Origin of the sequence: Bacillus sp. T2.9-1 (assembly GCF_950097965.1) — a bacterium.
GTDB lineage: Bacteria > Bacillota > Bacilli > Bacillales > Cytobacillaceae > Niallia > Niallia hominis.
The window spans coordinates 57,672-112,343 of the sequence record NZ_CATNHG010000078.1; the positions used below are offsets into that span (position 1 = coordinate 57,672).

The following is a 54,672-nucleotide window of genomic DNA, read 5'->3' on the forward strand; positions in this document are numbered from 1 at the left end:
GATTGGGCAAAAGAAATATTACAAAATCGTTATTTCTATATGGATGAATTAGAACAACGCAGTATATTAGAACTTCTTCATAGTTTAATAGAAGAAGAGCGTGAAGGACTAGCAAATATAACAAAAGATATAAATATAAAAGCATGTCTTGCAGAAAGTATGAATAATTTTATGGTGGAAACACATCATGCATTTTCTTTTGATTCATTTGTGACCTTTCGATTAAAGGCTTTTTTTGAAAAGCTACTAAAATACATAGAATTATCGATTGATGAGTACAAAATGGAACAAGAATATCAGGTGTTTATTCATAGCTTACGAAATTCCCTTTCTAAAAAAACTGCAAAAGTGAATCATATTCATGTTTTAGTTGACTTAGAAATCCAGTTTTTTGATACCGAATATCAAGAGATTCCCCAACAGGAATTAATGATGTTGTATGAGCAAAGAAGTTTAGCTTCTTCTCCCTATTATATTGACCCATATTCTTTAGGACCACTGCTGGCAATTGCTCCGAAAACAATCTATTTATATACTGAAGATAGGGAGTTGCCTATTGTGCGAACAATTTTAAACATTTTTGAAGAGAGAGTACAGCTTCTTGAAAAGGGTCATTTTTTCCTAAGAATAAACACTCAAACAGAAATAAAATAAGATTTTTATCTCCCCTTGATTTTATGTTTAGAAAAGCATATAATAACGTACATAAATTAACTATAACTTATACATGTATTGATAAGGACAATAGTTTTCTTGTACGGTTTAAAGAGAGGGAAGGATGCTGGGAACTTCCTAACACGATGAGATTACTTACCACCTTTAAACTTCAGTCAGGAACAGGGAACCTAAGTAATGACTGGCGGTCTCAGCAGCCGTTATCTGTTTAAACTAAAGTCAGACAATGGATTGTCTGAGAATTAGGGTGGAACCACGTGTTTATATTTATAAAACTCGTCCCTTCGCATAGGGATGGGTTTTTTTGCGTTCAATCGGTTCTTATCGTACATGAAAAGCTTAATGGCGAGAATGAAGGAGGAAGTTTTATGTCAGATCTAATTAACATTACATTTCCAGATGGAGCGGTAAAGGAGTTTCCAGTAGGGACAACAACAGAAGATATTGCCGGTTCCATTAGCCCAGGGTTAAGAAAAAAAGCACTTGCAGGAAAAATAAATGGTTCATTATATGATTTGAAAAGACCAATTTTAGAAGATGCTTCTTTTGAAATTGTTACACCTGATAGCCCGGATGCACTAGAAATTTTGCGTCATAGCACTGCACACTTAATGGCACAAGCAATTAAACGTATCTATGGAAATGTAAAGCTTGGTGTAGGTCCAGTTATCGAAAATGGGTATTATTATGATATTGATTTAGAGCAATCATTAACACCAGAAGATTTACCGGCTATTGAAAAGGAAATGAAGAAAATAATCAATGAAAATCTGGAGATTGTTCGTAAAGAAGTAAGCAGAGCGGAAGCGATTGAGCTTTTTAAAGAAATGGATGACGAATATAAGCTAGAATTAATTGATGCAATCCCAGAAGATGAAACGGTAACACTTTATCAACAAGGTGAATTCGTTGATCTATGTCGTGGTGTACATGTTCCTTCAACTGGAAAACTAAAAGAGTTTAAATTACTAAATATTGCTGGGGCTTATTGGAGAGGAAATAGCGATAATAAAATGCTTCAGCGTATTTATGGAACTGCATTCTTTAAGAAGAATGAGTTAGAGGAGCACTTACGATTTTTAGAAGAGGCGAAGGAAAGAGATCATCGTAAAATTGGGAAAGAATTAGATTTATTTATGACTTCTCAAAAAGTGGGACAAGGCCTACCGCTATGGCTTCCAAAAGGTGCAACAATCAGACGCATTGTAGAGCGCTATATAGTAGACAAGGAAGAAAGATTAGGCTATAACCATGTATATACACCGATTATGGGTAGTGTAGACCTGTACAAGACCTCTGGTCACTGGGATCATTATCAAGAGGATATGTTCCCAGTAATGGAAATGGATAATGAACAGTTAGTGCTTCGTCCAATGAACTGTCCACATCATATGGTTGTTTATAAAAATGATATTCACAGCTATCGCGAATTGCCAATTCGTATCGCAGAGCTTGGAACAATGCATCGTTATGAAATGTCAGGTGCATTATCTGGATTACAGCGTGTTCGTGGAATGACATTAAATGATGCGCATATCTTTGTAAGACCAGACCAAATTAAAGATGAATTCAAACGTGTCGTAAACTTAGTATTAGAAGTATATAAAGATTTCGATATTACAGATTACTCATTCCGACTATCTTATCGTGATCCAGCAGATACTGAAAAATATTTTGATGACGATGAAATGTGGGATAAAGCACAAAGCATGCTGAAAGGGGCAATGGACGACCTAGGTCTAGATTATTTTGAAGCAGAAGGAGAAGCTGCATTCTATGGTCCTAAATTGGATGTGCAAGTGAAAACAGCTTTAGGAAAAGATGAGACATTATCTACTGTGCAATTGGACTTCTTATTGCCTGAGCGCTTTGATTTAACATATGTTGGGGAGGATGGAAAACAACATCGTCCAGTTGTTATCCATAGAGGAGTAGTATCTACAATGGAACGCTTTATTGCATTCCTTATCGAAGAATACAAAGGGGCATTCCCAACTTGGTTATCGCCAGTGCAAGTACAAGTGATTCCTGTATCACCTTCTGTACACTTTGACTATGCAAAAGAAGTACAAGAAAACTTACAAAGACACGGTATCCGTGTAGAGCTTGACGAACGTGATGAAAAAATCGGCTACAAAATCCGTGAGGCGCAAATGAAAAAAATCCCTTACATGCTAGTAGTCGGAGATAAAGAAGTAGAAGACAAAGCCGTAAATGTCCGCAAATACGGAGAACAAAAATCAGAAACAGTTTCTTATGTAGACTTCTTGGAAAAATTAACGCAAGAAGTAAAATTTTCTAACTAAGTTAGCATAGATTTTTATGAAGTAGCATTCTTATGACTTAGTTTTCATGGATCTTAGGATAAGGTTCAGAGGGAATGGACGTCTGCCAGAAAGCAAAAAACAAACGAACTTCTGTCGTTTTAAAGGTTGTAAAGTCCGAATTTCGTTCCATATTCCTAGCTTTTCTGAATTTATGCATAAAAAGTATTGCATTGAATCAATTATTTTGATAAAATTTTTCTCGTTGTGATATTTCTTTCGTTGACTTACAGTTATCATTTGTGATATAGTTACTAAGGTAAATTGAATACGAGTTTGAGGAAAAGAAGAAGCACCCGCTTCTCACCTGATTGACACAGATTCCAAGTAGTTAACAGGTATTACGTAAAACATTTTAGGTATTACTTTTGTTTCGTAAGTGTGGGTGAATTGTTCATCCACACTTTTTTATTTGGATGATAAAGATTACAAAGCCTACGATGTCAACTTGAGAGTCAAGTGTCAATTAGTATCTAAGCTAGAGAAGGTGACCTAGAATAGATTATTCTTGACCCGAACGTTGTATTCGTCATTAACCTTGGAGGTGTTTAACTATTAGCAAAGATATGATTTTAAATGAAGGCATTCGTGCAAGAGAAGTTCGTCTTATTGACCAAAATGGAGAACAGCTTGGGATTAAAACGAAATTTGAAGCTCTTGAAATTGCAACACGTGTAAATCTTGATGTTGTTCTTGTTGCTCCAAACGCAAAACCGCCAGTAGCTCGTATCATGGACTATGGTAAATACAAGTTTGAACAGCAAAAGAAAGAAAAAGAAGCACGTAAAAATCAAAAAATCATTAATATTAAAGAGGTTCGCCTTAGTCCAACTATAGATGAGCATGACTTTAATACAAAGCTTCGTAATGCTATTAAGTTCCTAGAAAAAGGCGATAAAGTAAAAGCATCCATTCGTTTTAAAGGACGTGCTATTACACATAAGGAAATCGGTCAACGAGTACTTGTTCGTTTTGCAGAAGCATGTGCAGAAGTTGCCACTGTGGAATCACATCCAAAAATGGACGGTCGAAGCATGTTCATGACTTTAGCGCCTAAAAACGACAAGTAAGAGGAGGAATACCAAATGCCAAAAATGAAAACTCACCGCGGAGCTGCTAAACGTTTCAAAAAGACAGGCTCTGGTAAATTAAAACGCTCAAAAGCTTATACTAGTCACTTATTTGCTAACAAATCTACTAAGCAAAAACGTAAACTTCGCAAAGCTGGATTAGTATCCAAAGGCGATTTCAAACGCATTCGTCATTTATTAGACAACATTAAGTGATTTTTTCAATATAGGAGGGAAATTATATGCCACGTGTTAAAGGCGGTACAGTTACACGCAAACGTCGTAAAAAAGTTCTTAAATTAGCTAAAGGTTATTATGGTTCAAAACATACATTATACAAAGTTGCAAACCAACAAGTAATGAAATCATTAATGTATGCATACAGAGATCGTCGTCAAAAGAAACGTGATTTCCGTAAATTATGGATTACTCGTATCAACGCAGCTGCTCGTATCAACGGTCTTTCTTATAGCCGTTTAATGCACGGATTGAAGTTAGCTGGTATTGAAGTAAACCGTAAAATGCTTGCTGAACTTGCTGTAAGTGATGAAAAAGCATTTGCTGAATTAGCTACAGTTGCAAAACAAAACTTAAAATAAGTTTATTAAAAAAAGGAGGTATTTGCTACCTTCTTTTTTTTATATTTTTTTCTTTGAAAGAAGGAGGAAGCAGGATGATGCCATTACTATCCATCTATTTAGTGTTAATCAATGTAACAGGCTATTTATTCATGATGATTGATAAAAAAAGAGCGATCAAGCATCAGTATCGCATAAGTGAGCGAACCCTTTGGACAATTGCTATTTTTTTCGGTGCTTTAGGGTTATACATAGGTATGCAAAATTTTCGGCATAAAACAAAGCATGCTACATTTAAATATGGTTTACCAGCACTAACATTACTAGAATTAGGGATTGTACTCTATTGGTTGAATGTTTAGGCATATTCTCTTGTCTTTTTCTATACACTTTAATAACAGCATGATTCTTTAGAGCAGAAGGTGATAAGATGGAAGAGCAGTTATCAGTCCTATTTGTAATGGTAGAAGTTAGTGGCATTTTAGCGCCAATTATATTTATTTTATTCCATACCCTACGGCAATTTTTGTTTATTCCTCCAATCTTAGTCTGTATTGCAGGAGGAGTTTTATTTGGAGTGACGCTTGGAACCATCTATTCTATTATAGGCTTAACAATTAATTGTCTCATTTTCTATACTGTCATTCATCGCTTGCCAAAGACACATCGGAAACTATCTAATTTAAAAAAAAGATGGTTTGGGGAGTATCGTAATTTGACACTTGGACAAATCACAGTATTGCGTTTAATACCAGTATTTCATTATCATTTACTAAATTTTTGCCTATTAGAGAAAAGAAAAAGTTTAAATGAATATGGAAAAAGCGCTTTTTTAAGCAATATACCTTTAGCGTTCTTTTATACTATTTTCGGTCAGTTTATTAGTCAATTTTCGTTAACAATGGTCGTCATTATTATGTTTGCATTAGCGATACTTGTTTATATTTTAAGGGAAAAAATTACGATTATTAAATGGAGAGAATTTTTTAAAGAAGCCCATGAGTAAAATACTTCATGTAAAAAAGTCTAGGACAAAACTAATTTGCTAATCTGTGAAGACGAACAATTTCTAATATAGCGATTTCACAAATAGCTGTTATCCAATATGAGTTATGAAAAATAATCAAATGAAAAACTAATTCGTTCCCATTCTGCTACAGACACAAAATGTGCTGCAGGGAACAACACCAACTTCACTGAAACGGTCTTTTATAAACTATAAAAACCCGACCAACCATATGGAACTTGATATGGTTGGTCGGGTTTTTCAATGAGCTGGAATACTGTCCGAACCTCTACGTATTTTTTTCTGCTTCTTTAAACCGTGTCCAATCAATTTTAGCCTTTGGGTATATAGACAATAGTGACTGTTCTATATAGGCTTTGTCTTGTTTTGACATCTTCGTATTATAAGGATTGGTAGGGAATAGTAAGATGTGATCAACTTCGTTTGCTACTGCGTATTTTTCCCCTTCGAGTAAATGCCCTTTATAGGTTAATAAGAGATTCATTCTTATATTATCCTTTTGATCGAGCAAATAAAAAGTTCTCCGCTTTTGCGCTAACTTCAATCGTTGTTGTGGATTCATTAAGAAAGAAAGGATTCGAAATAAACCATAAAGAAGAAATACGAGCAGAACAATTAACAAAAGCCATTTCATAAAAGAGCCTCCAGTAACTTAATTTTTCAGGATTAACTAATAGAATACGATTGATAATAGAAAAGGTTTCATTATTTTAGAAAAAATATTTTTTTAAAAGAAAAAAGATTAAATAAATAGAAACCAAGGTTTGATACATAATAAAAGCAAGGGTTCTTTCTATACCCATATAAGACGGGTAGTAAGCAACTATTGAGGGAAGATTCTTTTTATAAGTAATTAATACTTTGTACTATATCTATTTTCTAGTATAATAATGAAGAATATATTATATTAAGGGAGTCGAAATAATGTCCAAATTAGATGAAACATTAACGATGCTTAAAGATCTCACAGATGCAAAAGGCATCCCAGGCAATGAAAGAGAACCAAGAGAAGTAATGAAAAAGTACATAACAGAATATGCGGATGAAGTGACAACAGATAATTTAGGAAGCTTAATTGCTAAGAAAGTTGGTCAGGAAAATGGACCAAAAATTATGGTTGCAGGTCATCTGGATGAAGTTGGATTTATGGTAACTCGTATTGATGATAAAGGGTTTCTTTATTTTCAAACAGTAGGCGGTTGGTGGTCCCAAGTAATGCTAGCTCAAAGAGTAACGATTGTAACGAGTAAAGGCGAAATTACTGGAATTACAGGGTCTAAACCTCCACATGTATTAAGCCCAGAAGCAAGAAAAAAACCAATAGATATTAAGGATATCTTTATTGATATTGGTGCATCTTCTAAAGAAGAAGCAATGGAATGGGGAGTAAAACCAGGAGATATGATCGTTCCATATTTCGAATTTACAGTAATGAATAATGAAAAAATGTTGCTTGCAAAAGCATGGGATAATCGAATTGGTTGTGCAATTGCAATTGATGTATTAAAAAATTTAAAAGAAATCAATCATCCTAATATTGTATATGGTGTTGGAACAGTTCAAGAAGAGGTTGGTCTTCGTGGAGCGAAAACAGCAGCGAACTTAATTGAGCCGGATATTGGGTTCGGAGTTGATGTTGGAATAGCTGGAGATACACCGGGAGTTACAGAAAAAGAAGCACTAAGTAAAATGGGTAAGGGTCCACAAATCATCTTATATGATGCTTCAATGGTTTCCCATAAAGGGTTACGTGACCTTGTTACAGATACAGCGGATGAGCTAAACATTCCTTATCAATTTGATAGTGTGCCAGGAGGCGGGACAGACTCTGGCTCTATTCACTTAACACATAAAGGAGTTCCGACGTTATCGATTACAATCGCAACTCGCTATATTCATTCACATGCTGCAATGCTTCATCGTGATGATTATGAAAATGCAGTCAAATTAATTGTGGAAGTTATTAAGAGATTAGATCGTGAAACAGTTGATTCCTTGACATTTGCATAAACAGCTAAAATAAAAAAGAGAATTTGATCTTCAAAAATCAAATTCCCTTTTTCTTATTTCAAAGAAAATACTATAACTTATACCAAAATCTTTTACTCGATTGGAGGGATTTGGGTATTTAATATAGCTGCTTTCCGTGCTTTAAGGAGACGATTAATATTAACTACAATCGTTTTGACAGCAGCATAGGTCGGTACGGCAAGAATCATTCCTAAAATTCCTGCTAAATTTCCTGCTACTAATAACAAAATAATAATTGTTGCTGGATGGGTATCCAACCTTTTTCCTAGAATTAATGGAGATAGGATATTTCCTTCAATCTGTTGAGCAATGGTAATGACAATAATAACTAGGAACGCTTGTGTTGGCGATGTGAAAAGGGCGATTATAACAGCTGGTGCACCACCAATTAAAGGACCAACATATGGAATAATATTCGTAACAGCAACAATTAAGGCCATTACAAGTGCATAATCAAGCCCAATACTCAAATAGCCGATTAATGATAAGGTTCCTACAAACAAAGCTACTATTACTTGTCCTTGAATATAGGCTGCAATTGTTTCACTTGTATCTTTAATAATTCTTAAACCTTCTTTTCGATAAGAAGAAGGGAAGAATTTTGATAATGCTTCAGGAAATTTGCTACCATCTTTAAAACAATAGAAAAGTAAAAATGGAACCGTTACAATAGTAATGGTGATATTCGTCATGGTACTGATAACTGTCCCAATTCCATTTGTTATATTGCTTGGAATAGTTTGAGCATAAGCCTTTAGGTTCTCCGTAATATCCTCAATTTTTACATATTCTTGGTTCATAATCCATTTGTACTGTTTAGTATCATTTAAGTATTGGAAATAGTGAACTGCATCATCAGCATATTTAGGAATATTGCTAAATAATTCGCTAACCTGTTTACTAATCATCGGTACAACACTGCCAATTGCCAAAATAATAATTCCAATCACTGCAAGATAGAGAATAATAATTGCGAGTGTTTTCGGAATTTTATTTTTTTGCAAAAATTTAACGATTGGATTAAGTAAAAAATATAAGAAACCAGTAATAATAATTGGCACAAAAAGTGTGGAAAATAGCACTGCAACTGGTTTGAATAAAAACGTAATTTTTGTGCAGAGATAAATAATGGCAGCGATGATGAGAATCTGCAGTAACCAATAATGAAACTTCTTCTTTGTCAAAATTTTTCACCTTTTTCTTATTTTGTATAGCAAGTATAGCATATTCATTCAATTTCTTGTAAATATTGTATTATGTATTTTAAACGATTGTATCACACTTTACGTTCATAATGATATTACGAGATAAGGAGGAGAAAAGTTTCATTTATCCTAAGAAGATTTCCTTTAAAGTATAAGAAAAAATGATACAATCTGTTATTTTTAGAAATAAGATTGTATCATTCCATGAACCATACGCAAAATGCTATGTTAATCTGTATTAATAATTTTCAGATGGGAAATATTTAAGAAATTACGAATGTTCAAAGCGGTAGCCCCAAATAAAGATGCCTTCGAACCTAAACTCGAATTTTCAATGACGATGTCTTTATTAAAGGAGCTTTGCAGATTATTGCTGATTAATGAAAGTATCTCAGGGATTCTTCGAATGACAGAACTGTTCATGAATATAAGCTTTGGAGCAAAAAAAGTCATTATATTGTTTATGCCCTTCGATAAATTATAGCAATGTTCTTGAATAATTTCTTGAACAAGGGGGTCTTTAGCAAAATATAGCTCAGCTAATAAATCAGGAGTGACATCTGTTAACTCTTTCTTTTCTTTGAACAGCTCTAGAAGAACTTTATCGGAGCAGTACTGCTCTAAGCAACCTTTATTCCCACAAGGACAAGCTTTGCCGTTTGGATAAAGCACAGAATGACCAACTTCACCAGCTCTTCCATCTAGTCCTGTAAATAATTGACCATCAATTATAATTCCAGCACCGATCCCACTGTGAATACTTAAACTGATTAAGTTATTAAATTCAGTAGAAAAAGTAGACTCTCCTATTGCTGTTAAATTTGCTTCGTTTTCAATATGGATAGGATACTGGTATAGCTTCGTTAATTCCTCATAAAGTTCCATTTTGTCTAAATCATAATATGGTGTAAACGAGATAGTATTTTCATTTACAATACCATGAATTGCAATTCCAATTCCGATAATACCATAGGTTGTCAGATGGCTTATTTTTTGATATTTTTCAATTATATTTGAAACATGTGCAATGACATTTTCTTTTGTAATAAATATACCTCTTTCTTTATTGTAAAAGACAACTTCTCCATCTAGGTATGTGACCATTGTGGAAATGAAGTCATAGCCAAGCTCGATAGCGATTGAAAGACCTGCTTTATTATTTAGTTGTAAAAGAATTGGTTTTCTTCCTCCAGAATGACTACTCTCACCAATTCCAATTTCTTCAATAAGTTTATCCTCAAGTAATTTCTTTGTTATATCAGATACAGTTGCTTTATTTAAACCAATATTAGATGAAAGACTTGCTCGAGAAATGGGAGCATGTTGAACAATTTGCTCCATGACAAGAGAAGCATTTTGCTCTCTAATTACATATTTATCTGTGACCATTATTTTCCTCCAAACTAATTAATCCCCTTATAACGATGCTCATATTGTTAGGTTACCATACTAATTAAAATACTTCTATTAAATTTATGGATAAAATAATAAAAATACTATTGTAAGCGCTTGACAAAAAATATAGTTAGATTTATGATTAATGCAGTTAGTATACTGAACTAACAAATTAAAAATGATTTAATAGAATAGAAAGAAGATGCTACTTTTAAAAAGTAAGTTAAAGCAAGAACAAAAATATCTTTTATAACAATTAGGAGGGAATTAACATGGAATTTTTTCCAATGATTAAAGAAGTCAAATATGAAGGACCAAAAACTGAAAATATTTTTGCTTACCGTCACTACAATCCAGAAGAAGTAGTTTTAGGAAAAACAATGAAAGAACATTTACGATTCAGCTTGGCATGGTGGCATACATTAACACAAGATGGATCAGATCCATTTGGTGCAGCTACTAATGTTCGTAACTGGTTTGGTGAAACACCAATGAAAACAGCAAAAAATAGAGTAGAAGCAGGCTTTGAATTAATGGAAAAAATGGGCTTTGAATTCTTTTGCTTCCATGATGTTGATATTGCTCCAGAAGGGGAAACATTACAAGAGTTCTTCGACAATTTAGATGTAATCACAGATTTGATTAAAGAGAAGATGGATCAAACAGGTATTAAATTACTTTGGAATACGGCTAATATGTTTACAAATCCTCGCTTTGTACATGGGGCTGCTTCATCATCAAATGCAGAAGTTTTTGCATATGCTGCAGCTCAGGTGAAAAAAGGGTTAGAAATCAGTAAAAAGCTTGGCGGCAAAAACTATGTATTCTGGGGTGGCCGTGAAGGATATGAATCTTTACTAAACACAGATTTACAACTTGAACAAGACAACATGGCTCGTTTTTTCCATATGGCAGTTGATTACGCAAAAGAATTAAATCATGAAGTTCAATTTTTAATTGAGCCAAAACCAATGGAGCCATCAAAACACCAATACGATTTTGACGCTGCGACTGCAATGGCTTTCTTACAAAAATACAATCTTGATAAACACTTTAAACTAAACTTAGAAGCAAACCATGCAACATTAGCAGGGCATACTTTTGAACATGAAATGGCAGTAGCTAGAAGCTATAATGCACTTGGATCTCTGGATGCGAACCAAGGGGATGTAATGCTTGGATGGGATACAGATGAATTCCCAACTAATATCTATGATACAACTCTAGCAATGTATCAAGTGCTAGAAAACGGAGGAATTGCTCCTGGTGGTATTAACTTTGATGCGAAAGTACGCCGTTCTTCTTTCTCTATGGAAGATTTAGTGCTAGCACACATTGCTGGTATGGATACCTTTGCACGCGGATTAAAATCAGCTGCAAAACTAAAAGAAGATCGTTTCTTCGACAAAGAAATTGAACGTAGATATATGAGCTATACAACTGGAATTGGTAAGTCCATTGTAGAAGGTAAAGAAGATTTGAAAACATTAACAGAATATGCATTACAACATGATCAAATTGAAAATGAGCCAAATCATCTAGAATTCTTAAAATCTCGTTTGAACGATTATTTAGTATAATATAAATATAATAATTTGGTATAACACCATAAAGGGGTGTCTCAGGTAGAAGGAATTGGCATCACAAGTTTATTAGTAGGAGCTAATTGAAAATAATCTACTATTTATACTTGTGGAGGTCTAAATCTCTATAAATGAGGCAGCCCTTTCTTTTATCATTTGTCACATGACTTAGGAAGGGAGAGCGTGAAAATGTCGTATGTAATAGGAATTGATTTAGGAACTAGTTCATTAAAAGGCTTGTTAGTTGATAAAGAAGGCAAGGTTCTTATAACAAAGAGCTCTGAATATGAGCTTCTGACTCCTCAGCCAAAATATAGTGAACAGAATCCAAATGTTTGGATCGAAGCATTGGATATTGTCTTAAAAGAAATAATTGCCGCATTTCCAGAAGCAGCATCAGAAACAGAGGGAATTAGTTTCTCTGGACAGATGCATAGCTTGGTTTTATTAGATGGAAATGGTAAACCATTAAGAAACGCAATTTTATGGAATGATGTGAGAACAAGCAAACAATGCCTGGAAATAATGGATAAAGCGGGACAAGAAGTTATTCAAATTACAAAAAACAAAGCGTTAGAAGGATTTACTTTACCTAAACTACTGTGGGTGAAGGAAAACGAGCCGACCATATGGGAAGAAGCAAAGCACTTTTTATTGCCAAAAGATTATTTAGGATTCTATTTAACTGGCAATAAGCAAATGGAGTATTCAGATGCTGCTGGCACCTTATTGCTAAATGTGGAAGAAAAGGTTTGGAGCGAATCTATTGCTGAATTATTTGATTTGCCACTATCTATTTTCCCTAAGCTTGTCGAGTCTTCTGACAAAATAGGCGTAATGAATAAACAACTTGCAGATAAGTATGGCTTTACAAATGAAATCGCTGTATTTTCTGGAGGTGCGGACAATGCTTGTGCAGCAGTTGGGGCAGGGATTGTGCAAGAAGGTATGGGATTAGCAAGTATCGGAACATCTGGCGTATTTCTTTCCTATGAGCAAGATGGGCAACAGGATTATGAAGGAAAAGTTCATTATTTCAATCATGCAATAAAAGACAGTTTTTATTCCATGGGTGTAACCTTATCTGCCGGATATAGCTTGAATTGGTTTAAAAATACTTTTGCTGCAGATAAACGCTATGATGAGCTTCTTTCTAATATGGGGAATGTGCCAATTGGTTCAGATGGTTTATTGTTTACGCCTTATATAATGGGAGAAAGAACACCATATACAGATAGTCAAATTAGAGGAAGTTTTATTGGCATGGATGCAAGGCATACATTAGATAACTTTGCACGTGCTGTTGTGGAGGGTATCACTTTTTCACTTAATGATAGTAAGATATTGATGGAGGAAAATGCAAATAAGCAATTTACACGCATTGTCTCTGTAGGTGGCGGAGCAAAAAACAGTAATTGGTTACAAATTCAAGCAGATATCTTTAATGCGCCAGTCGTTAATTTGACAGTCGAACAAGGACCGGGATTAGGAGCAGCGATGATTGCTGCTGTTGGATTAGGTTGGTTCCCAACGATGAATGAGTGTGTGGAGAAATTTGTTCATTATAAGGAAGAGTTTCAGCCAATTCCTGAAAATGTGAAGAAATATGAAAAGGTATATGAAATTTATAAAGGTGTATATGAAGCAACAAAAGAAACTGCACATAAATTACATGCGTTAAATGAGTAGTTTATTTTAAAATGCTAAACCAAAAAGAAGGAGAAATCTCCTTCTTTTTGGTTATTTTAGTCCATTTTCCAATGTCTGCAACATTTCAATTTTATCATCTTCAGAAGAATTTTTCCAAATTACTTCGAATAGAACGCCTAAACCAGGTAACATTTTCTCTTCCCCATTTTGAATAGCATCCACGATGGTGTCTTTTAATTCATCTTGAGAATTTCCAGAAACATTGTGGATTATTGCATTTCGTAAATTTAAATTCATAATAAGCACCCTTCTTTCCATTGTTATCTATCAACACCATTTCAATTGGAAATGATATTAGATAGACGTTTTGTAGAACACATCTATTTTTATCATTTCACTAATGCCGTTTATTATGTATTTTATTTAAGCTATAATAGAGGACATAGAGATCATCTGGTGATTATGAAGGAGAATAGTAAGTGAAACACATACTTTCAGTAAAAAATCCACAAATTAAAGAATGGAAAAAAAGATTAACAAAAAAGGAAAGAGATAAAACGGGAACGTTTTTGGTGGAAGGCTTTCACCTTGTGGAAGAAGCATTCAAAGCAGATGCCATCATCGATTTGATTATTTCTGAAGATATAGATGTACCTGCTTGGAATTATAGAGATATACCGATAACAATTGTTACGAAAGAAATCATTAAAGAGCTTTCAGATACAGAAACACCACAAGGCATTCTTGCACTCTGCAAACAGCAAAGTCATCAAGAAATACTATCCACTGCTCAAACCTTTATTGCGATTGATCAGGTTCAAGATCCTGGTAATATGGGAACCATTATCCGAACTGCAGATGCAGCAGGGATAGATGCTGTTATTATAGGAGAAGGAACTGTTGATATATACAATCCAAAAGTAGTTAGATCCGGTCAAGGCAGCCATTTTCACTTGCCAATCATAAAAACAAATATACCTGCATTTATAGAGGAATTGAAAGAAAGAAAGGTTCCCGTTTACGGTACTGCACTTGAAAATGGCAGAGATTACCGAGAAACAGTAAAAACAGACGAGTTTTGTTTGATTGTCGGGAATGAAGGCAATGGTGTAAGCAAAGAAGTTTTAAGTAAGACAGATACCAACTTGTATATCCCTATTTACGGAAAAAGTGAATCCTTAAATGTTGCTGTAGCAGCTGGGATTTTGATGTATTATTTTAAATAATCTGTTTTCCTAAATAAAGTTTTCGAAATGGTGGAATCTTAGGCTAAAAAGGCATTTGAAAACTGAATAGATATATATTATAATTAAAAACAAATTACATGAATAAAGACATTGATGGAGAAAAGTAATTGGTGATTTTTAATCAAGGGAGAAAATGCCGCAGACTGTAAGCATTTTTATTAAAAACATGAATGAAGTTCACCTCCTGAGTCGGCATCGGGACCATTTTTTCTTTTTAGAAATGATGTAAAGATGTACCGGTATAGACTACCGTTATCCAAATGAAGTGAACTTGTTTTATCATACATACAAGTTAATTAGGGTGGTACCGCGACAATAACCTCGTCCCTTTTTTGGGGATGGGTTTTTTTTATGCCAATTTTCATGCAAAATCAACCAATATATAAGGAGGAAAAGTGATGGAAGATAAATTAAAAGAACTGCAAGCTGAAGCACTATCACGCATTGAAAACAGTAATGATATGAAAGAACTAAATGAAATTCGTATCGCATATTTAGGTAAAAAAGGTCCAATTACAGAAGTGTTAAAAGGAATGGGAAAGCTATCTGCTGAAGAAAGACCAAAAATGGGTGCACTAGTAAACGTAATTCGTGACGATATTACTAGCCACATTGAAGCTAAACAAAAGGCTTTAGAAGAAGCAATTGTCCAAGAAAAAATTGCTTCTGAAACAATTGATATTACCTTACCAGGTCGTCCAGTTTCTGTAGGAAATCATCATCCGCTTACAAGAGTAGTGGAAGAAATTGAAGATCTCTTTATTGGTATGGGTTATACCGTGGAAGAAGGACCAGAAGTGGAAAATGATTACTATAATTTCGAAGCATTGAATCTTCCTAAAGATCACCCAGCGCGCGATATGCAAGATTCTTTCTATATAACAGAAGAAACATTACTTAGAACACAAACTTCTCCAATGCAAGCAAGAACGCTTGAGAAGCATAAAGGGAAAGGGCCAGTGAAAATTATTTGTCCTGGTAAAGTGTATCGCCGTGATAATGATGATGCGACACATTCCCATCAATTTATGCAGATTGAAGGACTTGTAGTAGACGAAAACATTCGAATGAGCGATTTAATTGGAACATTGGAAGTTTTTGCTAAAAAAATGTTTGGGGAAGATAGAGAAATCCGCTTGCGTCCAAGCTTTTTCCCATTCACAGAGCCTTCCGTTGAAGTAGATATCTCTTGCTTTATCTGTAAAGGTGCAGGCTGTAGTGTATGTAAAAAAACAGGCTGGATCGAAATTTTAGGAGCGGGAATGGTTCATCCAAATGTATTGGAAATGTCGGGGTTTGATTCAAAGAAATATTCTGGTTTTGCCTTTGGAATGGGTCCAGAGCGAATTGCGATGTTGAAATATGGAATTGATGATATTCGTCATTTCTACACAAACGATGTACGTTTCTTAAAACAATTTTCAGTACCGGAATATTAAGGGTGGAGGAGAAAAAATGTTAGTATCCTATAATTGGTTAAATGAATATGTAGATTTGAATGGTATTAATCCCGATGAATTAGCGGAAAAGATAACGAAAAGCGGGATTGAAGTGGAAGGTGTTGAAATTCTTGATGAAGGGATTAAAAATGTTGTTATCGGTTATGTTGTAGAGCGTGAACAACACCCAAATGCAGACAAATTGAATAAATGCTTAGTAGATGTAGGTGAAGGGGATCCAATTCAAATTATTTGTGGAGCGCCTAACGTTGATAAGGGACAAAAAGTTGCTGTCGCGAAAGTAGGAGCAGTACTTCCTGGGAACTTTAAGATTAAAAAGGCAAAACTTCGCGGTGAAGAATCAAATGGAATGATCTGTTCTTTACAAGAACTTGGAATTGAAGGGAAAATGGTTGCAAAAGATTATGCGCAAGGTATTTTTGTTTTTCCAAGCGATGTGGAAGTTGGAAAAAATGCCCTAGAATACTTACAACGAAATGATGCTGTCTTAGAACTAGGGTTAACTCCAAACCGTGCTGATTGCTTAAGCATGCTTGGTGTAGCGTATGAAGTTGCAGCAATCTTAGGAAAAGATGTTAAATTACCTGATACTGCATATCCAACTATTAACGAGAAAGCATCTGATTATATTCAAGTATCTGTCGAAGAAAATGGAGATACACCATTATATACAGCAAGAGTAATTAAGAATATTAAAATCGCTCCATCACCATTATGGATGCAAGGAAAATTAATGGCAGCAGGAATTCGTCCACATAACAATGTAATAGATATTACAAACTATATTTTATTAGAATATGGTCAGCCGTTGCATGCTTTTGATTATGATAAAATAGGATCAAAAGAAATTCTAGTAAGAAAAGCCCAAAGTGGAGAAAAAATTACGACGCTTGATGAAGCAGAAAGAACGTTATCAGCAGACAATTTACTAATCACGAATGGAAAAGAAGGAATTGCTGTTGCTGGAGTAATGGGTGGCGCTAATTCTGAAGTGCAATCTAATACAACCACTGTGTTATTAGAATCTGCTTATTTTGACAGTAAAGTCATTCGCAGATCATCAAAAGTGATTGGGTTAAGAAGTGAAGCAAGTGCTAGATATGAAAAAGGGATTGATCCAAATCGAGTGCGCATAGCTGCAGATAGAGCATGTCAATTATTGCATTTATATGCAAGCGGAGAGGTGCTTGAAGGAGAAGTAGCGGTTGATACATTAACAGCTGAACCAAAAGTTGTTTCCATTACGCTAACTAAAATTAATCAAACCCTTGGAACTTCTTTAGAGTCAAATGCAGTTACTGCTATTTTTGACAGTCTACAATTTACAACACAAGTTATGGGAGATACGTTCACAGTAACGGTTCCAACGAGAAGAAATGATATTGTCATTGAGGCAGATTTAATCGAGGAAGTTGCCCGTCTGTATGGGTATGATAATTTACCGAAAACATTGCCTATTGGCGCATCTACACCGGGTACCTTAACTTCTTATCAGAAGAAGCGTCGTATGGCTCGCAGATATTTGGAATCAGCTGGTTTATATCAAGCGATTACGTATTCATTAACAAATGAAGCGAAAGTCCATAGCTTTGCTTTAGAAAAAAGAAATCCAATTAAACTTGCAATGCCAATGAGTGAGGAACGTGCATTATTACGTCAAAGTATCGTACCACAGCTTTTAGAAGTACTAAAATACAATGCAGCAAGACAAAATGAGAGCAGTGCCGTTTATGAAACAGGAGTTGTTTTCCTAGCGAATGAAAATCAGGAACTTCCAGAAGAAAAAGAACATTTAGCTGGAGCTGTGACGGGAATATGGAGCACTCATCCATGGCAGGGAGAAAAGAAAGCTGTTGATTTCTTTGTTGTAAAAGGTGTATTAGAAGGTCTGTTCCAAAAGTTAGGTGTATCGGAGAAAATTACTTTTACAAGAGCGGAAATGGAAGGAATGCATCCAGGAAGAACGGCTGAAATCGAATTTAATGGAGACGTTATTGGGTTTGTTGGTCAAGTTCATCCACAAATGCAAAAGGAATTAGATTTAAAAGAAACGTATTGCTTTGAACTAGACTTAAGCAAATTATTTGCAGTAGAAATAGAAGCTTTACACTATACTTCTATTCCTCGCTTCCCTTATGTAACAAGAGATATAGCGCTTGTTGTGGATAAACAAATTCTAGCAGGAAATCTTCAAGGAATCATCCGAGATGCCGGTGGGAAATTATTGAAAGATGTCCAAGTGTTTGATTTATATGAGGGAGAAAAAATGGAAGAAGGCAAAAAGTCAATTGCATTCTCCTTAACTTATTTCGATCCAGAACAAACATTAACAGATGAAATGATCAGTAAAGTTCACGAAAAAGTACTTGCAGCTGTGGAAGAACAAGCAGGAGCTACTTTAAGAGGCTAACGAAATAGTAAAAAGCATCCCATCGTTCTATTTTGGGATGCTTTTTTTCTTGATGGAAATAGTAATTCTTTCCCCTTATAACAAGTCTTGAGATAGAATCTATTCGAATGACTTCCCTAGCAAGAATAGTTCATGATATGATAGAAACTAGGATTCTTTAGAATGGAGGCATGGGCGTGTCAAATACCCCTAAAAATCGTACAAATGTTGATATATACGGAACACCATATACAATAATAGGGGAAGAACCTTCTAGTCATGTTAGACTGGTTGCCTCCATAGTAGATAAAAAAATGCGTGAAATTCATGTCATGAATCCCTCACTTGATTTAAATAAACTAGCAGTCCTTACTGCTGTTAATATAGTAAATGACTATGTAAAGCTAGAAGATCGAGTGAAAGAACTGGAAGAAGAATTAAAAAGAGAAAAGGACTGACAATGTTCATGTTGGATATTATTTTGGTTATATTGCTGCTTTTTGGTCTTTTAAGAGGACTAAAAAGAGGATTTATTATGCAAATTATACACTTAACAGGATTTATTGTTGCGTTTATTGTTGCTAATAAATATTACATACCACTATCGCAAAAATTAACACTATGGATTCCCTATCCAAATACAGGAGAAAGCAGTTTTCTACATTCTTTTATTCAGACTGCGAATATAGAAGATGTTTTTTACAGAGGATTCTCCTTTATTGTGATATTTTTTGTCGTGAAAATTATTTGGCAAATTCTTGGTAGTATGATAGATTTTGTTGCTAGTATTCCAATTTTAAAACAGTTAAATACATGGGCTGGTGCTGTATTAGGATTTATCGAAACGTATTTGCTATTATTCCTTCTATTATATATTTCTATTTTAATCCCAATTGATTTTATACAAGCTCAATTAAACGAATCCTCTGTAGCAGCTTGGATGATAGAAAATACTCCTTATTTTTCAGAGAAAATTAAAGATTTATGGTTCGACTATATCGCTTCATAGAAATTAGGAAACTCTTCTAGCTTTGTATGTAGCTAGTGGAGTTTTTTGTGTGGTTAGCAATTACGAACATCATTATTGAAATATTGAAGTTCATGGTATGATATGTAGTGTAGGCAGAATTTAGAAAATAGAAGATTTATTATATCCATGTAGGTGATGAAATGACAATAACAAACAAAGATATTATTCGATTATTAGAGCAAATAGCGATATATATGGAGCTTAAAGGAGAAAATCCTTTTAAAATTTCAGCTTTTCGAAAAGCTGCAAATACAATAGAAACAAGTGAATACAATTTAACCGAGATAACAGATTTAACACAGTTGCCTGGCATCGGCAAGGGAACAGCGGCTGTTATAGAAGAATATATAAAAGAAGGAAAGTCTTCCGTATTGCAAGAATTGAAAGACGAAGTTCCGAAAGGGTTAATTCCTTTGCTACAGCTACCAGGTCTTGGTGGGAAGAAGATAGCGAGATTATATAAAGAGCTATCTGTTGAAAATGCTGATGATTTAAAAAATGCCTGTTTAGAAGGAAAAGTTCAAGCGTTAAAGGGATTTGGAAAAAAGACAGAGGAAAAAATACTAGAATCTCTGCAAAATGTTGGATCAAGACCAGATCGATTACCGATTGCCTTTATGATCCCAATTGCTGTTTCGATTGAAGAGGCATTATCGAAAATGGAGGGGGTTGTCCGCTATTCAAGAGCAGGAAGCTTAAGAAGAGTGAGAGAGACCATTAAAGATTTAGATTTTATTATTGCAACAGAGAATCCTGAACAAGTGAAAACACAGTTGCTTCAGCTTTCCTCTATTAAAGAGGTAATTGGAGCAGGTGCAACAAAAGTAAGTATTGTTCTTGGACTCGATTACGACGTCTCTATAGACTTTCGTTTAGTAAAGCCAAATGAATTTGCAACAACGCTACATCATTTCACCGGTTCAAAGGAACATAATGTGCGAATGAGACAGCTAGCAAAGGAACGTGGAGAAAAGATAAGCGAATATGGTGTGGAGAATAATGAAACAGGAGAAATTAAAACCTTCGAATCAGAAGAAGCTTTCTATCATTATTTCGGACTACCATTCATTCCTCCTGAAATAAGAGAAGATGGAAAAGAAGTAGACAACTATTCAGATCAAAGTGAGCTCATTTCCTTGGAAGATATTAAAGGTGATTTGCATATGCACACAACAGCAAGTGATGGTGCACATACATTAGAGGAAATGGTAGAAGCGAACCGTCATTTAGGCTATCAATATATGGCGATAACGGACCATTCCCAATATTTAAAGGTAGCAAATGGATTAACACCAGAAAGAGTACGCAAGCAAATACAAGAAATTAAAAGACTTAATGCAAAGTATGATGATATCACTATTTTAGCTGGGGCGGAAATGGATATTCTTCCTGATGGGACTTTAGATTATGAGGAAGATTTATTGAAAGAATTAGATATTGTTATTGCTTCCATTCATTCTGCGTTTTCCCAATCGAAGGAAAAGATTATGACTCGTTTAAAAGCAGCCATGGAAAATAAGTATGTCGATATCATTGCACACCCAACTGGTAGAAAAATTGGGAAAAGGGATGGATATGCTGTCGATATGGACATGCTTATTCAATTAGCAAAAGAAACGAACACTGTTTTGGAGCTAAATAGTAATCCGAACCGTTTAGATTTAAATGCTACGTATATTAAAATGGCGCAGGATGCTGGCGTGAAGATTGTTATTAATACAGATGCCCATTATAAGCATGAGCTTCATAATATGGCAATAGGTGTTTCCACAGCAAAAAAAGGCTGGATTAAAAAATCGACGGTCCTAAATGCGATGACAAAGGAAGAACTATTGGAATTTTTGTATAAAGGCTAATATATAAGCAAATAGAGAATACTTACAAACATCATTAACCCATAAGCGGGATAGCAAAGGAGATTACTCCATGCAGGAAAGAGTATTAAAAACGTTAGAATTTGATAAAATAAAAGCGCAATTAATGGAGCATGTTTCTTCCTCTTTAGGCAGAAATAAAGTAGAAGAACTAATTCCATCAACGGATTACAATGAGGTAGTAAGATGGCAAGAAGAAACAGATGAAGCGGCTAAAGTATACCGAATGCGGGGAACAATTCCTCTTGATGGGATTTATGATATCGGTGCCCATGTGAAAAGGTCTTCTATCGGTGGAATGCTGAGTCCTATCGAATTAAATCATGTTGCAAGTACTGTTCATACTAGTAGACAAATGAAACGTTTCATTGAAGAATTTCATGAAGAAGAAGCTGTGCCTATTCTTTTTACCTTAACAGATAGTATCACGGTATTAGCCGAATTAGAAGAAGAAATAAAGATGGCGATTGATGAACAGGGTTCGGTTCTAGACAGTGCAAGTGATACACTCAGAACGTTGAGAAATCAATTGCGTAGAAACGAAGCAAAGGTACGGGAGAAGCTAGAAAGTATGATTCGTTCCTCAAATGCCCAAAAGATGCTTTCAGACAGTATTATTACAATAAGAAATGATCGCTATGTTATTCCAGTTAAACAAGAATATAGAGGGAATTATGGTGGAATTGTTCATGATCAAAGTGCTTCAGGGCAAACTTTGTTTATTGAACCACAGTCTGTAGTTACCTTAAATAATGAGTTGCAAGGAATTCGAGTCAAGGAACAGCAAGAGATAGACCGTATTTTGACCCAATTGACGGCACTTGTTGCGCAAAATGAAGAGGAATTATTGCATATTGTTACGGTATTAGCTGACATTGATTTTATGTTTGCAAAAGCCAAATACGCTCACCGCTTAAAAGCATCGAAACCAAAAATCAACGATGAGGGAAAAATTGTACTTCTTAAGGCTAAGCATCCACTTATACCACCAGAAGTTGTTGTAGCAAATGACATTGTCCTTGGAGATACGTATAAATCGATTGTGATAACAGGGCCAAATACAGGTGGTAAAACGGTAACCTTAAAAACGGTAGGACTATGTACGTTAATGGCGCAGGCAGGACTCCAAATTCCAGTTTTAGATGGTTCTGAAATGGGTGTATTTAAATCCGTTTATGCAGATATTGGAGATGAACAATCTATTGAACAATCATTGAGTACTTTCTCCTCCCATATGGTAAATATCGTAGGCATACTTGAAAAGGTGGACCATGAGAGCCTTGTTTTATTCGACGAGTTAGGAGCAGGAACAGATCCGCAAGAAGGGGCAGCACTTGCTATCTCTATTCTTGATGAAGTAAATAAAAGAGGTGCAAGGGTTATCGCAACAACTCACTATCCAGAGCTAAAGGCATACGGATATAACAGAGAAAGTGTTGTGAATGCGAGTGTAGAATTTGATATTGAAACACTAAGCCCAACCTATCGATTACTAATCGGCGTACCAGGTAGAAGTAATGCCTTTGAGATTAGTAAACGACTAGGTTTAAAAGAAGATGTTATTGAAACGGCTCGTTCACATGTTAGTGAAGACAGTAATAAAATTGAGAATATGATTGCTTCTTTAGAAGAAAGCCGTAGACAGGCTGAACGGGAGCATGAAGATGCTAAAGATTTATTAAAGCAAGCAGAAATGCTTCATCGTGATTTACAGAAACAGGTAATGGAATATTACGAAAAGAAAGAAACACTGCAGGAAAAAGCGAAAAAAGAAGCAAAGGAAATTATGGAAGAAGCAAAGAAAGAAGCAGAAGCTGTAATTGGTGATTTAAGAAAAATGCAGCTTGAAAAACGTGCTGAAATTAAGGAGCATGAATTAATTGATGCTAGAAAACGTTTAGAGGATGCAACGCCACAAATAGAAATAAAAAAACAACAAGCAGCAGCCAATACAAACCATGTTTATCAGCCAGGAGATGAAGTAAAGGTCCTTACCTTTAATCAAAAGGGACAATTACTAGAAAAGGTTTCAGATAAGGAATGGCAAGTTCAAATTGGCATTATGAAAATGAAAGTGAAAGAAAAGGATCTTGAATTCATAAAAGCACCAAAGGTAGTGGAAACAAAACCGCTTGCTACAATAAAAGGAAGAGATTATCATGTGAGCTTGGAATTAGATTTGCGTGGCGAAAGATTCGAGAATGCTTTAGCAAGAGTAGAAAAATATATTGATGATAGTCTCCTTGCTGGCTATCCTCGTGTCTCGATTATTCATGGAAAAGGAACAGGTGCACTTCGCTCAGGTGTTCAAGAGTATTTAAAAAATCATAGAGCGGTGAAGAGAATTCGTTTTGGGGAAGCAGGAGAAGGTGGAAGCGGCGTAACTGTAGTGGAATTTAAATAATCCCTTCTTTTAAAGAAAATGGTAGAGGAGAAACCTTATGGATCAATTTTGGGAAAATGAATATGTAAAAACGGCAGGAGATTATAGTGTTGTTATTTTAAGCCTAGTTGTATTTTTGGCTATTTTTGAACTCGTCACAAAATATAATAATTGGGATGAAATCAAAAATGGCAATATTGCTGTTGCTATGGCTACAGGCGGCAAAATATTCGGTATTGCAAATGTATTTAGACATTCGATTATGCATAATGACTCTTTATTGACAATGATAGTATGGGGTGTGTATGGATTTATACTATTACTAATCGGCTATTTCATTTTTGAATTTTTAACACCAAAATTTAAGATTGATGAAGAAATAAAAAATGATAATCGAGCTGTAGGGTTTATTTCCATGATTATATCCATCGGTTTATCTTTCGTTATAGGAGCAGGCATTTCTTAATAATGACCAAATTAAAGGGGCTTTCACTTAGTGATGGTCCCTTTTACTTGGTTCCAGCAATATAAGCCTATTTTTTCTATTCGATTAAAAGTAGGCTTATACATAATCCAATTAAAGTATTCTTCCATATAATAAGCTAGTACAATAATAGAATTAAATGGAGGAATTGTGTTGGAAACTGAGAAAAGATGGTTAAAACTTTACCCCGACCAAATAGCCAAAAATGTCTACTATCGGGCAGATACTCTCCCACAATTATTAGAAAATGCCGCAAAAGAGTATGCAAAGCATAAAGCCATTCATTTTATGGGAAAAGAAATGACTTTTAAAACACTATACAAAAAAACATTAAAATTAGCAGCATATCTACAAAATTTAGGGATAGAAAAAGGGGATAGGGTTGCTGTAATGCTTCCAAATATTCCTCAAACAGTTATTAGCTTTTATGCGATTTTGCAGGCGGGAGCTATTGTAGTTCCGGTAAATCCTTTGTATCAAGAAAGAGAAATAGAATTTATATTGAAAGATTCAGGTGCGAAAGCAGTTATTACATTAGATATGCTTTATAACAGAGTGGAGAAAGTGAAGGAGCAAACAGATTTAGAACATATCATTGTAACTTCTATTAAAGATTACCTTCCATTTCCAAAAAATATTGTCTATCCTTTCGTGCAAGCAAAAAAGCAGGGAAAGCCTCCAATTATTCCATCATCAAAATCCACTCATCTTTTTACCCAAACAATAAAGAAGAACTATAAGCTTAAAGAAGTATCGATTAGTTTTGAAAAAGATATAGCAATCCTGCAATATACAGGAGGTACGACAGGATTTCCTAAAGGAGTTATTCTAACCCACCAAAATTTAGTTTCAAATACCTCTATGTGTAGACAATGGCTATATAAGATGGAAAAAGGCAAGGAAATCATGCTTGCAGTAATGCCATTATTCCATGTGTATGGTCTTATGACAGTCCTTGTTTTATCTGTGATGGAAGTGTATAAGATGATTCTTGTTCCAAGATTTGACGCAACAGATCTATTAAAAACAATCCAAAAACAAAAAGCGACTATCTTTCCAGGCGCACCTACTATTTATATTGGATTAATGAATCATCCAGATATTAAGAAATACGATCTTTCTTCCATTAAAGGAGCGATAAGTGGATCTGCTCCATTACCAGTCGAGGTTATCGAAAAATTTGAGCAAAAGACAGGTGGAAAGATTGTAGAGGGATATGGATTAACAGAAACATCTCCCGTTACCCATGTGAATTTCCTTTGGGACAATGAAATAGTGAAAGGAAGCATTGGTGTGCCATGGCCTGGAACAGATGCTGCAATTTTTTCCATAGAAACAGGAGAAATGTTACCAGTAGGTGAAGTTGGAGAACTTGGTATTAAGGGACCACAAGTAATGAAAGGCTATTGGAATAATGAAGAAGAAACCGAGAAAGTTTTAAAAGATGGCTGGTTATTAACAGGTGATATCGCATATATGGATGAAAAAGGTTATTTTTATATCGTCGATCGAAAAAAGGATATTATCATTGCCAGTGGATTTAATATTTATCCACGTGAAATTGAAGAAGTCTTGTATGAACATCCAGCTATTATGGAAGCATCAGTTGTTGGTGTAAAAGATCCTTATAGAGGAGAAACGGTTAAAGCATTTGTCGTTTTACAAGAAGGCATGACCGTGACGGAAGAAGAATTGAATAAATATATGCGCAGCAAGCTGGCGTCGTTTAAAGTTCCTCGCATCTATGAATTTAGGAAAGAACTTCCAAAAACGGCAATTGGTAAAATATTGAGAAGACAATTAAAGGAAGAAAGTGAAGAAATAAATGAGTAATAAAGCATTGCATCTAGTTGTCTTATTATCGAGGACCATTTCACCTGAAGCATCTTTAGTGCTTGATTCTGGACAAGTTTTTGTGGAAGACGATAACTTCATCATCAACCCGCCAGATGCAATTAGTTTAGAAGAAGCATTGCAATTTAAAGAGAAATATAATACCGAAATTACAGTGTTAATGATAAGCGGAAAAGAAGGGGAGAAACAACTAAGAGCTGCTTTAGCTATGGGAGCAGATCGGGCTGTTTTAATAGAATGTCACCCATCAGAAGATGAAGCGCCATCCATAGCTAAAAAAATCGCTGAATATTTGCGAGAGATTGACTTTGACATCATCTTAGCAGGAGATTTTTCTACAGATGGAGCAACTAGTCAAGTAGGACCTCGAGTTGCTGCCTTATTAGATATTCCCTTTTTTACCAAAACAGTCAAAATCGAAAAAGAGGAAGAAAGCGCCATATTAAAACGAAACACGGATGGGGACATAGAAACATTTTGTGTTGCTTTTCCTTTCTTAGTCACCATTCCACAAGGATTACATGTTCCACGTCTGCCCTCACTTGCTGGAATTATGAAGGCAAAAAAGAAACCCTTAGTGTATAAGCAGTCAGAAGAAATGGCATTAAAAGAAAAATCGAAACAGTACGCATACCCTAAAATGAAACGAAAGCAGACAATCTTTCAAGGAGAAACACAAGAAAAGGTAATGGCGTTAGCAAAATTGTTAAAGTCATTACATGAATAAGTGGAGGAATTAATAATGAAAGATAAAATTATTATTTTGGGCGAATATCAACAAGATAAAATTTCCTCCATCACCCTTGAGTGTATTTCAGCTGCAAAGCAACTACAAGGGGAGGCGGAGATTATCCTTTTATTAATGGGAGAAGATAGAAAAAAAGATGCTTGCGAATTGCAACAATATGATGTTGATCAAATTGTTTTAGTGGAGCATCCTTTGCTTTCTAGATTCTCAAATGAACCTTATGCTAAAGCACTTTTATCCGTATGGGACCAACTTAATCCTGCTATCCTTCTGTGGGGACACACAGATATAGGCAAAGCCATTTCTCCCTATTTAAGTGAAAAATTAGATATTCCTTTGTATTCGAATGTAGAGAGCGTTGAATATAATGAAAAAAGGTTATTCTTAACTCGACCTGTTTACTCTGGAAAATTAATAGAGAAAATAGAAGTAAATACGCCCACTTTTTTTCTAACAATTAAGCCGAAAAAGTGGAAAGCTTCACAGAAGAAGTTAGAAAGGAATTGTACGATTCGTTCCTTAAAAGTAAAAATTGATAAATCTATTCCGACTTTAATTGGACTAGAACAAAAAAAGCAGCAGACGCTTAATTTGGAGGATGCAAAGATTATTGTTGGTGCGGGTAGGGGAATTCAGAATGAAGAAGGGTTTGCTCTGATTAATCAATTAGCAAAAACTATTGGTGGAACGGTTGGTGTATCAAGAGGAGCTGTAGAATTAGGTGTATGTGATGCATCAATGCAACTTGGTCAAACAGGTAAAACGGTAGCTCCTGATCTTTATATTGCTTGCGGTATTTCCGGAGCCATCCAACATTTAGTTGGTGTTACATCAGCCAAAACGATCATAGCCATTAACAAAGATCCTCATGCGCCTATTTTTGAAGTAGCCGATTATGCAATTGTAGGAGACCTCTTTGAAATAATCCCTGCCTTAATGAAAGAATGGGACAATCCAACAATCGAAATATCTTGAATGTATTATCAAGTTATAGGGGAAAATGATATTTGAAACATATTATTAGTATCATTCTTGAAAGCATGGTATACTTTCGATATTGTTAGATTATCAAATAAGGAGGCAAATAATAAATGGCAATTACACATGCAACAGATCAAACTTTCCAAGAAGAAACAGGTTCAGGTGTAGTACTAGTAGATTTCTGGGCTCCATGGTGTGGACCTTGTAAAATGATTGCTCCTGTTCTAGAAGAACTAGATGGAGAAATCGGAGAAAGTGTAAAAATCGTAAAAGTAGATGTAGATGAAAACCAAGGGTCAGCATCTAAATTTGGCGTAATGAGCATTCCAACATTACTAGTTCTTAAAGATGGTGAAGTTGTAGATAAAGTAGTAGGTTTTCAACCTAAAGAAGCTCTTTCAGAATTATTATCTAAACATGTTTAATAAAGAATTTAATCTTCTTTGAAGAGGAAATAACTGTAGACACACTCAGAAAATGAGGAAGTGTTTACAGTTTTTTTATTGGTGGAACGAAGGATGAATGTAGAGATGTTTCTGTAAATGGTGGGTTCTGGGGAGGGATAAAGACCACAAGTAAGAGGAAAAGCAAGAAAAGAGGCGTTCATAGAAGGAATGAAAACCACAAATAATAGGAAAAACAAATAAGTGGCATTCATCGAGGAAATATCTCAACCAATAATTAATTTATCAAAAAGGCAAAACCCATCCAATCCCATCCAATCCGAATCCAAAAATAAAACCGTTCTCATAAAATATTTCCATCCTATACTTTTTCCTTGATGATTCGATGAAATTCTCTATAATTAGAGAAGATAGTATATATGTTCGTTTGTTTAGGTTTGCATGCTGGGAGGGAAAACATTGAACGATATCATTAAAAATAAATTAATGATCTTACCTGATCAGCCTGGTTGTTATTTAATGAAGGACCGACAAGGCACGATTATTTATGTTGGAAAAGCAAAAGTGCTGAAAAATCGGGTTCGTTCCTATTTTACAGGCTCTCACGATGGAAAGACATTAAGACTAGTCAATGAAATAGAAGATTTTGAATATATCATAACCTCTTCCAATATCGAAGCGCTTATTTTAGAAATAAATCTGATTAAAAAGCATGATCCAAAATACAATATTATGTTGAAGGATGATAAAAGCTATCCGTTTATCAAATTAACGGCAGAAAAACATCCAAGACTCATTACAACGCGAAATGTAAAGAAGGATAAAGGAAAGTATTTCGGTCCATATCCGAATGTACAAGCGGCTAATGAGACGAAGAAGCTTCTTGATCGAATCTATCCTTTACGGAAGTGTAATGTATTACCAGATAGAGTATGTTTATATTACCATTTGGGGCAATGTCTGGCTCCATGTGTGAATGAGGTTAGTGAGCAGGAATATAAGAAAATGACGGATGATATTACAAAATTCCTAAATGGTGGGTACAAAGAAATAAAAAAAGACTTGTCCGAAAAAATGATGGCAGCATCAGGAGAATTAGATTTTGAACGCGCGAAGGAATATCGCGATCAAATTGCCCATATTGAAGCAACAATGGAAAAGCAGAAAATGATGATGACGGATTTAGTGGACAGAGATATTTTTGGCTATTCCTATGACAAAGGTTGGATGTGTGTTCAAGTATTTTTTGTTCGGCAAGGGAAACTAATTGAACGAGATGTTAGTATGTTCCCTATTTATCAAGAGCCGGAAGAGGAAATGTTGACTTATCTAGGACAATTTTATGATAAAGCCAATCATTTTAAGCCAAAGGAAATTTATCTTCCAGACGATATACAAGGGGATATTGTTGAACAGTTATTAAAGGTAAAAGTAACAAAGCCACAAAGGGGACAAAAAAAGGAACTTGTTTTATTGGCAAATAAAAATGCGAAAAATGCCTTAAAAGAAAAGTTTGCCTTAATCGAAAGAGACGAAGAGCGGACAATAAAAGCGGTTGAAAACCTAGGGAAGCAAATCGGTATATATACTCCGCTCCGAATTGAAGCTTTTGATAATAGTAATATTCAAGGGACAAATCCTGTGTCTGCAATGATTGTATTTATCGATGGAAAACCGTCGAAACGAGAATACCGCAAATATAAAATTAAGACAGTAACAGGTCCAGATGACTACGAATCGATGCGTGAAGTAGTTCGTAGAAGGTATCAACGAGTTTTAAAAGAAGGATTGCCACTGCCAGACTTACTTTTAATTGATGGAGGCAAGGGACACTTAGAGGCAGTTAGAGAGGTTCTGCTAGACGAATTGAGCTTAGATATTCCAGTTGCGGGATTAGTGAAAGACGACAAGCACCGTACCTCACAGCTGCTATATGGAAATCCCTTAGAGATTATTCCACTGGAGCGAAATAGTCAGGAATTCTATTTATTGCAGAGAATCCAAGATGAAGTTCACCGTTTTGCGATTACGTTTCATCGTCAATTAAGAGGGAAAAATGCTTTTCAATCTATATTAGACGATATTCCTGGCATTGGGGAGAAACGTAGAAAATTATTGTTAAAGACTTTTGGTTCAGTCAAGAAAATGAAAGAAGCCTCGATGGAAGAGTTCTTAGAAATTGGAATACCAACAAATGTGGCGGAACAGCTACTTGCTAAATTACAAGAATAGAAAATAATGTTTGTTGGAATGAAAACATTATGCTATAATGATGGCAACTTATAACTTAATAAGTGAAGGTAGAGGTGCGAACTTCAATAGTAATAATTCGGAGAAGAATGAGCTTCAGAGAAGAATTATGAAAGGGATAGATCGCCGAAGTAAAGAAAGCTCTCATGGCTTTTTTTACTGGTTTTGCATTGAATAAATGTAAGATTGTCAAAACAAGGAACTGTTTTGGAGAGCTATCTCACTGTTTGTGCGAATTAATACTATTATTGGCCTGCACAGCAATGAGATATTTCTCATTGCTTTTTTTAATCCGTTTTTTCTGGAATTTAAAATTATTGGAAAAGAAAAGGAAATACATAAATAAAAAGCAATGAGAAAGAAAAAGAAACCTCTAAGATTACAAGAAGGTAGGGAATGACTTTGGGTTTAGTTGTACAAAAGTTCGGTGGAACATCAGTAGGTAGTGCTGAAAGAATACTACATGTAGCAGAAAGAGTAATGGAGGAAAAAAATCGAGGCAATGATGTAGTTGTTGTTGTTTCTGCAATGGGGAAAACAACAGATTCCCTTGTGACGCTAGCAAATGAAATAAATCCAAAGCCGTCCAAACGGGAAATGGATGTATTACTATCAACTGGAGAGCAGATTACAATTAGCCTTCTTAGCATGGCGTTACAGGCAAAAGGCGTTGACGCTATTTCTTATACTGGTTGGCAAGCAGGAATAGAAACAGAGGACGTTCATGGCAATGCTAGAATCTTAAACATGCAAACAGAAAAAGTTCAAAAGCAAATTCAAGATGGTAAAGTGGTTATTGTCGCAGGATTTCAAGGAGTTACAGAAGCTGGTGATATTACCACACTTGGTCGCGGTGGTTCTGATACAACAGCAGTTGCCATTGCAGCAGCGCTAAAAGCGGATAAATGTGACATTTATACAGACGTAACCGGTGTTTTCACAACAGATCCTCGGTTTGTTAAAAATGCTAGAAAGCTATTAGCTATTTCCTACGATGAAATGTTAGAATTAGCGAATTTAGGGGCAGGGGTTCTGCATCCAAGAGCGGTAGAATATGCAAAAAACTATCAGGTTCCATTAGTGGTCCGCTCCAGTATGGAACAAGAAGAAGGAACAATCATCGAGGAGGAAGTTTCAATGGAACAAAATTTAATCGTACGTGGAGTTGCGTTTGAAGATAATATTACGAGTGTTACGGTATTTGGATTAAAAAATCCGTTAACAAGTCTTTCTACTATTTTCACAACACTTGCATCTCATCATATAAATGTAGATATTATTATCCAAAGTCTTACTAATGATCAGCTGACAAACCTATCATTTTCCATTAAAGATAGTGATTTAGAAGAAACCTTAAAAGTATTAGAAGAAAATAAGAGTGTACTAGGATATGATAAAGTTACTTCTGAACAAGGCTTAGCCAAGGTATCTATTGTTGGTTCTGGAATGATTTCCAATCCAGGTGTTGCAGCAGATATGTTTAAAGTATTATCAGCTGAAGAAATTGTTATTAAAATGGTGAGCACATCAGAAATTAAAGTTTCCACTGTTATCGAAAAAGAGAATATGGTTAAAGCAGTAGAAACATTGCATGATGCGTTTGAATTAAGTAAAATTCCAGTGAATGCATAAAAACAAAAAGCCGCTTCTTTCCAAAAGCTTGGATTAGGGAGCGGCTTTTTAGTTTGATTTTCAAAAATGGAAAATAGAAAATTTTGTTATGAAAACGCTTAATATATATGGTAAGATATAAAAAGAGGAATATTTTACTATAAAGGAGGTTCTGCTATGAAGAAAATGAGTTGGAATAGGGTAAAAAGAACTAAGGAGAAGAGCAAAACAAGATTTAAAATGAAGTTGAAAACCAAAATGATTATTTCTTTTGCACTAATATTAATTATTCCAAGTTTAATTATTAGCACGTTTTCATATATAAAAGCGAGAAATGAAATGGAAAATCAATTTTTAAATACTTCGTCTGAAAACGTAAAAATAGTCGACAATATTATTAGGAATACATTAGGCACCAGTATCTATCAAACGGTGATTTATTCGGAAAAAGTTAATTTTGATGAATCAGAAGAAAGTTATTCGACGGTAAAGACAGAATTTGATAAATACATGGAAATGAATCCAGAAATTGAGAGCGTTTTCTTTGGTTCTAAAGAAGGAACACTCATCCAATCTCCGAATAGTATTCAAGGAAAAGGCTATGATCCAAGGAAAGATGCATGGTACACAAACGGGATGGAGAAAGAGGGGGTTGTTTACGTTTCTAGTCCCTATACTTCGATTGCTACAGGCAGTTTAGTTGTGGCTGTTTCTAAACAGACGGAGGATAAAAAAGGTGTAGTAGGAATGGAAGTTAGCTTAGAGCGAATAAAAAGCTTGGTTTCAGATGTAAAAATAGGTGATAAAGGCTATATCATCATTTTAAATCAAGATAAAAAATATATTGTACATCCAAAGGAAGAAGCCGGTACAGCTGCTGAACAGACAGTGTTTAATCAAATGTTCGACAAAAATGAGGGAAGCATCGATCTAGCCGATGGAGAAAATAACTATATTCTGCAATATATAACGAATGAAACAGTAGGCTGGAAAATCACTGGTGTTGTAGATAAGTCAGAAATTAATGATATGACTTTTCCTATTTTGTATCAAACTGTTCTAGTAATTGTAGTGTCGTTATTAGTAAGCGGATTCTTTGTATTCTTGCTCATTAATTCCTTTATTAGACCATTAAATAACTTGAAGGAAACAGCAATAAAAATGAGTGAGGGGAACTTAACAGAGAAAGTAGACATTTATAGAGAGGATGAAATAGGCCAAGTAGCTCACGCGTTTAAAAATATGGCAAAAAATCTACATAGTATCATTAAAGATGTAAACGAAAAATCGGAACATATTGCCGCTTCGTCTGAGCAATTGCTTGCAAGCTCTGATCAAACAGCATCTGCATCTGAATATGTAGCTGGAGCATTGGAGGAAGTTTCAAGTAAGGCCGAAATACAGAAGGATAATTTAATGGAAAATTCTAATGCATTAAAGGAAATAGAGAATCATGTTAATAAAGTTGCCGAAAATGCAAAAATTGTTTCCACATTGACAAATGAGACAGTCATTCAGGCACAAGAAGGAGAGAATACGGTAAACAATACGCTGAGCCAGATGAATGAAATATATCATTCCGTTGAAGCATCGAATCAGCAAATTCATTCCTTACAAGAACACTCGCAAAGAATAGAATCTATTGTAGAGACTATTAGTGGAATAGCTAACCAAACAAATTTGCTTGCCTTAAATGCAGCAATAGAAGCTGCAAGAGCAGGTGAGCATGGAAAAGGATTTGCCGTAGTTGCGACAGAAGTTGGAAAACTTGCCAAGCAGTCAGAACAATCTGCGCAAGAAATTGCCGATATTATTACTAACATCTTGACGAATACAAAAACAACTGTTGACGGGATGGAAACAGTTACAAAAAGTGTTCAAAAGGGAATACTGGCATCCGAGCAAACTTTTGAAGCCTTTAGTGGCATTATTCATCGTGTAAAAAACATTTCACCACAGATGACGGAAGTTGCTAATCTGTCTAATCAAATAGCAGAGCAGGTACAAATGGTAAGTATATCAGCAAATGAATTATTAACCATTTCAAGCGAGAATGCAGCTTATTCTGAGGAAATGGCAAGCTCAACCGAAGAACAATTAGCTGCAATGCAAGAAATAAAAGCAGCAGCCAGCTCATTATCAGATGTAGCAGTCGAACTCCAAGAAAAAATAAATGCATTCATCATTTAAAAAACTCCATATGACGTAAGGAACTGATAGAAAATTCCTACGTCATATGGAGTCACCTCATTATTCCACTACTGAATCTTTACTATCCCATCGAACAGTAATGGTAACTTTATGATTTTTTCTTTTTGGGTCTTCAAAGGCTTCAGTAATAACATTTTTTGTCTGCTCATATTGCTGAGCTAAATATCCTGCTTCTAGTTGAAATGTGCATTTCCCTTTTTCCTTTAATCTTTTTTCAATGAGTTCGCTGGATAAATGATAGGTAATTTCATTTTTGGTTTGTTTCACGACTTCTAAATTACCCCATCCGACTTTTTGAAAAAAAGCATAAGCTTCTTCTATTGCCTGTAAAGGAAATAAGCGAGCAATACGTTTACCTGCCCAATATAAAAGATCAGGGGTTTCACGGCCTAATAATTCTGGGATAAGTATTTCTCGAATTAATTCATATCCATATGCGGGAACAGTAAGCGGATCAGCAGCTTCCACCTGTTTTTTTTCTTCTACGGATGTTAAATTACTCAATATGCTCTCCTCTTTCTACCATTCTATTATATTCACTTACTTAGAAGAAGTAATCTCCTTAAAAAGTCATCATATTAAGTCATGAAGGATTATTCCATACAATAATTAATGATGTAAAAAAGTATGGATTCCAATAAAATAGAATAAAATATATTGTCTAAATAGTATACTGTATAAACGAAAAAAAATCATAAGAAAAGAGAATGATTTTTTAATTTAGCAATGCCAAACACTCTTGAAAGCTCATTTAGTAGGTTATAACTTTTTCATAAAAGTTGCGAACAGCAGGGAATCAAATTCCTGTAAGAAAGGAGGAAAGGGGAGAAAAAGCAGGCAAAACAAGAAGTTGCAGTCCCCAAACCAATATCAAAATATTAGGTTGCCTTAATCAAAATTTGTATTAAAAATATTTTCTAAATGGCTTTGTTGTTGATTCTATTATTTGATTTGCATATTAAATTTATTCGAATAATAGAAAGGAGGAAATTTTTACTTTTTTTCACATATAGATAGAAAAAAAGCGAAAGAAAATTTATTTAATGTATCCGTTTTCTTGACCGCATTTTTTTTTAAGAGTACAATTAAATTGTCACTAAATTGTAAGAATTTTTGGTTATGTTATCGCTTTATGGGCAAAGGGAGTATGTCATCAATTAGGGGGGAATTTTATGGCAGCAAATCGAGAGTTTTTATTCAGAAGGCTTCACTCTTTATTAGGGGTAATTCCCGTAGGGGTATTTTTAATCCAACATTTAGTTGTCAATCATTTTGCAACTAACGGTCCAGAATCTTTTAATAAGGCAGCTGGATTTATGGAGCATTTGCCTTTTCGGTATTTTCTTGAAATTTTTGTAATATTTTTACCAATATTGTATCATGCAATTTATGGAATCTATATTGCGTTTACAGCCAAAAATAATACAAAAAATTATGGATACTTTCGAAATTGGATGTTCTATATCCAAAGGGTGACAGGGATTATCACATTAATATTTATCGTTTGGCATGTATGGGAAACAAGAGTGGCTGCACAATTAGGGCAAGAAGTAAATTATGAGATGATGAGTGAAAATTTAGCTAATCCATGGATGTTAGTATTCTATTTAGTAGGAGTTATCTCAACAATTTTCCACTTCTCTAATGGATTATGGTCCTTCTGTGTTAGTTGGGGTATTACGGTTTCTCCTAAATCGCAACGAATTAATACATATGTAACACTAGGAATTTTTGTTGCATTAACAATTGTAGGTGTACGAGCAATTTTTGCATTTGTTTAATAATAGTAGATTAATAGAGCAATAGATGAGGGAGTGAACGTTTGTTATGAAGAAAGGGAAAGTTATCATCGTTGGCGGTGGCTTGGCAGGATTAATGGCAGCAATCAAAGTAGCAGAAACAGGGACTCCTTTAGAACTGTTTTCCCTTGTGCCTGTAAAAAGATCACATTCCGTTTGTGCTCAAGGTGGAATAAATGGAGCGGTAAATACGAAGGGGGAAGGAGATTCTCCTTGGGAACACTTTGACGATACAGTGTACGGTGGGGACTTCTTAGCAAACCAACCGCCAGTTAAAGCAATGGCTGAAGCTGCGCCAGGAATTATCCATTTGATGGATAGAATGGGTGTTATGTTTAACCGGACACCAGAAGGATTACTTGACTTCCGTCGTTTTGGAGGAACTCAATATCATCGAACAGCATTTGCCGGAGCAACAACTGGACAACAGTTACTTTATGCATTAGATGAACAAGTAAGACGTTATGAAGTCGATGGGCTTGTGGTAAAGTATGAAGGCTGGGAATTCCTTGGAATTATCACAGATGATGAAGGGGTATGCAGAGGAATTAAAGCACAAGATTTAAAGACAATGGAGATTAAATCCTTCCCTGCAGATGCTGTTATTATGGCAACAGGAGGTCCTGGAATTATTTTCGGAAAATCTACGAACTCCATTATCAATACTGGTTCAGCAGCATCTGTTGTTTATCAGCAAGGAGCTTATTATGCAAATGGTGAATTTATCCAAATTCATCCAACTGCAATTCCAGGTGATGATAAACTCCGTTTAATGAGTGAATCAGCTCGTGGGGAAGGCGGCCGTATCTGGACGTATAAAGATGGGAAACCATGGTATTTCTTAGAAGAGAAGTATCCAGCTTATGGAAACCTTGTGCCAAGGGATATCGCAACCCGCGAAATTTTCCATGTTTGTGTCGATCAAAAGCTCGGCATCAATGGGGAAAACATGGTGTATTTAGATCTATCTCATAAAAATCCAAAAGAGCTTGATATTAAGCTAGGCGGCATTATCGAGATTTACGAAAAATTCACTGGCGAAGATCCACGTAAGCTTCCGATGAAAATTTTCCCTGCAGTTCATTACTCCATGGGTGGATTATGGGTGGATTATGATCAAATGACGAATATCCCAGGCCTATTTGCTGCAGGAGAATGTGATTATTCTCAGCATGGAGCCAACCGTTTGGGAGCAAATAGCTTACTTTCGGCAATTTATGGCGGCATGGTAGTAGGTCCAAATGCGGTTAAATATATCAGTGGATTAAGCAAAAGCGCAGAAGATTTATCATCTGCTCTATATGATTCAGCTATGAAACAAGAAGAATCCAAATGGCAGGATATCATGAAAATGGATGGAACAGAAAATGCCTATGTTCTTCATAAGGAATTAGGAGAATGGATGACTGACAATGTGACAGTTGTTCGTTACAACGATAAGTTGCTTGCAACAGATGATAAGATTCAAGAGCTATTAGAGCGTTATAAAAATATTAATATTAATGACACGGCAAAATGGTCGAATCAAGGAGGCGTATTTACTCGTCAATTAGAGAATATGCTTCAGCTAGCACGTGTGATTACCCTTGGTGCATACAACCGAAATGAGAGCCGTGGAGCACATTATAAGCCGGAATTCCCGGAAAGAAATGATGAAGATTTCTTAAAAACAACAATGGCTAAATTTGTTGGTGGAAACAAGGCGCCAGATTTCCATTATCAAGAAGTGGATACCTCCTTAATCAAACCGAGAAAAAGAGATTATTCAAAGCAAAAAGAGGGAGTGAAATAAAATGGGGGAGCAAAAAACAGTAACGTTACAAATTGAAAGACAAGATGACCCTAATTCACCATCTTATGTAGAAGAATTTACTTTGCCGTATCGTCCTAATATGAATATAATTTCTGCATTAATGGAGATTCGCAGAAATCCTGTCACAAGCGACGGGAAAAAAACATCTCCAGTAGCTTGGGATATGAACTGTTTAGAAGAAGTTTGCGGAGCTTGTTCAATGGTTATTAATGGAAAACCACGCCAATCCTGTACGGCGCTAATTGATCAATTGGAACAGCCGGTTCGTTTAGAACCAATGAGAACATTCCCAGTCGTCCGTGATCTTCAAGTGGATCGCAGCCGAATGTTTGATAGCTTGAAGAAAGTAAAAGCATGGATCCCGATTGATGGTACGTATGATCTTGGACCAGGCCCAAGAATGCCAGAAAAAAAACGACAATGGGCATATGAGTTATCGAAATGTATGACTTGCGGAGTTTGCTTAGAGGCATGTCCAAACGTAAATAGCAAATCAGATTTCATTGGACCAGCGCCACTTTCTCAAGTTCGTCTTTTCAATTCTCATCCAACTGGAGAAATGAATAAAGAAGAGAGATTGCAAGAAATTATGGGAGATGGTGGACTAGCTAATTGTGGTAACTCACAAAACTGTGTGCAGTCCTGTCCAAAAGGAATTCCATTGACTACATCGATTGCAGCATTAAACCGTGAAGCAACTTTTCAAGCGTTTAAGGATTTCTTTGGTAGTGATCATTAATCAAAGAGGCTGGGACAAAAGTATTTCAACCAACAACAAACACGAACTTTAATGTAATTAGATTGCATTATAGTTCGTGTTTGTTTTTTAGAAAAAGGTTTAAAAACGAAGTGGAATGGAGCGGAGGACGCTCGACTCCTGCGGGAAATAGAGGAAAGGCTGAGACCCCGCAGCGCAGCGAGGAGGCTTAGCTTCCTCCCCGGCGCATCGTGCGTCTGTAGCGCAATGGAACGACTTAGTTTTTACACTTAACTAGATTTAAAAACATAGATAAAGTAGCTTTATTTAAGAGTTAAATTAAAGATTGTTCGTCTTTAAAGATTAGTTATTTAGTTTTGTCCCAGCCTCTTCTTTACGTTTGATACTTTGTCATATATTGATAATAAGCATTGGCAAATTCCTTTGCTATATATTGTTCTTCTAAAGATAGCGTAGGTAATTTGTTTTCCAAATAAGAGCAGATACTTTCCATTTGTTGAATACTTTCCAAAAAAATTGTCCGATCTCCGTCGTTTTCTATATCTGATATTTTTTGCTCATAATCATAGTGATAGAACGTATCATACACTTCGCTATTGCATGAGGATAAAGCTATTTTTCTTTGCAGGCAAGAAAGACATATTCCACACGGAAGAATAGCTCCATTTCTACTCATTCGTACACAGCTTATCGTGTTCTTAATTTGGATTTTATACTCTTTAGGCAAATCAAGCATGAGAGACTGAACAGATTTCAAAAGTATAGGAGTTTGAATTTGCAAATGAAGATCCAAACCAGCATAAATATCATTTAAATGTTTAAATGTATTCGGATGCATTGATTTTTTCCATATATTAAAACCATTTGAAGGATCTGGATTCATTTTACTCAGTTGGAAAACATATACATACTTCCCACCGTTGAAAAATGTTTTTACAGCAGCAATCGAAACCAGTAGACAGAGGCTAACTGATGATTGTTGCTTTCTAATTTTCTTGGAAATCGCTGAATTTAAGGTAATAATCTCAGTAGAATCTGTTCCTTTACTCCTCAGGAAGGAGGCTAGTTTCCCTTGCTTTGATTTTTCATTTTCCTTATTTACTAGTCTAATATAATCGGAGGCAGTAGAAGACTTTGCATTTTGCGCAACACCAATGATGGAATCTAAATCATCTAAAAACAAGGTTACATCATGCTGATTAGGCAGTAAAAACGAAGGTGAAAGAAGATCAGTATCGATTGGTTGGAATTGAAGATGAAGAGGTTCATCCAATATCCAAGCTATTAGTTTTTCTAGTAGTGGTCTGTTTTCTTCCCAAAGGATTGCATGGAATACTGGAATAATTAATCTATTATCCTTTTTTGCTTTTTTTGATTGGTGTTCAAAATAAAATAAGGCTCCCATTATGGTAACGATGTCAATACAACTAGTACCTTCTCCTTCATAATCAAAATATGTATCCTGAAGTAGCTCCTGATGTAATTTAGTCAAGAATTCAATGTTTAAGTCCATTATTATCACCAAAACTTAGAGATTTACAAGTGCAATTTTCTTTCCATTATACCATTAATTTTTTAGGAAGTTTATTATGACTCCTTTTCCTCGGAATGTTTGGCCATAATGCTGGAGATTGCATCTCCATTAAGCTTATTGAAAGAATGCTGATAAACCCTTTTATTTTCAGATTATACATATAAGTATAAGCAACATCTTTTTCATCATGGAAAATGACAATCGCATGAAATCCAAACATGGCGTAGTGAACCTCGATTTTTTTTATAGCCTTTTGCTTGTAATGTCTTATATTGTAAAGATGATTTTCAACAGCTCTTTTCACTTGTTCCTTATTATTGGCAAAACTGTTTGTAGCCTAGATGGAAGCACTTAGAATAAAAATGACTATAACGGAAATTACGAACTGATATGCTTTTTTCATTCATTGCCTCCTTGGTTTAAATACGGAAATATATACTAATTATACAATGGAATTCTTTTCTAAATACATAATAAAAAGAGGGAATGGAAAAGAAAAAATTAAAAAGGCAAAAACCTTTCCCAATTTCCATAAATCCAGTCACTCCAAGGTGTCATTTTACATAATATATTCAGACTATAACTATACCCATCCCAAAGTTCATAGCTGGCAAAGGCAAGGAGGGTTACACTACTTGAAGGAGAATGAATTTACTCACAAGCCATTATTAACCAAAAGAGAAAGAGAAGTATTTGAACTGCTAGTCCAAGACAAAACGACTAAGGAAATCGCCAGTGATTTATTCATAAGCGAAAAAACAGTTCGAAATCATATTTCTAATGCTATGCAGAAGCTGGGCGTGAAGGGGCGTTCACAGGCTGTTGTAGAGCTTCTAAGAATGGGAGAATTAGAGCTTTAATGTAGAAAGGTGACTCGCTAAATAGACAAAACCAAACGTAATCTTTCCTTTAAAATTAAAAGAAAAGATTGGGGATGTCTTATTTGGGTCACCTTTCGAATTAGTATAAGAATGATTCAATGATTTAGTAAATATCTTAAAAAGAAAAGTAAGTCTAAATTCAAACAATGCATAATCAAACATCTGCACCTCTTGGTAAGATACTAAATGTATCATCTAGGAAGTGCTTTTTTATCTATTTTTCTTTATTTAACATTCCGTTTTCTTGTAAAATTTCCACTAGCTCGGAATAAGGGACAGTTGAAGCATAGATGGCTTGATTTAGTGGCATGAACATTTCTTTGTTATCTATACTGTATACTAGTTTTGGTCTAATAACGGCATTACCTTTAGTTTGGTTAATATTTAGATTTATAGTAAATCTGTTCTCTTTCATTTTGTATAAAACATCCTGTGAAATTCCAGTTACTATATTTATTCTAGGATTATTTATTTCTATATCTTTAATAAGGATACTTGAGTCGCTTATATTATGAAGGTTAGTTGAATATTCAAAATTATTGTTATAATTATCTGTCCAATTCTCTAACAAAGTCCCACCCTTAATTTCAAGAAAACTATTGTTTAGTTGTTCTTCTTGTATTTCAAAGTTCCACTTTCCTAAAGTTTGGTTATATTCATTTTCTTCTGTAGTAATTGTTAATCTTAAATCATCTAAATTATGTTGACCCTCTTTTTCAGGAATTAGAGTAATATCAAGAATATATTGGTCAAAGTCTTTGAATTTATTTTTAGGGGTTAGCTCTAAATCTTTTACTTCTCCAATATGAAAGTTTTCTAATTTAATATTAGAGGATTTTAGCTCTGAATCAAAATCATATACGGGAATCTGGATTTTTACTTCCTCATTTTTATTTGCAAAGATATAGCTATCCCAAAAAGAATAAATAAGTATACCTTTTACGGATGAGAAGTTAAAGTCTTCTTCTTCACTTTGGTTAGCTTTGGAATTGCTATTTTTTAAAAAAACTAAAGAAAAAGTGCATAAAATTAATAATGAAATAATTAAATATAGGATTTTTTTATTCATATTTACCTCCTAATTTTTTTCAGGGGATAGCTGTTTTATATTTATTTATATTATTTAAATTCTAAAGTTAATTATAAAATTTCATCGAGTGTCGGTAACGTTGTAATCATAACTAAAGTTATCAAACTTTTTAGGATAAACATGTGCATAATCACTAGTCCAATAATGTGTAGAACCTTCATGTCTATAAGTACGCTGAGTTACCTTCCATTTATCATAACGTTTTCGATACATAATCGTCCATTCTTGGTTGCTTGGTGGTTCAACTGAGTAAGTAGCGGTTTTAGTATATGATGTACTAATGGAAAAACCTACTGAAGCATCGACTGCAGACTTGCTAACTTTTAATGTACCTGTATAAGAGTTAGAAACTCCTATTCTATCTGACCATGAAAGTCTTGATGGTCCCCACCCAGATGGACCTGCTATCCAACTTCCATATACATCACTTAATTGAGATTTTGAATAAATTCTCCATTCTGTAAACATATATGCATTTGGTGTTATGCCTCCAGTTCCTGTACCAATTGAAGGAATCAATATATTAGATTGTTGACTATCTTCAATAATTATTTCAGTTAGAACATAATCTGGGTCAACGATCTCCTCGAAAGTATCATCTTCAGCAGATACAATACTTTATTTTCAAAAGAAAAGCCTAAACATAATGTTAAAAGTGTTAAGAAAAGATAACTATTTAACTTATTCAAAAAATTTCCCCCTCAATATATAGCTAGACACCATATATTTACAGTTAAACATCAAGTATCTAAATTCCTTTTTTTACAAAAAAATCGTAAAAATTTACAATAGTATATATTAGTGATTATTCTATACTTTTGTTTAGACAAATAAAATATTCATATTTCCTTATTTTTCTATTATTCTGGTGATTTAGTGAAAAAAACAGATTTAAACAAAGAGAGTTTGAAAACTTTATCAGCTTTTTAGAAAATGAAGGGTATTTAGAACGTGTTTTAAGAGTAGGAGATTATTTTTCTATTAAACCAGCAGGGATAACTACAAAGGGAACGGAATAAATAAATTCTAATATAGATTACGAAAAGGACTATCCTAAATGACAGGGTCTTATCAAGTGGGTTCAAGTTGAAAAGGATTTATATTCTAATTCTTCAGATGAGGAATAAATGAACTGTGAAATACTAATTGTTTCAAAGCCTTAATAGATCACGTTTACACACCATCATAAAGATGGATGTACTTATGTGTTTTTAGTATGCAATAGGTATATATTCCCAATGTTATGCAGAAGCTGGGCGTGAAGGGGCGTTCACAGGCTGTTGTAGAGCTTCTAAGAATGGGAGAATTAGAGCTATAATAAAGAAGATGATCTCGTATAAGCGGGGAGGAAATTCCACTCCTTTGCCGCTTATATGGGTCATCTTCTTTTTAGTTTGTTTAATTGTTGACTTTAAAATAGGAAAGCTAAGTGAGAAAAAACTATAGAATGAGAAGAATGATAATAGAAGTTAGAAAATAAATACAAATAGATCATTAGACTTATTCTTAATGAGGACTGTTTTTATTTACCTTTGTCTTTTATTTGGCTGTCATTTTACCAATAAAAACCACGAGGAATTAGTCATCCCGTGGCTTTTTATTGTTTCCTTTTATAATTAATGCTTAAACGAGTTTCTAATTTGAAACTCCATTATCTTTTAAGAAAATTGTTTACATATTTTTGGGTGTTCCATGAATATACCCTGGAGCTTGTTCTAACTCGGGAGCTTGCCCTGTTCCAACAGGATTTTCTACATATTCAAATTGTCCCATGCCATCCATAGATGGACCTTTTGCCCATCTGCCAGCTTGACTTTCAGTACCTTCAGAACAGCTTATGAATTTATAAGCAACGTCAGATTTTTCGTACTGGCGATTAAAGGTACTTGGTACTACTTTGCCTTCTTTCTCTTCTAATTCTGCGATTGCGGCTAACCATTGGTTCTGATGCATGGTGTCACGTGCAATCAAGAAGGAAAGCATATCTCTTACACCTTTATCATCTGTCATTTCATATAGACGAACAACTTGGAGTCTTCCTTGTGATTCGGCATTTAGATTTGCTCTGAAGTCTGCAAGAAGATTTCCACTTGCAATGGTATAGCGAGCATTCCATGGATAGCCTGCGCTATCGTTTGGGCTAGCTCCTAAACCATTAACTATTGCATGCTGTGGATTCATTCCGCCCATAACGCTAGCAATTATTGGATCTTTGGCCGCCTGCTCTTGTTCCTCTACAGGAGCTTTGTCAAGTAATTGTGCAATCATGGTAGCTAGCATTTCAACATGAGCTATTTCTTCAGTACCTATATCTAAAAGCATATCTCGATATTTTTTTTCAGCTCTGCAATTCCAACCCTGAAATAAATATTGCATCATAACCGAAATTTCTCCAAATTGGCCACCTAACACTTCCTGAAGCTTTTTTGCATAAATAGGATCTGGTTTATCTGGTTTAGCTATGTATTGCAATTCTTTCACATGAAAAAACATCCTAACACCTCCAATTTTATCTTTAATATTATGAGGGAAATCATTCTTTTTATTCTGTTAGTTTTTTCCTGACAGGAATGGGAAAAGGGTAACACATTTACGATTTAATAATTGTAGATTATAATTGTAAATAAAGAAGATATGAAATTTGTCGGAAATTAATTATATTTGTATATTTATAAGTAGGAGTTGGAATCATGATGACTGAAGAGAAAAACGCAAAGGAATACTTAGAGAATATAGCTACAATCGAAAAGGATATGCGATACATATCTGGTATCATCAAACAAAAGGGGAGAGAAATATTAAGTAATTATACAATGACTCCTCCTCAATTTGTCGCCCTGCAATGGCTATTTGAAGAGGGAGATATGACAATAGGTGAATTGTCGAATAAAATGTTCCTTGCCTTTAGCACAACTACTGATTTAGTTGATCGCATGGAAAAAAATCAGTTAGTACAAAGGGTTAAGGATCCGAATGATCGCCGTGTGGTTCGTATTCATATGTTAGAAGAAGGGAAACGACTGATTGACGAAGTAATCAAAAAACGTCAAGGCTATCTTCAAGAGGTATTGAATGAGTATACAACAGAAGATATTGAAGAATTAAAGAAAAATTTCATGCGTTTACATCAAGTAATGCGAGAAAAATGAGGCGGTTTTTTTGGAAAGAGCAATAGGGGTTATAGATTCTGGAGTTGGTGGATTAACGGTCGCGAAGGAGATTATGCGTCAGCTTCCTTTTGAAAATATCGTATACTTAGGGGATACGGCAAGATGTCCATATGGGCCAAGAACGGGAGAAGAAGTGAAAAAATTCACTTGGGAAATGACTAGGTTCCTGTTGGGGAAAAATATTAAAATGCTTGTCATTGCATGTAATACGGCAACTGCTGTAGCATTGGAAGAAATTCGTGCAGAACTATCTATTCCTGTAATTGGCGTAATCATTCCAGGGGCACGAACAGCATTAAAGGTAACCAATAATAATTATATAGGTATGATTGGCACAATTGGAACTGTTCGAAGTCGAGCATATGAAAAAGCACTAAAGAAGATTAATAATCGAGTAAGAACAGTTAGTTTAGCATGCCCAAAATTTGTTCCTTTAGTGGAGAGCGGCGAATATGATGGTCCGGTAGCAAGGAAAATCGTGAAAGAAACACTTTGGCCTTTAAAAAGTAAAGAGATAGATACACTAATACTGGGCTGTACCCATTATCCGTTGTTGGCAAAAGTAATACGAGAAGAGATGGGGAATAAGGTAAAGGTGATTAGTTCAGGAGCAGAAACGGCACGTGAAGTTAGTACGATTTTAAACCATAATGACCAACTTGCTTCAGGAGAAAATATAGTAGAACATCATTTTTATACTACTGGTTCGAAAGATATTTTTGCGAGGATAGCTTCAAACTGGCTAAGTCAAAAAATAGATTCTGTTGAAACAATTAAATTGACATAATAAATCAAGACTGTCTTATAGGTACATCCACTGTCATTGTTTAGATATTTAAAGTGGATGAAAACCGGAAGATGGTCTTTTTTTTAAAAAAATCTCCTAAAGGCGGTCTAAAAATAATATAGGCTCGTATATATATTAGTACAAACTGTCTTAGGAGTGATGAAGATGTCTAAGAATAACAAATTGACCATAGTTTCAGCGGTTATCATATCATCTGTGTTGATCTCTGGTTGTAGCTTATTGGGAGATAAAGAAAACGTAGACCCACCTCAATCTACAACTTATGAGGATGATGCAGTTAAGGAAAATGCTGACCAAGAAACAACAGGTGAAGTTGCAGCAGAGGATACAATGCCTATTGAATTATATTTAATGGATAAATACGGTTATGTTGTCCCTCAAACATTAAACTTGCCAAAAACAAACTCGATTGCACAAGAAAGCCTTGAATATTTAGTTAAGGGTGGAAAGGTAACGGAAATGCTGCCAAATGATTTTCAGGCAGTTATTCCCCAAGATACAAAAATCAGTATAAATGTCGATGATGATAAAGTGGCTACTGTTGATTTTTCAAATGAGTTTAAAGAGTATGAGGCAAAGGATGAAGAGAAAATCTTACAATCTATCACATGGACATTGACACAGTTTGATTCCATTGATTCTGTAAAGCTATCTCTAAACGGTCATGCATTGACAGAAATGCCAGTAAATAAAACACCGATTCAAGGTGCTTTGACAAGAGCAGATGGCATAAATGTTAATACAGATGACGTGACAGATATAACAAATACAAAGCCATTGACTGTTTATTATATTGGCGGAGACTTAGATTCGTATTATTATGTTCCAGTAACAAAGCGTGTCAGCAATGGGGAAGAAAATAATGTAGCAGCAGCAGTAGGGGAGCTAATAGAAGGACCAGGTATGAGTGCGTCACCATCCTTAACGAGCTTATTACCTGAGGATGTTAAGTTATTAGACGATCCAGTAGTTGAAGATGGAAAGGTTACATTAAATTTCAATGAAAATATTTATTCAAGCGGACTAGATGGAGAAGAAAAGGTAGTCGCTGATGAGATATTAAATTCCTTAGTACTTTCTTTAACAGAACAAGAAGGCATTGAAAGTGTTGCTGTTACGGTTAATGGAGAGTCTGATTTAGTAAATGCAGAGGGTGAAAGCTTAACTAAACCAGTAACTCGTCCAGAAAATGTGAATACAGGTAGTTTTTAAGGTTAGTTTATGATGCGAAAGAAGCTTGGGTTCCTCCTAGGCTTCTTTTTATTTAGTGCAGAAAAATAATAAATTTATTACCTCATCATTACCATTTATATCTAATTATTGGAAAAAGCTTCACAAAACTGCCTTTTGAATTAAGGAAGAAAGGGTATATACTGTGTATATAGACACATTTTTTTTAGCGTAGTAAACTTAAGAATATAGTTTGTTTTATGTTAAAGTAAAGGAAATGACATTTTTGGTTAATTAAGGAGAATTATGATGAAAGAGATAATAATTGCAACAAAGAATACAGGTAAGGCGAAGGAATTTGTTCAAATGTTTTCGCCACTTGGCTATGAAGTAAAAACACTTTTAGACTTTCCAGATGTGCCGGATGTAGAGGAAACAGGAAGTACATTTGAAGAAAACGCTCTTCTCAAAGCAGAAACGATTTCTAAACTACTAAATCGTGTCGTTATTTCTGATGATTCTGGTCTTGTGGTAGATGCTTTAAATGGTAGACCAGGAGTATACTCTGCTCGATATGCTGGAGAACAAAAAAACGATCAAGACAATATGGATAAGGTTTTACGTGAATTAGAGGGAATTCCAACAGAAGAAAGAACAGCTCGCTTCTGCTGTACATTAGCGGTTGCTATTCCAAATGAAGCCTCTCTAACATTTACTGGCACCTGTGAAGGGGTTATATTGGAGGAAAGAAGAGGAGAATATGGATTTGGTTATGATCCGATCTTTTATGTAGTAGAGGAGAAAAAGGCGATGGCTGAATTGCCTCCAGAAGTAAAAAATAATATTAGTCACCGTGCAAATGCATTGAAAAAACTAAAAGAACAGTTACCTGCTGTTTTTAAGGAAGGGAACTAGGATGAAGGTTTTGATTGTTAGTGACAGTCATGGTTTGGTATCCGAATTAGGTGTTTTAAAGAAAAGACATGGAAAAGAAGTAGACTTATTTCTACATTGTGGCGATTCAGAATTAGCTGCAAGCGAAGATGTGATGGAGGGCTATATTACCGTTCAAGGTAACTGTGATTATGAGGACAAATATCCAACCGAAACAATTCAAGAAATCGCTGGAAAAAAGATTTTTTTAACGCATGGGCACCTATATGGTGTAAAGTCTTCTCTTAATAGCCTATTGTATAAAGCAAAGGAAGTACAGGCAGACATCGCTTGCTTTGGTCATTCTCATTATTTAGGGATGGAAGTAGTTGATGATGTTTTATTCATCAATCCTGGTAGTTTGCGTCTGCCTAGGGGAAGAATGGAACAAACATATGTGATTTTAACGATTGAGCGTGATCGGTTAGAGACTGAGGTCTATGATTTTCATAAAGGTTTACTTCCAGAATTAAAGAATGATTTTTCTCTTTAGTATGATTTTTCCTAATGAGGAGAAAAAAATTCCTCATTAGGAAAAAAACTTTAATTAACTATTGACTTTGTTTTTCTATAGTCATATAATAATTATTGTCCTCATTAGGACTAAAGCAAATACATAACATGTCCCAGTAGCTCAGCTGGATAGAGCAACGGCCTTCTAAGCCGTCGGTCGGGAGTTCGAATCTCTCCTGGGACGTATTTTTATAAACTTAAATTATTTTAAGTATATTTTAATAGATTATTTTCAACTTAGTAACACTTAAATTATAGGTATTATAAAGAAAGACTATGATTTTTTAAAAGGTTATGATACAATACTTTAGGTAGCTGTTTCGAAAATAATCAAATAAACCATGTCCCAGTAGCTCAGCTGGATAGAGCAACGGCCTTCTAAGCCGTCGGTCGGGAGTTCGAATCTCTCCTGGGACGCCATACTACATACCAAATGAAACGCAATTTTTCAACCTCTTATATCGTTTAGTGAAACGGTCAGTATAACGGTCATGTAAGAAATTACACCCATTATTGACTTGAATCATTTACGATATAGGGGGTTTTTTTGTATGACTAAAAGAAAAGGATTATTAGATGTTGAAGTGGATGTAAAAGGATTATTAGATGGATTAACTGTTACCAGTTCAACCGCCTCTAAAGCAAAAATAAAACAGACTGAGGTATTAAATGACTCGATGTTGATTTCTAGTGCTTTAGAAACCATTACAAGGCAAATGAAGGTAAGCGGTAATAGAAGCCGAACTATAAGTGATTATGTCCTTCATATAGAGCATTTTCAAAGCGTAACAAATGTAGTCCATGTTTCAGATATTACTGCCGATACCATTTACAAATGGTTAGATACCATGGAAGTAAGTAATCAAACCAAACTCACTCGTTTGAAATGTCTAAAGGCTTTTCTCTCACGCTGTTTTGATAACGGTTGGATTGATATCAAGTTTTGGAAAACCATTAACATTAAAGTGGACCAAAAGGTTAAAGAAGGTGCTACAGAGCGTGATGTTAAAGTATTGCTCTCTTTACTAGACTTAAGCAATTTCATCCAGCTAAGGGATGCTGTAGCCGTTCTAGTGATGTTTAAAACAGGTATTAGAATTAATACATTGACTCAACTTGAAGAACGTCATATAGACTTCAATAACAATGTGCTAAATTTGGAAGGAAGCATTATGAAAAATCATCAACAAATTAAATTACCTTTTGATGACTTACTTAAAAAACTGTTAGAGGTTCTTATAAAGCAAAATGCGGTGATTAGAAGGGAATATGGCAAGAAGAATAGCTTGTTGTTTATTACCAAGTACGGTGATGTTATATCAACCTCACCAACACATAATAACATCCAGAAACGACTAAATAAGTATTCCAAGATGTGTGGTTTGAAGAACATCAATCCTCATGCCTTAAGAAGAGGTTTTGCAAAATCATTGCTTGATAAAGGGGCAAATGTTGCTGTGATATCTAAGGCATTGGGACATAGCGATATATCGGTCACAACTAAATACTTGTACTTAGATGTCGATGAAGTAGCAAATGACCTTCGTGCTTATTTGTAAGCAGTCCTCATTAAAAGGAAAGACAGAAGAGGGAGAGAACCATTTTAAAGCTTGAGCGAATCTTCCCTCTACTTGATTTTTTGTCATAAACCTGCTCCGCAAATGTATTGGAATAAACAATTTATATCTCATTTACATATCAAATGATACTTGCTCCATCTTAGAAACTGCCTTAGATTTCCTTTTCAGTACCTTGCGTTCCTGATTCAATAATGGGGTAAACAGGTTTTCATAATCCTTATCTCTAATAATCTCGATAAAAGGATGCTCTAGGGACATTTGATTTTCCAAACTAAAAATGTAGTTGAATACCTTCTCTACCTTCTCTCTAGCTTGAATATAAGATGAATCAACTGCATCATGTATTATTCTGTGAATGGTTTCTGTCTTTTTACTGTTAGGAACATCACCTAAGCCAATAGCACGTTCAAGGTTAGGGACTGAGCCAAAGATTCTAGTAGAATCCTCTTTTAATGCGTATATGTTATAACAGTTTGTTTGTTGAGCTTTCAGCGTTGAATGTGTAAATCTCTCGTGATTGTCTATATCATGCAAGATGTAATATCTGGTGTTAAATTGGTTAAGAATTTTCATGAGGGAGCAGATTGTTGCCTTGCCTCTTGCCCTAATGACGTGTATGTTTAAACCACGCTCTTTAATAAAGTGCTTAAATGCAACATATTCAGTGTCGCCTTCTACAACAATTATCTTATCAGCAAAGAAGAATTCGTTGACATACGAATCCGCATAATTCAAGAGCTTCATGTTTTTTATATCATCTTCGTCAAACTGGGAGCTGGATGATTGATAAAGCTCAATGGCTTCGGTTTTTCCAATTCTAAATACCTGAATAGTAGTATGGTTCTCAGAAAGGTCAATTAGCACAGGAGAGTGGGTAGAGATAATTAATGGCATCCTACTTCCAATAGCATAAAGCGACCTACTTAAAGCTCTAACAGCTTCTGGGTGTAAAAATGCTTCTGGCTCATCGATAAGTAGCATTTTTTGCGTGCTGTTTGTTCCCATCAATCCTTGTTCAATCATGTTTTGGATGATGTAAATTAAACTCATTCTTTGTATTCCTGTACCTTGTGTAGAGAGGGGCATATCACTGCTGTGCATGTTTCCTATTAGTACGCTAGAGCTAGTAGACTTGACTATATCAGATACTGAAAAGCCGTTGCTTTCTCCACCTTGAACTGAAAGCTGAAGAGAGCTATTTGAAAATACACTTTGTAAACTTTTTGATACGCTATCACTAACATTTGAGAGTGAAAAATCAGTCTTGCTTTTTAATTTCTTTAATAATCTAGGGATTGAGCTTTTTAACTCTAAGTATTCGCTCTTAATTGCTTGAAGTTCTTCTTCATCAAATTCTTCCATTTCCAACTTGCTTAATTCTGCTGTAATTATCTGCGAGTAAATTTCTTGAACCTGCTTGTCAATTTCTTCAGTAGTCATATAAGGTGTGATGTAATAAGGGCTATTTGCCAAAATTTCATCTAATGTTTCTTTCAGCTCATGAGTTCGTTTAATTTCAGTACCTTGCGTATCAAAGTATTTTCCATTATCATTCGAATACTTTTTCACAATGGTTACTGTTTCTCCAGTCTCGCTGTCGACAACAAACTCAGCTTCTAATTCAATGGTTTTGTTCTCGTCTTGGTTGGAGTAGCACTCAACTGGTATCTTCGCTTTAGCGGTAGTAGGAAGGTAAAACTGGTTAATTGCTTCTAGAAATGTTGACTTACCTGTATTGTTTCTACCTGTCAAAATAACAATGTTCTCACTGGAAAAATCAATGCTGAACTTTGTATTAAAGACTTTGTAGTTTAAAACACTGAACTTTTTCAGTCGCATGGAAACACCCCTAATATGTAAATGTATCTAAAACAATTGTCCTAATTATAACAATAAATTACATAAAAACCCATAATATTCTATAATTTTTGATTTATCAATGAATAATCTGGAGGATACTGGTTCGTAGAGCATTCGGTCACATAGCTGCTCTCTTTTTACATATATTGTTTAAGGATAATGTAATAATTACCATGAGGTAATTTGTGGAAGCATTTTGGAGACAAGTAGATAATATCCCTTGATATTCAAGCTTTCAATAGCTAATTGGTGGTTTTAGTGAGTTGTTTCAACACTAAACATCTAATCTGATACAATGCCAATGTAATCTTTTCACCATGAATGGGTGGGAAATCGCTCATCTAATTTCAATTGAATCTGTTTATTGCTCTTAGTGCCGAATTGATTGGGATTCCACAAATTACCTATAAAAAGTTCTTGGTTAGCACTTTTGCCAGATTCCTTAGCATTTTCCTAAAGGATTTGATGCAAATAGGCAAATTTGGGTTTGATATAATAGAAGTATCAACTGCAATAAAGATTGATATCCCAAGGTGAATGGGTGGTTAAGTAATTAGACAATAGTTACAGGATTTAGCTCAGAAGGTAAACTAAAATCTTGCTCAAACCATTGATATCGTAGGATTGAAATTGGATTAAGGTGTTATATTCATCGGTAGAGTTGAGTAGAAAGAACAATGGGCAATCGCTTCGCTCACTGCTACGCCTCCCTACGGTCGTTGTTTGGGACGCTCCCTGTGGTCACTTCGCCACCTAAAGGTGACGACCCTATCAATCTCAATCTGTAAAAAATTACCTGAAATGCTTGTAATATCAAGGGCAATTAAGGGTTTAAAAAATCGTGCAACTTTTAACATAATATTAATTCATATACCCTTATTTATATTACGACAAAAGATGCACGATTTTTACCAATCTAAATCAAAAGCAAAAACACTAACTAAACTATGAAAGGGGAGAATTAAATGTGGTGTATCATCTGATGCACCGCCTCTATTGAAAAGGAAGATGAAAAGTGGAAAAAATATTTACATTAGCGGAATTGGTTGAGGAATACGGGACAGAGGTTCAAAAGGAATCATTCGAGAATAATGGGAATCTTAATAGACGTTCATTTGATTCAATAATCAAACGTGTTGAGCAAGATTGGGAATCCGTCAAAGAAGAAGGCAGAGGCTCGAAACGGAAAATCAAATGCAGTGGAAAACTTGAAGATAAAGCTATGAAGAAAGACGGTCGTGTAAGAAGCGGTCGTCAACAAGTTGAACATAGAATTCCAATGGATGTAATTGTAGCCACTCACTTAGAATATGATATGACGCAACAAGCAAGTATGAGTCTAGGAAAATGGGCAGTTGAATTTGGATTAATTACTGAACTTGAATATGACCTATTACGTTCTAGACACAGTAGTAAGCTTCGTCAGAAACACATTGATAAGGCAATTCAAAGTGGAACCCTTGAAGAAGACCAAACGAAGCTATTAGATGAGTTTACACAGCACTGCCTTGAAATATATGGGCAATTGGTTAAGACCTTAGAGCATATGGAAAAATGCGGTATCATTTTATTCTATGAGAACTGGATGGCATATGGCAAAGATGGGAAGGTCAGTATCAATCCCGAAATTATGAAGAAGATTCTAAAGGCTAGACGAGAATTGATGAAGAAACATGAGGTTGTTGAATTCAACCTAACTGCACATCGAAATGCTAAAAAGGTTAAAAACTTCAATCGTGAATGGAAAGAGACATTAGCAGAAGTTAAGGACGAAAATGGTAATAAATTAGGAATCAAGTATTACTGGAAAGAATACGCAGTGATATTAAAGGCTTCAAGTAAAGCGGTACAGCGATATCTTGAAACATACTGTGTCGATTCCCTAGAAGTCTATGTCAATGATAAAGACCTATTCATAAACGAAAATGTAGCGGACTATGAACTAAAGCGTAAGGTTAATATCATGAAGAAGGCTGAGAAACGTCACAAGCAGAAGCTTCAGGAATACAAGGAGCAGAAAATTAGCTTTGCCACTGCAGAAGACGAAGAATGGATTAGATTCTTCTACACACAACAGGAACTTGAGGATATTGTAGCAGGATATGACTTAGGCGTTAAGAGGTTGCACCTTCAGAATCTGTATATGGAGCGGATGGGACAGCTATTCGAATTGTATAACATAAAAGGCTATAACAATAAAAAACACTTAGAATGAACTGACCTAGCCAAATGAGACATATATAAAACACCTATCCATATTAAATTTAACACTTTTTCATTAATTTGATATTGGTTCTTTACTGGAAATAGTTCAGGCACTTTGTCACTTTACTTGGAGC

Annotated in this window: 47 protein-coding genes, 2 tRNA genes, 1 pseudogene, 1 riboswitch and 3 other annotated features (1 of these 54 cut by a window edge); of the genes and pseudogenes, 39 read left to right on the forward strand and 11 right to left on the reverse strand. The window is 35.0% G+C overall.

The window, feature by feature from the left end; all coding sequences use genetic code 11:
- The 7 genes from ytxC to QQZ16_RS07890 all read left to right on the forward strand — a co-directional run.
- Positions 1-654, forward strand: the 3' portion of a protein-coding gene (gene ytxC, locus QQZ16_RS07860; protein WP_048717213.1) for a sporulation protein YtxC. Its footprint begins 192 nt before the window's first position; only the last 654 of its 846 coding nucleotides appear in the window; its start codon lies off the left edge, out of view; the stop codon is at positions 652-654.
- Between the two features lie 69 nt (positions 655-723).
- Positions 724-962: a binding site (T-box leader), on the forward strand.
- 81 nt (positions 963-1,043) lie between these two features.
- Positions 1,044-2,981: a threonine--tRNA ligase gene (gene thrS / locus QQZ16_RS07865; protein WP_031534826.1), complete on the forward strand. Its 1,938-nt coding sequence runs from the start codon at positions 1,044-1,046 to the stop codon at positions 2,979-2,981.
- 296 nt (positions 2,982-3,277) lie between these two features.
- Positions 3,278-3,415: a sequence feature (ribosomal protein L20 leader region), on the forward strand.
- Between the two features lie 150 nt (positions 3,416-3,565).
- On the forward strand, positions 3,566-4,069 hold the full coding sequence (gene infC / locus QQZ16_RS07870) for a translation initiation factor IF-3 (RefSeq protein WP_016201804.1): 504 nt from the start codon (positions 3,566-3,568) through the stop codon (positions 4,067-4,069).
- Positions 4,070-4,084: 15 nt separating this feature from the next.
- Complete coding sequence (rpmI, locus tag QQZ16_RS07875; RefSeq protein ID WP_016201803.1) at positions 4,085-4,285, forward strand: 50S ribosomal protein L35; 201 nt, start codon at positions 4,085-4,087, stop codon at positions 4,283-4,285.
- A gap of 26 nt (positions 4,286-4,311) precedes the next feature.
- Entirely contained in the window at positions 4,312-4,668 is a 357-nt protein-coding gene (gene rplT, locus QQZ16_RS07880; protein ID WP_031534824.1) for a 50S ribosomal protein L20, read from the forward strand.
- Between the two features lie 74 nt (positions 4,669-4,742).
- Positions 4,743-5,009 carry a DUF1294 domain-containing protein gene (locus QQZ16_RS07885; protein ID WP_109767440.1) on the forward strand — a complete coding sequence of 89 codons (267 nt, stop codon included), beginning with the start codon at positions 4,743-4,745 and terminating at the stop codon, positions 5,007-5,009.
- Between the two features lie 68 nt (positions 5,010-5,077).
- Entirely contained in the window at positions 5,078-5,653 is a 576-nt protein-coding gene (locus QQZ16_RS07890) for a TVP38/TMEM64 family protein (RefSeq protein ID WP_031534820.1), read from the forward strand.
- Between the two features lie 289 nt (positions 5,654-5,942).
- On the opposite strand, the gene QQZ16_RS07895 is transcribed toward QQZ16_RS07890, so the two are convergent.
- Positions 5,943-6,308, reverse strand: coding sequence for a hypothetical protein (locus QQZ16_RS07895; protein WP_031534818.1), 366 nt, complete (start codon positions 6,306-6,308; stop codon positions 5,943-5,945).
- Positions 6,309-6,598: 290 nt separating this feature from the next.
- On the opposite strand from QQZ16_RS07895, the gene QQZ16_RS07900 reads away from it, so the two are divergent.
- A complete protein-coding gene (locus QQZ16_RS07900; RefSeq protein ID WP_031534815.1) occupies positions 6,599-7,684 on the forward strand; it encodes a M42 family metallopeptidase in 1,086 nt (361 codons plus the stop codon).
- Between the two features lie 92 nt (positions 7,685-7,776).
- On the opposite strand, the gene QQZ16_RS07905 is transcribed toward QQZ16_RS07900, so the two are convergent.
- Together QQZ16_RS07905 and QQZ16_RS07910 are read right to left on the reverse strand one after the other, a co-directional pair.
- Positions 7,777-8,889 (reverse strand): AI-2E family transporter, encoded by a 1,113-nt coding sequence (locus QQZ16_RS07905; RefSeq protein ID WP_031534813.1) that lies wholly within the window; start codon positions 8,887-8,889, stop codon positions 7,777-7,779.
- 249 nt (positions 8,890-9,138) lie between these two features.
- Entirely contained in the window at positions 9,139-10,299 is a 1,161-nt protein-coding gene (locus tag QQZ16_RS07910; protein WP_235247879.1) for an ROK family protein, read from the reverse strand.
- Positions 10,300-10,577: 278 nt separating this feature from the next.
- Between QQZ16_RS07910 and xylA the strand changes: the two genes are divergently transcribed.
- A complete protein-coding gene (xylA, locus tag QQZ16_RS07915; protein ID WP_031534809.1) occupies positions 10,578-11,885 on the forward strand; it encodes a xylose isomerase in 1,308 nt (435 codons plus the stop codon).
- 192 nt (positions 11,886-12,077) lie between these two features.
- Positions 12,078-13,577, forward strand: a complete 1,500-nt coding sequence (xylB, locus tag QQZ16_RS07920) for a xylulokinase (protein ID WP_031534808.1) — start codon at positions 12,078-12,080, stop codon at positions 13,575-13,577.
- A gap of 51 nt (positions 13,578-13,628) precedes the next feature.
- On the opposite strand, the gene sspI is transcribed toward xylB, so the two are convergent.
- The gene (gene sspI, locus QQZ16_RS07925) at positions 13,629-13,835 is read right to left on the reverse strand and encodes a small acid-soluble spore protein SspI (RefSeq protein ID WP_031534806.1); all 207 of its coding nucleotides are present in this window, start codon (positions 13,833-13,835) and stop codon (positions 13,629-13,631) included.
- Between the two features lie 182 nt (positions 13,836-14,017).
- Here sspI and QQZ16_RS07930 point away from each other — a divergent pair, with 182 nt between their 5' ends.
- From QQZ16_RS07930 to QQZ16_RS08000, 15 genes are all read left to right on the forward strand, one after another.
- The gene (locus QQZ16_RS07930) at positions 14,018-14,764 is read left to right on the forward strand and encodes a TrmH family RNA methyltransferase (RefSeq protein WP_031534804.1); all 747 of its coding nucleotides are present in this window, start codon (positions 14,018-14,020) and stop codon (positions 14,762-14,764) included.
- A gap of 102 nt (positions 14,765-14,866) precedes the next feature.
- Positions 14,867-15,117 (forward strand) — a binding site (T-box leader).
- 66 nt (positions 15,118-15,183) lie between these two features.
- Positions 15,184-16,224, forward strand: a complete 1,041-nt coding sequence (gene pheS / locus QQZ16_RS07935; protein WP_031534802.1) for a phenylalanine--tRNA ligase subunit alpha — start codon at positions 15,184-15,186, stop codon at positions 16,222-16,224.
- A gap of 16 nt (positions 16,225-16,240) precedes the next feature.
- Complete coding sequence (pheT, locus tag QQZ16_RS07940; protein WP_031534800.1) at positions 16,241-18,655, forward strand: phenylalanine--tRNA ligase subunit beta; 2,415 nt, start codon at positions 16,241-16,243, stop codon at positions 18,653-18,655.
- A 170-nt stretch (positions 18,656-18,825) separates the two neighbouring features.
- Positions 18,826-19,092 (forward strand): cell division protein ZapA, encoded by a 267-nt coding sequence (gene zapA / locus QQZ16_RS07945; RefSeq protein WP_192840928.1) that lies wholly within the window; start codon positions 18,826-18,828, stop codon positions 19,090-19,092.
- 8 nt (positions 19,093-19,100) lie between these two features.
- Positions 19,101-19,643 (forward strand): CvpA family protein, encoded by a 543-nt coding sequence (locus QQZ16_RS07950; protein ID WP_031534796.1) that lies wholly within the window; start codon positions 19,101-19,103, stop codon positions 19,641-19,643.
- A gap of 161 nt (positions 19,644-19,804) precedes the next feature.
- Complete coding sequence (polX, locus tag QQZ16_RS07955) at positions 19,805-21,520, forward strand: DNA polymerase/3'-5' exonuclease PolX (protein WP_031534795.1); 1,716 nt, start codon at positions 19,805-19,807, stop codon at positions 21,518-21,520.
- Between the two features lie 70 nt (positions 21,521-21,590).
- Positions 21,591-23,942 carry an endonuclease MutS2 gene (locus tag QQZ16_RS07960; protein WP_031534793.1) on the forward strand — a complete coding sequence of 784 codons (2,352 nt, stop codon included), beginning with the start codon at positions 21,591-21,593 and terminating at the stop codon, positions 23,940-23,942.
- A 37-nt stretch (positions 23,943-23,979) separates the two neighbouring features.
- Positions 23,980-24,387, forward strand: coding sequence for a DUF350 domain-containing protein (locus QQZ16_RS07965; protein ID WP_031534791.1), 408 nt, complete (start codon positions 23,980-23,982; stop codon positions 24,385-24,387).
- A 171-nt stretch (positions 24,388-24,558) separates the two neighbouring features.
- Positions 24,559-26,238 (forward strand): long-chain-fatty-acid--CoA ligase, encoded by a 1,680-nt coding sequence (locus tag QQZ16_RS07970; RefSeq protein WP_031534790.1) that lies wholly within the window; start codon positions 24,559-24,561, stop codon positions 26,236-26,238.
- Complete coding sequence (locus QQZ16_RS07975; RefSeq protein ID WP_081836536.1) at positions 26,231-26,986, forward strand: electron transfer flavoprotein subunit beta/FixA family protein; 756 nt, start codon at positions 26,231-26,233, stop codon at positions 26,984-26,986. The genes QQZ16_RS07970 and QQZ16_RS07975 overlap by 8 nt, the downstream gene beginning before the upstream one ends.
- Before the next feature lie 15 nt (positions 26,987-27,001).
- Positions 27,002-27,982 (forward strand): electron transfer flavoprotein subunit alpha/FixB family protein, encoded by a 981-nt coding sequence (locus QQZ16_RS07980; protein WP_031534786.1) that lies wholly within the window; start codon positions 27,002-27,004, stop codon positions 27,980-27,982.
- 116 nt (positions 27,983-28,098) lie between these two features.
- Positions 28,099-28,413, forward strand: a complete 315-nt coding sequence (trxA, locus tag QQZ16_RS07985) for a thioredoxin (protein ID WP_235247860.1) — start codon at positions 28,099-28,101, stop codon at positions 28,411-28,413.
- Between the two features lie 420 nt (positions 28,414-28,833).
- A complete protein-coding gene (gene uvrC / locus QQZ16_RS07990; protein ID WP_414630335.1) occupies positions 28,834-30,624 on the forward strand; it encodes an excinuclease ABC subunit UvrC in 1,791 nt (596 codons plus the stop codon).
- A gap of 61 nt (positions 30,625-30,685) precedes the next feature.
- A riboswitch (Lysine riboswitch) is annotated at positions 30,686-30,868 on the forward strand.
- A gap of 176 nt (positions 30,869-31,044) precedes the next feature.
- Positions 31,045-32,274, forward strand: a complete 1,230-nt coding sequence (locus QQZ16_RS07995) for an aspartate kinase (protein ID WP_235247895.1) — start codon at positions 31,045-31,047, stop codon at positions 32,272-32,274.
- A gap of 156 nt (positions 32,275-32,430) precedes the next feature.
- Positions 32,431-34,443 carry a methyl-accepting chemotaxis protein gene (locus QQZ16_RS08000; RefSeq protein WP_048717219.1) on the forward strand — a complete coding sequence of 671 codons (2,013 nt, stop codon included), beginning with the start codon at positions 32,431-32,433 and terminating at the stop codon, positions 34,441-34,443.
- A 60-nt stretch (positions 34,444-34,503) separates the two neighbouring features.
- On the opposite strand, the gene QQZ16_RS08005 is transcribed toward QQZ16_RS08000, so the two are convergent.
- Entirely contained in the window at positions 34,504-34,968 is a 465-nt protein-coding gene (locus QQZ16_RS08005; protein ID WP_031534776.1) for a YslB family protein, read from the reverse strand.
- A gap of 668 nt (positions 34,969-35,636) precedes the next feature.
- On the opposite strand from QQZ16_RS08005, the gene QQZ16_RS08010 reads away from it, so the two are divergent.
- The 3 genes from QQZ16_RS08010 to sdhB are packed head-to-tail and all read left to right on the forward strand — an operon-like array spanning position 35,637 to position 38,815.
- Complete coding sequence (locus QQZ16_RS08010; protein ID WP_031534774.1) at positions 35,637-36,245, forward strand: succinate dehydrogenase cytochrome b558 subunit; 609 nt, start codon at positions 35,637-35,639, stop codon at positions 36,243-36,245.
- Between the two features lie 46 nt (positions 36,246-36,291).
- Positions 36,292-38,055: a succinate dehydrogenase flavoprotein subunit gene (gene sdhA, locus QQZ16_RS08015; protein WP_235247858.1), complete on the forward strand. Its 1,764-nt coding sequence runs from the start codon at positions 36,292-36,294 to the stop codon at positions 38,053-38,055.
- A 1-nt stretch (position 38,056) separates the two neighbouring features.
- On the forward strand, positions 38,057-38,815 hold the full coding sequence (sdhB, locus tag QQZ16_RS08020; protein ID WP_031534770.1) for a succinate dehydrogenase iron-sulfur subunit: 759 nt from the start codon (positions 38,057-38,059) through the stop codon (positions 38,813-38,815).
- Positions 38,816-39,167: 352 nt separating this feature from the next.
- Here sdhB and QQZ16_RS08025 read toward each other — a convergent pair whose 3' ends face one another.
- A complete protein-coding gene (locus tag QQZ16_RS08025) occupies positions 39,168-40,307 on the reverse strand; it encodes a 7-cyano-7-deazaguanine synthase (protein WP_235247855.1) in 1,140 nt (379 codons plus the stop codon).
- A 46-nt stretch (positions 40,308-40,353) separates the two neighbouring features.
- Positions 40,354-40,632, reverse strand: a complete 279-nt coding sequence (locus tag QQZ16_RS08030; RefSeq protein ID WP_284561258.1) for a hypothetical protein — start codon at positions 40,630-40,632, stop codon at positions 40,354-40,356.
- 331 nt (positions 40,633-40,963) lie between these two features.
- On the opposite strand from QQZ16_RS08030, the gene gerE reads away from it, so the two are divergent.
- Entirely contained in the window at positions 40,964-41,188 is a 225-nt protein-coding gene (gene gerE, locus QQZ16_RS08035; protein WP_016201768.1) for a spore germination transcription factor GerE, read from the forward strand.
- A 235-nt stretch (positions 41,189-41,423) separates the two neighbouring features.
- Here the strand turns inward: gerE and QQZ16_RS08040 are convergent, their stop codons facing one another.
- Both QQZ16_RS08040 and QQZ16_RS08045 read right to left on the reverse strand, forming a co-directional pair.
- Positions 41,424-42,278 (reverse strand): hypothetical protein, encoded by an 855-nt coding sequence (locus QQZ16_RS08040; protein WP_031534761.1) that lies wholly within the window; start codon positions 42,276-42,278, stop codon positions 41,424-41,426.
- An 81-nt stretch (positions 42,279-42,359) separates the two neighbouring features.
- The gene (locus QQZ16_RS08045) at positions 42,360-42,818 is read right to left on the reverse strand and encodes a hypothetical protein (protein ID WP_235247846.1); all 459 of its coding nucleotides are present in this window, start codon (positions 42,816-42,818) and stop codon (positions 42,360-42,362) included.
- A gap of 709 nt (positions 42,819-43,527) precedes the next feature.
- Here QQZ16_RS08045 and QQZ16_RS08050 point away from each other — a divergent pair.
- Positions 43,528-43,617: pseudogene (locus QQZ16_RS08050) on the forward strand (DNA-binding response regulator); the annotation flags it as partial.
- Between the two features lie 353 nt (positions 43,618-43,970).
- Here QQZ16_RS08050 and QQZ16_RS08055 read toward each other — a convergent pair.
- Entirely contained in the window at positions 43,971-44,792 is an 822-nt protein-coding gene (locus QQZ16_RS08055; RefSeq protein WP_235247844.1) for a manganese catalase family protein, read from the reverse strand.
- 197 nt (positions 44,793-44,989) lie between these two features.
- Here QQZ16_RS08055 and QQZ16_RS08060 point away from each other — a divergent pair, with 197 nt between their 5' ends.
- The 8 genes from QQZ16_RS08060 (at position 44,990) to QQZ16_RS08095 (ending at position 50,452) form a co-directional block, all read left to right on the forward strand.
- Positions 44,990-45,448, forward strand: coding sequence for a MarR family winged helix-turn-helix transcriptional regulator (locus QQZ16_RS08060; RefSeq protein ID WP_235247837.1), 459 nt, complete (start codon positions 44,990-44,992; stop codon positions 45,446-45,448).
- 10 nt (positions 45,449-45,458) lie between these two features.
- Positions 45,459-46,256: a glutamate racemase gene (gene racE / locus QQZ16_RS08065; protein ID WP_235247835.1), complete on the forward strand. Its 798-nt coding sequence runs from the start codon at positions 45,459-45,461 to the stop codon at positions 46,254-46,256.
- A gap of 165 nt (positions 46,257-46,421) precedes the next feature.
- Positions 46,422-47,489, forward strand: coding sequence for a GerMN domain-containing protein (locus tag QQZ16_RS08070; protein ID WP_235247833.1), 1,068 nt, complete (start codon positions 46,422-46,424; stop codon positions 47,487-47,489).
- Between the two features lie 267 nt (positions 47,490-47,756).
- On the forward strand, positions 47,757-48,362 hold the full coding sequence (locus QQZ16_RS08075; RefSeq protein ID WP_235247831.1) for an XTP/dITP diphosphatase: 606 nt from the start codon (positions 47,757-47,759) through the stop codon (positions 48,360-48,362).
- Between the two features lies 1 nt (position 48,363).
- A complete protein-coding gene (locus QQZ16_RS08080; RefSeq protein ID WP_031534748.1) occupies positions 48,364-48,873 on the forward strand; it encodes a metallophosphoesterase family protein in 510 nt (169 codons plus the stop codon).
- Between the two features lie 130 nt (positions 48,874-49,003).
- Positions 49,004-49,077: transfer RNA gene (locus QQZ16_RS08085), tRNA-Arg, on the forward strand.
- A 159-nt stretch (positions 49,078-49,236) separates the two neighbouring features.
- A tRNA-Arg gene (locus QQZ16_RS08090) sits at positions 49,237-49,313 on the forward strand.
- Between the two features lie 131 nt (positions 49,314-49,444).
- The gene (locus QQZ16_RS08095) at positions 49,445-50,452 is read left to right on the forward strand and encodes a tyrosine-type recombinase/integrase (protein ID WP_235247821.1); all 1,008 of its coding nucleotides are present in this window, start codon (positions 49,445-49,447) and stop codon (positions 50,450-50,452) included.
- A 132-nt stretch (positions 50,453-50,584) separates the two neighbouring features.
- Here QQZ16_RS08095 and QQZ16_RS08100 read toward each other — a convergent pair whose 3' ends face one another.
- On the reverse strand, positions 50,585-52,312 hold the full coding sequence (locus tag QQZ16_RS08100) for an ATP-dependent nuclease (protein WP_235247819.1): 1,728 nt from the start codon (positions 52,310-52,312) through the stop codon (positions 50,585-50,587).
- 1,036 nt (positions 52,313-53,348) lie between these two features.
- On the opposite strand from QQZ16_RS08100, the gene QQZ16_RS08105 reads away from it, so the two are divergent.
- Positions 53,349-54,548 (forward strand): hypothetical protein, encoded by a 1,200-nt coding sequence (locus QQZ16_RS08105; protein WP_284561259.1) that lies wholly within the window; start codon positions 53,349-53,351, stop codon positions 54,546-54,548.
- Positions 54,549-54,672: the final 124 nt, after the last annotated feature.

What these genes read in the sequence shown, in the direction of transcription:
- thrS (WP_031534826.1), top strand. Translation starts at nt 1,044, where the DNA reads ATGTCAGATCTAATTAACATTACATTTCCAGATGGAGCGGTAAAGGAG.
- infC (WP_016201804.1), top strand. Translation starts at nt 3,566, where the DNA reads ATGATTTTAAATGAAGGCATTCGTGCAAGAGAAGTTCGTCTTATTGAC.
- rpmI (WP_016201803.1), top strand. Translation starts at nt 4,085, where the DNA reads ATGCCAAAAATGAAAACTCACCGCGGAGCTGCTAAACGTTTCAAAAAG.
- rplT (WP_031534824.1), top strand. Translation starts at nt 4,312, where the DNA reads ATGCCACGTGTTAAAGGCGGTACAGTTACACGCAAACGTCGTAAAAAA.
- QQZ16_RS07885 (WP_109767440.1), top strand. Translation starts at nt 4,743, where the DNA reads ATGATGCCATTACTATCCATCTATTTAGTGTTAATCAATGTAACAGGC.
- QQZ16_RS07890 (WP_031534820.1), top strand. Translation starts at nt 5,078, where the DNA reads ATGGAAGAGCAGTTATCAGTCCTATTTGTAATGGTAGAAGTTAGTGGC.
- QQZ16_RS07895 (WP_031534818.1), bottom strand. Translation starts at nt 6,308, where the DNA reads ATGAAATGGCTTTTGTTAATTGTTCTGCTCGTATTTCTTCTTTATGGT.
- QQZ16_RS07900 (WP_031534815.1), top strand. Translation starts at nt 6,599, where the DNA reads ATGTCCAAATTAGATGAAACATTAACGATGCTTAAAGATCTCACAGAT.
- QQZ16_RS07910 (WP_235247879.1), bottom strand. Translation starts at nt 10,299, where the DNA reads ATGGTCACAGATAAATATGTAATTAGAGAGCAAAATGCTTCTCTTGTC.
- xylA (WP_031534809.1), top strand. Translation starts at nt 10,578, where the DNA reads ATGGAATTTTTTCCAATGATTAAAGAAGTCAAATATGAAGGACCAAAA.
- xylB (WP_031534808.1), top strand. Translation starts at nt 12,078, where the DNA reads ATGTCGTATGTAATAGGAATTGATTTAGGAACTAGTTCATTAAAAGGC.
- sspI (WP_031534806.1), bottom strand. Translation starts at nt 13,835, where the DNA reads ATGAATTTAAATTTACGAAATGCAATAATCCACAATGTTTCTGGAAAT.
- pheS (WP_031534802.1), top strand. Translation starts at nt 15,184, where the DNA reads ATGGAAGATAAATTAAAAGAACTGCAAGCTGAAGCACTATCACGCATT.
- pheT (WP_031534800.1), top strand. Translation starts at nt 16,241, where the DNA reads ATGTTAGTATCCTATAATTGGTTAAATGAATATGTAGATTTGAATGGT.
- zapA (WP_192840928.1), top strand. Translation starts at nt 18,826, where the DNA reads ATGGGCGTGTCAAATACCCCTAAAAATCGTACAAATGTTGATATATAC.
- QQZ16_RS07950 (WP_031534796.1), top strand. Translation starts at nt 19,101, where the DNA reads ATGTTGGATATTATTTTGGTTATATTGCTGCTTTTTGGTCTTTTAAGA.
- polX (WP_031534795.1), top strand. Translation starts at nt 19,805, where the DNA reads ATGACAATAACAAACAAAGATATTATTCGATTATTAGAGCAAATAGCG.
- QQZ16_RS07960 (WP_031534793.1), top strand. Translation starts at nt 21,591, where the DNA reads ATGCAGGAAAGAGTATTAAAAACGTTAGAATTTGATAAAATAAAAGCG.
- QQZ16_RS07965 (WP_031534791.1), top strand. Translation starts at nt 23,980, where the DNA reads ATGGATCAATTTTGGGAAAATGAATATGTAAAAACGGCAGGAGATTAT.
- QQZ16_RS07975 (WP_081836536.1), top strand. Translation starts at nt 26,231, where the DNA reads ATGAGTAATAAAGCATTGCATCTAGTTGTCTTATTATCGAGGACCATT.
- QQZ16_RS07980 (WP_031534786.1), top strand. Translation starts at nt 27,002, where the DNA reads ATGAAAGATAAAATTATTATTTTGGGCGAATATCAACAAGATAAAATT.
- trxA (WP_235247860.1), top strand. Translation starts at nt 28,099, where the DNA reads ATGGCAATTACACATGCAACAGATCAAACTTTCCAAGAAGAAACAGGT.
- uvrC (WP_414630335.1), top strand. Translation starts at nt 28,834, where the DNA reads ATGCTGGGAGGGAAAACATTGAACGATATCATTAAAAATAAATTAATG.
- QQZ16_RS08000 (WP_048717219.1), top strand. Translation starts at nt 32,431, where the DNA reads ATGAAGAAAATGAGTTGGAATAGGGTAAAAAGAACTAAGGAGAAGAGC.
- QQZ16_RS08010 (WP_031534774.1), top strand. Translation starts at nt 35,637, where the DNA reads ATGGCAGCAAATCGAGAGTTTTTATTCAGAAGGCTTCACTCTTTATTA.
- sdhA (WP_235247858.1), top strand. Translation starts at nt 36,292, where the DNA reads ATGAAGAAAGGGAAAGTTATCATCGTTGGCGGTGGCTTGGCAGGATTA.
- sdhB (WP_031534770.1), top strand. Translation starts at nt 38,057, where the DNA reads ATGGGGGAGCAAAAAACAGTAACGTTACAAATTGAAAGACAAGATGAC.
- QQZ16_RS08025 (WP_235247855.1), bottom strand. Translation starts at nt 40,307, where the DNA reads ATGGACTTAAACATTGAATTCTTGACTAAATTACATCAGGAGCTACTT.
- QQZ16_RS08040 (WP_031534761.1), bottom strand. Translation starts at nt 42,278, where the DNA reads ATGAATAAAAAAATCCTATATTTAATTATTTCATTATTAATTTTATGC.
- QQZ16_RS08055 (WP_235247844.1), bottom strand. Translation starts at nt 44,792, where the DNA reads ATGTTTTTTCATGTGAAAGAATTGCAATACATAGCTAAACCAGATAAA.
- QQZ16_RS08060 (WP_235247837.1), top strand. Translation starts at nt 44,990, where the DNA reads ATGATGACTGAAGAGAAAAACGCAAAGGAATACTTAGAGAATATAGCT.
- QQZ16_RS08070 (WP_235247833.1), top strand. Translation starts at nt 46,422, where the DNA reads ATGTCTAAGAATAACAAATTGACCATAGTTTCAGCGGTTATCATATCA.
- QQZ16_RS08075 (WP_235247831.1), top strand. Translation starts at nt 47,757, where the DNA reads ATGAAAGAGATAATAATTGCAACAAAGAATACAGGTAAGGCGAAGGAA.
- QQZ16_RS08080 (WP_031534748.1), top strand. Translation starts at nt 48,364, where the DNA reads ATGAAGGTTTTGATTGTTAGTGACAGTCATGGTTTGGTATCCGAATTA.
- QQZ16_RS08095 (WP_235247821.1), top strand. Translation starts at nt 49,445, where the DNA reads ATGACTAAAAGAAAAGGATTATTAGATGTTGAAGTGGATGTAAAAGGA.
- QQZ16_RS08100 (WP_235247819.1), bottom strand. Translation starts at nt 52,312, where the DNA reads ATGCGACTGAAAAAGTTCAGTGTTTTAAACTACAAAGTCTTTAATACA.